The organism is Sphingobium sp. OAS761, from assembly GCF_024168485.1.
Lineage (GTDB): Bacteria > Pseudomonadota > Alphaproteobacteria > Sphingomonadales > Sphingomonadaceae > Sphingobium.
In genome coordinates, this window is record NZ_JALJVY010000008.1 from 113,041 (window position 1) to 169,825 (window position 56,785).

A 56,785-nucleotide genomic window follows, 5' to 3' on the forward strand; every position below is an offset into this window, starting at 1 on the left:
GCCCGCACCTTCATCGCGCTGGGCCAGATCGCGCACCAGTCGGCGGTGAAGATATTGGGCGGCAAACTGCCCAAGGCGCGCTTCGCGCATCTCGCCGAACACCGGATGCCCGACGGGCGGATGCTGATCGACAGCTATCATTGCTCGCGGTACAACACCAACACCGGGCGCCTGACTGCCGCCATGTTCGAAGCGGTCTTCGCCCGTGCGCTGGAGCTCAGCCGAGCGTGAGGCTGTCGAGGTAGCATCCGTCGGGCGGCCCGTCGATCGCCGCCATCATCGGGGCGATGACCGCCTTGTCCAGTTGCGGCCCGGCGGCCTTGTGGGCCTCCACGCTTGTCCACCGTTCGATGAAGACGAAGCGCCGTTCGTTGCCGATGTCGCGCAGCAGTTCGACGCCGTCGCAGCCGGGCAGCGCGCGGACCGCATCGGCCAGCGTGCGCAGCGCCGTTTCCAGCGTGGCGTCCATCCCTTCGCGGGCGGTCATCATGTAATGGCGTGCGACGCTCATCGTCCTGCTCCCTCTGCTCTTCTATATGTCCTGCACGATCCGACCATAGAGGTCGGGCCGGCGGTCGCGGAAAAAGCCCATGCCCGCGCGATGGATGCGTGCCCGTTCCAGGTCCAGCGTGGCGACCAGCGCGCCGCTGTCCCTCGCGTTCGCCTCGGCGGCGAAGTCGCCCCATTCGTCGCTGATGAAGCTGTGGCCGTAGAATGTCTGGCCTTCCTCTTCCTCGCCGATGCGGTTGGCGGCGATCACCGGCATGCAGTTGCTGACCGCATGGCCGATCATCGCGCGCCGCCACATGCGGCTGGTGTCGAGTTCCGCATCATAGGGTTCGGAACCGATCGCGGTCGGGTAGAACAGCATCTCCGCGCCCATCAGCGCCATGCAGCGCGCGGTTTCGGGATACCATTGGTCCCAGCATATGCCGACGCCGATGGTGCCGTATTTCGTCTTCCAGACCTTGAAGCCGCTGTTGCCGGGACGGAAATAATATTTTTCCTCATAGCCTGGCCCGTCGGGAATATGGCTCTTGCGATAGACGCCCATGATCTCGCCTGTATCGTCGATCATCGCGAGCGAGTTGTAATAATGCTGCCCGTCACGCTCGAAATAGCTGGTGGGGATATAGACGCCCAGTTCCTTTGCCAGCTTGCGCATCTCCTGCACCGCGGCATGTTCGTCGGTCGGCCGGGCGCCGGCGAACAGCGCCTCGTCCTCGACGCGGCAGAAATAGGGGCCTTCGAACAGTTCGGGCGGCAGGATGATCTTGGCGCCGCGCATGGCGGCCTTGCGCACATGGGCGGCGACCATGGCGATATTGTCCGCCATGTCGTCCGAAAAGGCGAGTTGCAGGGCGGCGACCGTCACTTTCGTCATCACTGTTTCCGTCATTTCAGGCCAAGGGCATCTGCTGGCTGCAACAATGAAAGCTGCCGCCACCCGACAATATGGCATCGCTGCGCAGTCCGACAATCTCCCGGCCCGGAAAGAATGGGCGCAACGCATCCAGCGCGGACTGGTCGTTCGGGCGGCCATAGACGGGCACGATGACGGCGGCGTTGCCGACATAGAAATTCATGTAGCTTGCCGGGATCGGTTCGCCCTCCACGACGACCAGGCCGGGGGAGGGGATGTCCACCACCTCCACCCCGTGTGCCCGCGCCCGCGCGCGCGCGTCCGCGTAGACGGCGGCATTGGGGTCGTCGTCCGTGGTGGCGAGCGGCAGCGCCAGCAGGCCCGGCGCCACGAAGCGGGCGAGATTGTCGACATGCCCGTCGGTATGGTCGTTCAGCAACCCGTCGCCCAGCCACAGCATGTCCGACAGGCCCAGCGCGCCCGCCAGCAGCGTCTCTATCTTGCCACGATCCAGGTCCGGATTGCGATTGGGGTTCAGCAGGCATTGCCGGGTGGTGACGAACAGGCCGGTGCCGTCGGTATCCACGGCGCCGCCCTCGAACACCCAGTTCTGCGATGCGGTAGGCAGGCCGGTCGTCGCGGCCAGCCGCGCGCCGATATCCTCGTCGCCCGGCATCCTGTACTTGCCGCCCCAGCCGTTGAAGCCGAAATCCACCAGCGCACGCTCGCCCATGCCGTTCAGCACCGCGATCGGCGCCGTGTCGCGCAGCCAGACGTCGCCCAGCGTCTGGATCACGATCTCCACGCCCGGCGCGGCCAGCACGCGCGCGGCGTCGGCATCCTCCCGCGTCGCGACGACCAGCCGGACCGCCTCGCCCTTGCCATCGGCATGCAAGGCGCTGGCGAAGTCGGCAATCTGCCGCCGGGCGCCGTCGAAAGCGCCGGGCCATTCTTCCGGGTTGGTCGGAAAGCCGATCCAGGTCCATTCATGCGGTGCCCATTCGGCGGGCATGCGGAAAGTCATGGCATTTGTCCTTGCCCGGCGCGCCGGCCGGTCCATGATAGGGGGATGATGCGCGCTCCATAGCGGGCGGGACCGGACAAGGACAGAGGGCTCGACCGATGCACAGGACAGTTTCCATTATCGCCGCGGGGCTGATCCTGCTCGGCCCGGCGCGGGCCTGCGCTGCCGACCTGCCGGACTGGCTGACCGGCGAATGGATACACGAACGGGGTGATCGCTGGGACGAAGAGGTGTGGACCCTGCCGCGCGGCGGGACGATGATCGGCATCGGGCGGTCGGGGCGCGGTGAAATTCAGCGATCCTGGGAAATATTGCGCATCGTCCGCGCGGCCGACGGATCGCTGAGCCTGCACGCCGTCCCGGAAGGCGGCCAGGAAACGGTCTTTCCGCTGCTGGAACAGGGGGTGCGGGACATAAGCTTCGCCAATCCCGACCATGATTATCCCCAGCGTATCCGCTACTGGCGCGAGGGACGGCTGCTGATGGCCGAAACCGCGAAGATGGACGGCAGCGGCGCGCAGGGCTGGACCTATTCCCCCGCCGGGGAATAGGTCCGTCCCGGTTACTGGCCCGCCCGGTCCTTGTCGCGGATGGCGCGGAATTCGTCGCCGTCCACCCAGTTGGGCCAGTCGGTCGTGTCGGCCAGAGCACGCCCCACATCATAATAAAGCTTCAGGTCCGCCGCGACGCCGCTCCAGTCCCAGTTGGGATCATATTCGTCCTTCGGGCCGTGATAGCGGTTCCGGGTATAATCCTCTGACGCCGCCCGGCCGGCCGCCGTGCCGCCGTTCACCAGATCCTCGCCGCCTTCGAAATAGAGCATCGGCAGGCCGTGCTTGGCGAAGCTGAAATGGTCCGACCGGTAGTAAAAGCCCTTTTCCGGCGTCGGCTCCAGCGTCGCCACGCGCCCCTGCGCTGCCAGCGCACGGTCCAGATAGGCGTCCAGTTGCGACTTGCCCTTGCCGATGACCACCACATTCCTGGCCAGGCCCGCGACGCTCAGCGCGTCCATGTTGACGCCGCCGACTGTCTTGGCCAGCGGAAAGACCGGATGGTCGCCATAATAGGCGGAACCCAGCAGGCCCGATTCCTCGGCCGTCACCGCCAGGAACACCTGGCTGCGGTCGGTCGGCCCGGCCGCGACATTGGCCTGCGCCAGCGCGACCAGCGCCGCGGTGCCGGTGGCGTTGTCGACCGCGCCGTTGCAGATGTCGTCGCCGTCCGGCGCCGCCTCGCAATGGCCCAGATGGTCCCAGTGCGCGCTGTAGAGCACATATTCGTCGGGCCGCGTCTTGCCGGGCAGCAGGGCGACGACATTCTTCGAACTATGCTTGCGCAATTCGTTGTCGAACGAGACATTGGCCTTGACGCCGGTCAGCGGCACCGCCTTGAAACCCGGCTTCTTCGCAGCCGCCATCTGCGCGGCCAGGTCCAGCCCGGCGCTGGCGAACAGGGCCTGCGCCTTGTCTTTCTGGATCCATCCGATCGCGGCGGACTGGTCGGCATTGCCGTTCGCGCTGTCGGCGACATGCTGCGCCCCGGTCCAGCTCGACTGCACGACGTTCCAGCCATAGGCGGCCGGCACCGTGTCGTGGACGATGATCGCCGCGGCCGCACCCTGCCGCGCCGCTTCCTCATATTTATACGTCCAGCGGCCGTAATAGGTCATCGCCCGGCCGTTGAACGTGCCGGTCAGCCCCTCGGTCTCATAGTCCGGGTCGTTGACCAATATGATCACGGTCTTGCCCTTGACGTCCAGCCCGGCATAGTCGTTCCAGCCCTTTTCGGGCGCGTTGATGCCATAGCCGACGAACACGACCGGGCTGTCCTTCACGGCGATGTGCGGCTGCGTGGTGCGATAGGTGCCGACGACCATTTCGGGACCATAGGCGGCGCTGACGCTCGCCTTGCCCCCGGTGAAGGTCAGCGGCGACACGTTCTTGGCGGTGATCTCCACCAGCGGCACGTCCTGGAACCAGCTTCCCTTGTTGCCGGGTTTCAGCCCCAGCTTGCCGAATTCCGATGCCAGCAGGGCCAGCGTCTTTTCCTCGCCGGGGGTGCCGGGGGCGCGGCCTTCATAGGCGTCGGACGACAATTCCCTGACCAGCCGCTGCATCGTGTCGATCGACGGCGCCGCTTCTGCGGGCGCCGGCGTGGCCGACGCGCTGGCCGGCGGCGTGTCGGATGGGGTGGTGCAGGCCGAAAGGGCCAGGACAGCGGCAATCGCCGCGATGGAAGTGCGCATGGGAGACCTCGCCCTTTGTTTATCGAATGTCCAACTGATGCCACCGCGCGGCGAACGGGACAAGGGCAAGCAAGGTCGTTGTCAGGCCGCACAAGCTGAAGTAGCCAGAAAAAAGATGTGCCTGATCAAGGCTATGGGGGAAATGAATAATGATTCGCACCATGACGGCGGCCACCGCGCTCGCGGTTGCCTTGGCTTCGAACACATATGCGCAGACGCAGCCGGATGCGCTGGCCAAGGCATTCGGCGCGCGCGAAACGGTGCAGTCGGTCAGCATCTCGCCCAGCGGCGAGAAGATCGCCCTGATTGCTTCGAGCGCCGGTCGATCGACCCGCGTCTATGTCCTTGAAGCGAAAGAGGGCGCCTCGCTGAAGGTTGTGGCGACCACCAGCGGCGATCCGGAGCATCTGAATAATTGCGGCTGGGTGTCGAACGACCGTCTTGCATGCCAGATTGTCGGAACGCAGCGCTATGGCGATGAAGTATACAGTTTCAGTAGCATCTTCGCGGTTGACGCTGCGGGCGGCAATACGAAGCTGCTCAGCCAGAGGCATGGCCAGAATGCGCTTAGCTATGACTTTCGCGGCGGCACTGTCGTCGATCTCCTGCCAGACGAGGATGGCGTCATCCTGATGACCCGATCCTACGTACCCGAAGCGAAGATCGGAAGCCTGGTCGAAAAGAAGCTTCAGGGGTTAGGCGTCGATCGCATCGATACTGCCAGCGGATCGACCAAGCGGATAGAGACGCCCGCGCCACTTGCGATCAGCTATATCTCCGATGGTCGCGGCACCGTCAGGGTGATGGGTTTGCAGGAAAATAAAGGCACCGGCTACGCCCGCGGCACAATCAAGTTCCTTTACCGGCCGCAGGGAAAGAATGGCTGGGACGATCTCTCCATCTATGACATGCGCGACGATACGGGATTCTATCCGCTGGCGGTAGATCCGCAGAAGAACGTGGCTTACGGACTGGAGAAGATCGACGGACGACAGGCGTTGGTCACGGTGACACTCGACCCGTCGCTTCAGAAGACGACGGTTTTTGCCCATCCGCAGGTCGATGTCTCCAACCTGATCCGTGTGGGCCGGGAACGGCGTGTGGTGGGCGCGGGCTACACGGTCGAACATGGCGAAGCCGTCTATTTCGACGATCAGATATCGGCGCTCGTCAAATCGCTCGGCAAGGCACTCGGCGGCAAGGCCGTGCACATCGGCGATGTGAGTCGCGATGGCCAGCGTATCCTTGTCTGGGCGGGCAGCGATGTCGATCCCGGCCAATATTATCTGTTCGACCGCACCTCGCGCAAATTGTCGCCGATCATGCCCGACCGCCCCGAATTGTCGGACAGGGTGCTCGCGCCCATGCGCTCCGTCAGCTACCGGGCGGGCGACGGCACCATGATCCCGGCTTATCTGACACTCCCCCCTGGCAAGGAAAATGCCAAGGGGCTACCGGCCATCGTAATGCCCCATGGCGGGCCGGAATCCCGCGATGAATGGGGCTTCGACTGGATGGTGCAATATTACGCCGCGCGCGGCTTCGCCGTAATCCAGCCGCAATTCCGCGGATCGGCTGGCTTTGGCGATCAATGGTTGATGAAGAACGGCTATCGTTCATGGCGCACGGCCATCGGCGATGTTGCCGACGCCGGTCGCTGGCTGGTGGCGGAGGGTATTGCTGACCCCGCCCGTTTGACCATCGCGGGCTGGTCCTATGGCGGCTATGCCGCGCTTCAGGTCCAGGTGATCGACCCGTCTCTGTTCAAGGCCGTTGTCGCCATCGCGCCCGTCACGGATTTCGCCGACCGGATCCGGCGCCGTCAATATTATGCCGATTACTTCGTGCAACAGCAGCGCATGGGCACAGGGCCGGAAGCGGACGAGGCTTCACCATCCAGTCACGCGGCGGCATTTCTGGCGCCCGTCCTCATGTTCCACGGGACGGACGACAATAATGTCGACATCACGCAATCTAGAATCATGCAGGGTAAGTTGACGGGAGCGGGGAAACGCAGCGAGCTCGTCGTTTATGACGGTCTGGAGCATAGTCTGGTCGACAGCGACGCCAGGGCCGACATGCTGCAAAAAAGTGCCGATTTCCTGCTCAAGGCGGGCAAACAGGATTGATCGTCATCCTTCAGCACGCGCATGTTGCGGCGTGATGCGGGATGGCCTGAGGGGGGGACCATATATGACACGATCTGGCTGGCTTGCGGCAACGGCCTTGATTGCGATGGCGGCGCCCGCATGGGCAGGCGAAACGCCGCTTTACCAGCCGGCGCCGGCCTGGGTGGAGCTTGCCGCCGTGCCGCCGCTCTCTTCCTTCCAGGGCGAACCGCCCGCGATGCTGCTGTTCGACGGGCAGCAGCGGATCGAGGATGGCCGGTCGTGGGAGTATGTCGATGTCGCGACCCGCGCCGGATCGGCCGAGGCGCTGGCGCAGCTTTCCTCGCTGACCCTGCCGTGGGCACCCGACAAGGGCGACCTCATCATCCACCAGCTTGTGCTGATACGCGGCGATCAGGTCATCGATCTGCTGGCGGGCGGCAAGACCTTTTCCGTGCTGCGCCGCGAGGAGAATCTGGAAGCCCGCGAAATCACCGGCATCCTGACCGCGACGATGGCGGTGGAAGGCGTGCAGGTCGGCGACATTCTCCGTATCCGCTATAGCACCACGATGAAGGACGACGCGCTTGCGGGCCATGTGCAGACGGTGACTCCGCTGTTCGCCGCGCCGCTGCGGATCGGTTCGGGTCGCCTGCGGGTCCAGTGGCCCAAGGCGGCGGCGGTTTCGTGGAAGATGCAGGCGACCGGGGACGCGCCGAAGGTCGTGACCCGCGGCGGGCTGAGCGAACTCAACCTCATCCTTCCGCTCGCCAAGCAACCCGAAATGCCTGACGACGCGCCGCTGCGCTATCGCCATCCGCCGCTGTTCGAATTGTCGACCTTCGCGTCGTGGAACGATGTGTCGCGGACCATGGCGCCCTTATATGCGACCGACGGGCTGATCGCCCCGGACGCCCCGTTGGCCGCCGAACTGGCGAAGCTGAAGGCCATGCCCGGCGGCGACCGTGGCCGGATCGCCGCCGCGCTCCGCCTGGTGCAGGACCATGTGCGCTACCTCGCCGTGGGAATGAACGGCGGCAATTATGTGCCCCAGACCCCGGCGCAGACATGGACGCTGCGCTATGGCGACTGCAAGGCGAAGACGCTGCTGCTGCTCGCTCTTCTGCGCGGCTTGGGGATAGAGGCCGAACCCGTGCTCGCCAGCGCCCGGATGGGCGATTTCGTCGCCCAGCGGCTGCCCAGCGTCGCGGCCTTCGACCATGTTTTCGTGCGCGTGGTGACGGCCGGCCGTCCGCTCTGGCTCGACGGCACGGGAAGCGGCGACCGGGTCGAGGATCTGGACGACGCCCCCCCGTTCGGAACCGTGCTGCCGCTGCGCATGGCCGGGGCAGACCCGATGCGCATTGAACCCCATGCCAACGCCCGGGCTCTGGTCGACCTTTCGGTCGACGCGGATGAAAGCGGCAGCGTGAAGCTGCCGAGCGTGTTCGATGCCGTGGCGGTCATGCGCGGGCAGGCGGCGGTGATGATCAATCTGGCGCTCGACCGGATGGATGCCAAGCAGCGCGACGACATGATCCGCCAGGTATTCGCCAGCCAGATCGGCACGTCGCAGTTCAGCAATCTTGGCGTCACGCAGGACAGCGCGTCCGCCACCGTCACGTTGCGGGCGCGGGGCGTTACCACGACGCCCTGGTACCGGAATGACAATCGTTACCGGCGCGCCGTGGGCAAGGCGCTCGACGGCATCAGCTTCGCGCCGGATCGCGCTCGCCCGGCATGGCTCGACATTCCGGTCGCGACGCCGCCGCCGTCGGGAATGCGCTACCATCTCCGGCTGAAACTGCCCGATGGCGGCAAGGGCTATGCGCTGGAAGGGGAGCAGGACGTCGCGCGCAAGGTGGCCGGCTTCGACCTGCGCCGTCATGTGACGTTGCAGGACGGCATGCTGGAGGTGGAGGAAAGGGCCGATGCGACCGGTGTGGAAATTCCCGCTGCGCAGGTCCCCGACGAGCGCGACCGGCTGGCGACGGCCGAAGCGCTTGCGCCCCGGCTGGTTGCGCCGGTGACGCCGCTCTACCATTGGGACGTGTCGCCCAAGGACCTGGCCGCCTGGCCGCAGGTCCGGCGGATCGAGGAAGCCTTTGCCGGAGCCATCGCCCTTACGCCCGACGAAGTCCACGGTTACAGCAGCCGGGCGATTTTCCGCTGGGCCGTGGGCGACCGGCGGAACGCGCTGGCCGATATCGACAAGGCGATGACGATCGAACCGGACACCGGGCTGTACCTCCTGCGTGCCGACTGGCGCTTCAAGCTGGGCGACCTGCCCGGCGCGCTGGCCGACGCCCGGACCGCGCGCCAGCTCGATCCGTCGTCCTTGGCCGCGATCGGCGCCGTGGCGACCTATCTCGCCGAAGGCGGCAAGCTGGAAGAAGCCATGGCGATGGTGGATCAGCGGATCGCGATCGGCGGCGAAACCCGGGACGGTTATCGCTCGCTCAAGTCCAGCCTGCTCGGCACCTATGGCGACGCGTCGCAGGCGGTCGCGCTGCTCGATGCGCATATCGCGGAAAAGCCGGGGATGGCGATGTTGCTCAACGAACGCTGCTGGATAAAGGCGACGCGCAAGATCGCGCTGGACAGTGCGCCGCAGGACTGCACCCGCGCGATCGAACTCAGTCAATCCTCGGTCGCCGCGCTGGACAGCCGGGCAATGGTCTGGTTTCGCATGGGCCGTCCGGAGGATGCGCTGCGCGACCTGGATGCGGTGATCACCCAGGCACCGGGCCAGGAGCGCAGCCGGTTCATGCGCGGCATCGTCTTGCGCCGGCTCGGCCGCGTGGCGGACGGTGATGTCGATCTGGCGGTTGCGCGGCGGATCGACCCGCATGTCGACGCCGATTTCGCACGGTTCGGCATCAAGCCCTGAAGAAAGTCGTTACGTGTGCGGTGCCATGGCAACGCTCGCGTGGCTCATGGGTTGTACAGGTCGAATGCAACATGCAGGAGACTGACCATGGGTGAAATGATCGACAAGGTGAAGGCTGCCGCCAACAAGGCGATCGGTTCGGCCAAGGAATCGGCCGGTGAGGCCAACAACGACCCGAAGCTGAAGGCCGAGGGCGCGAGCCAGAAGGCCAAGGGTACGGCGCAGGATATCGCCGGTTCGGTGAAGGGCGCGCTCGGCGACAAGATCTGACGCCGCGACTGTGCGATGATGGAAACCCCGCCCTTATCCGGCGGGGTTTTCCTTTTGGGCCAGATAGGCGCCGACATCCCTGCGCAATTCTCCCGCGCACAGATACAGCGCGATGACGTTGGGAACCGCCATCAGGAAAAAGCTGGAATCCACGATGCCGACGACCCGCCCCAGGTCGATCGCGGCGGCGGGCGGCAGCGCGACGACATAGAGTATCTTGTAGGTCCATTGCGCCCGGGGGCCGTTGCCGAACAGATATCCCCAGGCCTGAAGCCCGTAAAATCCCCACGCCACCAGCGTCGAATAGGCGAACAGGAACACCACCACCGCCAGGAGCCACGGGAACCAGGGCGACACCTGGGCGAAGGCGGCGGATGTGATGGCGATGCCTTCCAGCCCGCCGGTCCATGTGCCCGCGACCACCAGCGCCAGTCCGCCCAGCGCGCACACGATCATCGTGCCCAGCAGCGGTTCCAGCAGCGCCACCAACCCCTCCGACACGGGATGCCGCGCCCGTGCCAGGCTATGCGCCATCACCGCCGATCCCACGCCCGCCTCGCTGGCAAAGACGGCGCGCCGCATGCCCGCGACGAACGCACCGACGGCGCCGCTGGTCGCCGCGTCGCCCGACCATGCTCCCTGCCAGATCAGCGCCAGCGCCGCCGGTATCCGGTCGAAATGCAGGATCAATATGGCCGCGACGCCGATCAGGTAGACCGCGACCTTCAGCGGCGTCAGCCGCTTGGCCACCTCGCCCAGCCAGGCCGCGCCGCCCAGCGTCACCAGCGCCACCGCGCCTGCCAGGAATATGCCGTAGGCCCAGCCGTTGGTCATGCCGGTCACGACCTGCACCTGCGCGAAACTCTGGTTGACCTGCACCATGGGGATGGCGCCGAACAGCGCGAAAAAGGCGTAGAACCCGCCCAGTATCGCACCCGCGACCGGCCATCCGCGCGCCGCGCCCACGGCTTTGAGCACATACATCGGGCCGCCATGCACATGCCCCTGGGAATCGAACACGCGATATTTCAGGCCCAGCGTCACCTCGGCCATCTTCACCGTCATCGCGAACCAGCCGATGACGAACATCCATAATATCGCGCCCGGTCCGCCCATCGTCAGCGCCACCGCGACCCCGGCGATATTGCCCAGGCCGATCGTGCCCGACAGCGCGGTGGACAGCGCCCCCCATTGGCTGACGTCGCCCTTCGCCTCGTCCGCGCGCGGCTGGGTGCGCAATATGCGCATCGCGCGCCCGACCTGGGTGACGTTGGGAAAGCCCAGCCACAGGGTGAAGAACAGCATCGGCACTGCCAGATACAGCACGATCAGTTCGATCTGCGCGCCGAACAGCGGAATTTTGAAAAAGACGGCGGCGGAAAGCGCGTCGACTGCGCTGTTGAAATTTTCCATCATGTCCGATTGCCGCCGTGCGGCTGGAATGTCGATCAAAGATTGCTATGGGCGGGGGAACCCATATTCTTGCGGCCGACACAGGCGAGGACCAGCGTGAGCAGACAATATTTCGGCACCGACGGCATTCGCGGCCGCACCAACCAATGGCCGATGACGGCCGACCTGGCGATGAAGGTCGGCATGGCGGCCGGCACGCACTTCCTCCGCGGCAGCCACCGCCACCGCGTCGTCATCGGCAAGGATACGCGCCTGTCGGGCTATATGGTCGAAAATGCGCTGGTCGCGGGCTTCACGGCGGTCGGCATGGACGTGGTGCAGTTCGGCCCCATCCCGACGCCCGCGGTCGCGTTGCTCGCCCATTCGATGCGCGCGGACCTCGGCGTCATGATCTCGGCCAGCCACAATCCCTATTTCGACAACGGCATCAAGCTGTTCGGGCCGGACGGATACAAGCTGTCCGACGCGGATGAGATGAAGATTGAGGCGCTGCTGTCGCAGGACATCGCGCTCGCCCCGTCGAAGGATATCGGCCGCGCCCGCCGGGTGGAGGATGCGCGCGGCCGCTACATCCACGCGGTCAAGTCCAGCTTCCCTGCCGATCTGCGGCTCGACGGGCTCAAGATCGTGGTCGATTGCGCCAATGGCGCCGCCTATCAGGTCGCGCCGTCCGCCCTCTGGGAACTGGGCGCCACCGTCGTCGCCATCGGCGTCACCCCCAACGGCACCAACATCAACGACGGTTGCGGTTCGACCGCGCCGCTGCTGCTCCAGGAAACGGTGGTTTCGTCCGGCGCGGACATCGGGATCGCGCTTGACGGCGATGCCGACCGGCTGATCGTGGTGGACGAACAGGGGCAAATCGTCGACGGCGACCAGATCATGGCGCTGATCGCCGCCAGTTTCGCGCGCGACGGGTTGCTGCGCGGCGGCGGACTGGTCGCGACGGTCATGTCCAATCTCGGCCTCGAACGCTTCCTGGGGGAAAAGGGCATCGCGCTGGAACGCACCAAGGTCGGCGACCGCTATGTGCTGGAACGGATGCGCGAAGGCGGATTCAATGTCGGCGGCGAACAGTCCGGCCACATGATCCTGTCCGATTACGCCACCACCGGCGACGGCACCGTGGCGGCACTTCAGGTGCTGGCCGCGCTGGTCCGCTCGGGCAAGCCGGCCAGCGAGACGCTGCATCAGTTCGATCCCGTCCCGCAACTTCTGAAGAATGTCCGATTTTCCGGCGGCAAGCCGCTCGACCATGACGATGTGAAGCGCGTCATTGCGCAGGCGGAGGCGGAACTGAACGGCTCGGGTCGCCTCGTCATCCGCCCGTCCGGCACGGAACCCGTCATCCGCGTGATGGCCGAGGGCGACCGTGAGGATCAGGTCAGGGATGTCGTGGAGCGCATCTGCGCCGCTGTCGAAAAGGCGGCCGCCTGATGCTCGACATGCGCCCGGATTGCGAACGCTGCGGCGTCGACCTGCACGCCGATGCGCCGGGTGCGTTCATCTGCTCCTTCGAATGCACCTTCTGCGCGTCCTGCGCCGAGGCGCTGGACGACCGCTGCCCCAATTGCGGCGGCGAATTGATGGACCGCCCGACCCGCACGGGGAAGGCGCTGGCCGGCAATCCCGCCTCGACGGTGCGGCATTTCAGGGCATGAAGCCTGCCCGCATCCTCATCATTGCCGGGTCCGACAGCGGCGGCGGCGCCGGCATCCAGGCCGACCTCAAGACCGTGACGCTGCTGGGCGGCTTTGGCATGACGGCCATCACCGCGATAACCGCGCAGAATACGCTGGGCGTGCAGGCCGTGCATCCGGTGCCGACCGATATGGTGCTCGCGCAGATGGAAAGCTGCATCGCCGACATCGGTGTCGATGCGGTCAAGATCGGCATGATCGGCAGCGCGCAAACCGCCGCCGCGGTCGCCGACCGGCTGGCGACGCTGGACAATATCCCTATCGTCTTCGATCCCGTCATGGTCGCCACCAGCGGTTCGTCGCTGGCCGACGACGCCACTATCGCCGCGTTCGAACGGTTGATGGCCATCGCCACGCTGGTTACGCCCAACATCCCCGAACTCGCCGCATTGGGCGGGGATGAGATCGCGATCCGCTTTGGCACCCATGTGCTGGCAAAGGGCGGCCATGGCGACGGGCCGATGCTGACCGACCGGCTGATCGCGCCGGGCGGCCTGGCAAAGGCGTGGAGCAACGCACGCATCGACACACCGCATACCCACGGCACGGGGTGCACATTGGCCAGCGCGATCGCTACCGGCCTTGGGCAGGGGCGCGACCTTGTCGAAGCGATCGAATGCGGGCGCAAATATGTGCGGGAGGCGCTGACCCTCGCGCCCGGCTTCGGCGACGGTCATGGGCCGATGGGCGCGCCCTTCGGATTTCACGCCCATGCCTGACTTCTCGCATGAAAAGCGCCATCATCCCGGCCTTGTCGCCGGCGTGGACGAAGCGGGCAGGGGGCCGCTGGCCGGTCCCGTGGTCGCGGCCGCCGTCATCCTGCGCGCCGAAGATTGCCCGGACGGCCTCAACGACTCCAAGCAACTCAGTGCGAAGAAGCGCGCCGCGCTGGAAACGGAGATCAAGGCCCGCGCCCTGTGCTGGGGCATCGGCATGGCGACCGTCGCGGAAATCGACGAGATCAACATCCTCTGGGCGACGATGCTGGCGATGACGCGCGCGGTCGAGGCGCTGGCCCATGACTGTGCGCATGTGCTGGTGGACGGGAACCGGTGCCCGCAATGGCGCTGGGCCTCGACCGCGATCGTGGAGGGCGATGCCAAGTGCCTGTCCATCGCCGCGGCCTCGATCCTGGCCAAGGAGGAGCGCGACCGCATGATGGTGGCGGCGGCCGTCGAACACCCGCATTATGGCTGGGAAAGCAACAAGGGCTATGGCAGCGCGCAGCATTTGGCGGCCCTTCGCGCGCATGGCCCGACGCCGCTCCACCGGCGCAGCTTCGCGCCAGTGGCGCAACTGACCCTGCTCTGACCTGTCCCAGGTCGGGACCTTGCGATGCGACGAACCACGACAGGCCGGGGTGGCGCTCGGGCGGGAGATGGTTAAGAAAGGCTTATGATCCGGCCCTTTCTGACGCTTCTGGCCCTCCTGTCCCTGCCATCCGCCGCCGTCCGGGCGCAGGCTGATGCGGCCCCGCTGGCGCCGGGCGCCTATCGCTGGCTGGCGGGTGCGCCGCCGGGCGGTGCCGTCTACATGGTGATCAGCATCGAAAAGCAGATGATCCACGTCTACAGCGGCGACCGGCTGATCGGCATGGCGTCCGTGTCGACCGGCATGAAGGGGCACCGGACGCCGACCGGGGAATATCCCATCCTGCAAAAGAACAAGTGGCACCGCTCCAACCTCTACAGCAATGCGCCCATGCCCTTCATGCAGCGGCTGACCTGGGACGGCATCGCCCTGCATGCCGGGCATAATCCGGGCTATCCCGCCAGCCATGGCTGCATCCGGCTGCCTTATGCCTTCGCCCGGCAACTGTTCGCCATGACGAAGCTCGGCACGCTGGTTCAGGTCGCCCCCGCGCGGCTCAGCGTGGCGCTGGCGCTCGACCCGCTGGTCGTCGCCGACCCGGGCAGCACGGTCGTCACCTTCGGCACGGACCCGGCCGGAACGAACCCGGCGCCGGCGCGCTTCACGCCCATGCGCGGGGCGCCGCGGCTGGAAATCGACGAGTCCGTCTTCGCCATGCGCGCGGGGCACTGACGCATTTCCCGGTTTACCCCTTGCGGCAGGGAGCATTGATGACCGACCAGCCGGGTCCCGCCATGTCGCGTCGATCCATCGGCATCGCGGCGTTGTCGACCATCGTCGAATGGTATGACTTCACCCTCTACCTCTATTTCGCGACCGTGCTGTCCCGCGTCTTTTTCGGCGGCGGGGCGGCGGCGCTGGGCGAAACGCTGGCCGGTTTCGCCATCGCTTATCTGATGCGGCCGCTCGGCGCGGTCTTTTTCGGCCATATCGGCGACCGCCATGGCCGGCGGCTGACGATGCTCCTGTCGATGGCGCTCATGACGCTGGCGATGCTGGCCACCGCGCTGCTGCCCACCCATGCGCAGGCGGGACCGGCGGCGGGCTGGGCGCTGCTGGCCCTGCGCTGCGTCATGGCCTTCTCGGTCGGGGGCGAATATACCGGCGTCGTGGCCTATCTGCTGGAAGGGGCGGTGCCCGGACGGCGCGGCTTCGTCACCTCGCTCGCCTCCGCCGCCAGCGAGGTAGGCGGCCTGCTCGCGGTCGCCCTGTCGGCCGCGACGGTCGCGTTACTGGACACGTCCGCGCTGGAAAGCTGGGGATGGCGCGTGCCTTTCTTCGTGGGCGCCGGAATGGCGGCGCTCATTCTGCTGGCGCGCTCCCGCATCGAGGAATCTCCCGATTTTCTGCGTCAGCGGTCGGACGGCAGCGTGCCCGAACGGCCGCTGCGCCACAGTCTCGTCCATCATCGCGCCGCCATCGGGCGGGGCTTTGCCATTTCGGCGCTCGGGTCGATCACTTATTATGTCGGCATCACCTATGTTCCCAGCTTCCTGACCAGCGTCGGCGCCATGGGGGAAGCGCAGGCGCTCTGGCTCTCGACCGCCGCCGCCATCGTGGTGATCGCTGTGACGCCGCTGGTGGGCATATTGTCCGACCGGGTGGGACGGCGCCCCGTGCTGACGGTGCTCGCGCTTGCCGGGCTCCTCTTTCCCGCGCTCCTCTTTTTGCTGATGGCGCGGGGCGGTCTGTGGGTGGCGCTGGCGGGGGCCGCGCTCCTTGCCGGGCTGGGTGGGGCGGTCAGTGCGGTCGGCGCGGTCGCCACGGCAGAGCAATTTCCGGGCGAAGGGCGCCTGAGCGGCCTGGCATTTGGCGCCACCAGCGCCACTGCGATCTTCGGCGGATTGACGCCGCTTGCCGCGCATCTGCTGCTTGAACGCACCGGCTGGGCGCCGGTCCCCGGTGCGATGATCGCTCTGGTCGCACTCTGCGTCCTGCCGCTGTTCCTGACGCTGCCGGAAACCGCGCCACTGAAAAAAGGCCGGCCCACCGCCGGGCCGGCCCCTCTGCATTAGCGTCCCGATGGCGATCAGGCGGCCTGCGCCGTTTCCTCGCTGGCGGGCAGGCGGATCAGATAGTCGAAGGCGGACAGGGCCGCCGTCGATCCCGCGCCCATGGCGATGACGATCTGCTTGTAGGGCACCGTCGTGCAATCGCCCGCGGCGAACACGCCCGGCACGCTGGTTTCGCCGCGCGCGTCGATCTCTATCTCGCCGCGGGGCGACAGCGCCACCGCATCCTTCAGCCATTCGGTGTTGGGCACCAGGCCGATCTGGACGAATATGCCTTCCAGTTCGACATCATGCTCCTCGCCGCTGTTGCGGTCCTTGTAGCTCAGGGCCGTGACCTTCTCGCCATTGCCGTCCACCCTGGTGGTCAGCGCGGACGTGATGATCTTGACGTTGGGCAGGCTGGCCAGCTTGCGCTGGAGCACGGCGTCGGCGCGCAACTGGCTGTCATATTCGATCAGCGTCACATGCGCCACGATGCCGGCCAGGTCGATCGCCGCCTCGACGCCGCTGTTGCCGCCGCCGATCACCGCCACGCGCTTGCCCTTGAACAGCGGCCCGTCGCAGTGCGGGCAATAGGCAACGCCCTTGTTGCGATACTCGTCCTCGCCCGGAACCCCCATCTGCCGCCAGCGTGCGCCGGTGGACAGGATCAGCGTGCGCCCCTTCAACGACGCGCCATTTTCCAGCACGACCTCATGATAGCCGCCCTCGGTCCGCGCCGGGATCAGCTTCGCCGCCTTTTGCAGGTTCATGATCTCGACGTCGTAATCCTTGACGTGCGCCTCCAGCGCCGACGCCAGCTTGGGGCCTTCGGTCCGGCTCACCGAGATGAAATTCTCGATGTCCATCGTGTCCAGCACCTGACCGCCGAACCTTTCTGCCGCGACGCCGGTGCGGATGCCCTTGCGCGCGGCATAGATGGCCGCCGCCGCGCCGGCCGGGCCGCCGCCGACCACCAGTACCTCGAACGGGTCCTGGGCCCTGATCTTTTCGGCCGCCCGGGCCTCCGCGCCGCTGTCGATCTTCGCGACGATCTGTTCCAGTTCCATGCGCCCGCTGGCGAACGGCTCGCCGTTCAGGAACACGGTCGGCACCGCCATCACCTTGCGGGCGTCCACTTCCTCCTTGAACAGCGCGCCGTCGATGGCGACGTGGCGGATGCGGGGGTTGAGCACGCTCATCAGGTTCAGCGCCTGCACCACGTCGGGGCAGTTCTGGCACGACAGCGAAAAATAGGTTTCGAATGCGAAATCGCCGTCCAGGTCCTTGATCTGCTGGATCAGGTCCTGCGCCGCCTTCGACGGGTGTCCGCCGACCTGAAGCAGCGCCAGCACCAGCGACGTGAATTCATGGCCCATGGGCAGCCCGGCGAACGTCACGCCAATGTCGGTGCCCACGCGGCGGATCATGAAGCTCGGTACGCGCTTGTCGCTGCCGGCGGTCACGCTGACCTTGTCCGACAGGGCGGCGATTTCGTCGAGCAGTTCGCCCAGTTCGCGGGACTTCGCGCCTTCATCCAGCGACGCCACCAACTCGATCGGCTGGGTGATGTTCGCCAGATAGCTTTTCAGCTGTCCCTGAAGATTTGCGTCCAACATATCCGTCTGGCTCCGTTGCATGAAGGCGGACCGCCGCCGGTCTTCTCGGCTGACGACGGCCCGTCCCAGGGGATGGTGCGACCCAAAGACCCCTGTGAGTATATATGGTTATCGGTAATAGAGTGCCCGAAGGTCCGCCGGGTTCCCCGAAAGAGGCGACCCGGCGAAGCTTGAGCGGCGCCGAAGCGCTTAGATCTTGCCGACGAGGTCGAGCGAGGGGGCCAGGGTCTTTTCACCCTCTTCCCACTTGGCCGGGCACACTTCGCCCGGATGGCTGGCCCAATATTGCGCGGCCTTGATCTTGCGCAGCAGCTCGGCCGCGTTGCGGCCCACGCCCTCGGGGGTGATCTCGACCAGCTGGATCACGCCCTCGGGATCGAGCACGAAGGTTGCGCGATCGGCCAGGCCGACGCCCGGACGCAGCACGCCGAACTGGTTGGAAATGTCGTGGTTCTGGTCGCCCAGCATATAATAGTTGATCTTGCCGATCGCGGGCGATGTGTCGTGCCAGGCCTTGTGGCAGAAATGCGTGTCGGTCGAAACCGAATAGACTTCCACGCCCATGCCCTGCAAGGTCGGGTAGATGTCGGCCAGGTCTTCCAGTTCGGTCGGGCAGACGAAAGTAAAGTCGGCCGGATAGAAGAAGAAGACGGCCCATTTGCCCTTGACGTCGGCGTCGGTCACGTCGACGAACTTGCCTTCCTTGAAGGCGGTGGCCTTGAAGGGCTGAAGCGAGGAGTTGATAAGAGCCATGGGCTATCCAGTTCCTTTGATAGGTGTTGCTGTTGCTCAGCCTATGTAGGGATTGGAGCGCCCGGGGGGAAATTGGTTTTCTCGGACGGCGTGATTGAGAAAAACGATCAGTATTTCATTCAATGATCGATCGTCTCAATTTTCGATAAGGGCCTGATTCATCGCCTCTTCCACCATGTCCTGCGCTTCCAAGGGCGTGAAGGTCGACCGGTCCAGGCACAGTTCCAGCCACAATCCGTCGACCAGGGCGGTCAGGCTGATCGCGGCGACTCGGACCTGGGCCTCCGTCATGGCCGGCGCGGCGCGGCGCAGCAGGTCCTCCAATTGCGTCCGCGTTTCGCCATAGACGTCGGTGTGGATCGCCGCCATCCGGGGATCGGTCTTGATCAGGCTCCAGAAGGCGATCCACGTCGCCAGCAGGTCGGGATCCAGGATCGGCGGTCGGAAATTGGCGAGCAGGCACGCGCGCAGCCGTGCTTTCGGATCGTTGCCGGCCGCGTCGATGGCGGCGCTGATCGCGGTCGACACCTTGGCCCCGACGTCCGCATAGGTCGCGGCGATCAGCGCATCCACGCCGTCGAAATAATGGGTCAGCAGCCCGGACGATACGCCCGCCCGCGCGCAGATCGCGCGCACCGACGTGCCGCCCGCGCCCTTTTCCGCCAGGCAGCGGGCGGTCGCGTTGATCAGGGTCTGGCGACGAACGTCCGGCGTTTCCCGGACGAACCTGGCGCGGGGACGGGCGGGGGGCGCTGGTTTCGCCATTCTGCGCTTCCTTGTCACTTTTGTTTCAAAGTGCCTTTGGCCCCGAAAGGTGGCGCTGGCAAGGCGCGGTCCTCTCCCGATCAGGGATCGAAGGCGGCCCTGGATGGTTTTTCCACCAACGACATGCCACCGGCGACAAAGGAGAAGACGGATGCCGTTCGGTTTCGGAAAGATATTGGGCGCAGGTGCGCTTGCCTGTTCGGCGTTGCTGGCAGGATGCGGGGCACCCGCCGAAAACGGCAACGCTGCCGGCACTGCGGGCAATGTCGCGACGGTGGAGAATGTCGATGACGCCGATGCGATGACGCCCGTCGCGAACGTGGCGGACTCGCGCCTGCCGACCGACGACTGGGTCGGCCGCTGGACCGGGCCGGAAGGGCTTTTCCTCGACATCCAGCCGTCGCCGGACGGGCAGTCGGGCCATTATGCGATCACCAACCGGGACAATCTCGACCGGCAGGCGGATTATGAGGGCATGGCGGTGGACGGAGCGATCCGCTTCACCCGCGACGGGAAGGATCTGACGATCCGGCCCGGCAGCGGCGATCGGACCGGGTTCAAATATCTGGCGGGCAAGCAGGATTGCCTGATCGTCATTTCCGGGAAGGAAGGCTATTGCCGATAAGGCTGGCGGGGCGCGTCAGCGCGCCGTCGGCCAGGACGGTGCGGCGTGCCGCCAGCGCCAGCAGGGCGATCGCGGCGATCAGGTTCATCGGGAAATGGACCGTCTCCGACACGGCGCGGCCGAACAGCGGGGCAGCCCAGGCGTAGGCGAGCCAGGTCGGTTCCCAGCGCAGCAGGCCCCGGCGCAGGCAGTCGGCCGTCATGCAGGCGACCGCCATTCCCAACAGCACATAGTCATAATCCAGCACATAGGGCGTGCACAGCAGCGCTGCGCTTAGCGCCGCGGCGCTGCGCACTTCGGTGGACCCGCGCCGCGCTACCAGTGCGGCGGTCAGGATCGCCGCCGCCGTCACCACGCCCTGCACCGCATAGGCGAAAGGGATGGAGCCCCCCCATTGGCGGATGGTGGCGAAGGGGCTCTGGATCTTCTCCCACCCGGTCGCGCCGGCCTCGATGATGATGTGGCGGGTCAGGGGCAGGGACTCGAAAAAGGCCTGCCAGACCGCCCAGCCCCAGATCAGCCATGTCAGGACGCACAGTCCCGCGCTCGTCAGGGCTGCCGCGACGAAAGCCCGCCTGTTTCCCCGCGCCAGGATCAGCACCGGGATGAGGACGGCAAATTGCGGCTTGTAGACCAGTGCACCCAGCAGCATTCCCGCCACCCAGGGCCGGCGGTCGAGCAGCATCATGCCGGCGCCCAGCAGGCTCGCCGTCAGGAACGCATTTTGTCCATGGCCCAGGCACACCAGCACCACCGGTGCGCCCAGCGCGACCAGCATGGCGTCGGGATGATCGGGCAGGATGTGGCGGACCAGCGCCAGTGCCAGGGCCAGCGTCAGTCCCTGCCAGATCAGCAGGCCCGCGACATAGGGGAATTGCGCCAGCAACCCGGCGATGATCAGGAAAGGCGGGGGATAATGCCACCCGTAAAAGGGAATGTCGGGATCGTGGTGGACCTGCTTCTGTACCTCGTGGTGCGTCGGCCAGTCCCAGGCGTCCGCCGCGCGCCCCTGATCCGCCATCAGCCCGGCGGTCCATACATTGGAAAAATCCGTGCCCAGCGGCCGTCCCAGCGAATCCACCGTGCCATGGGCGGTCACGAACAGGGCCATCAGGCCGATCAGGGTCGATGCCAGCACGCACCAGGCCGCCACGCGCACGCGGGCGCGGGTGATGAAGCGGTCGGTTGCGGCCAGGCTCGTCATGCGACACCCCTCGCAGAAGCGGCTGAAATTTTGGTAAACAGCGCGTTATTGCGTCGGTGTGTGCCCTATGTGACCACGCTTGGCGCGGCCAGCCGGCGCCTGAGCGCACAGATTTGGGCTTGGCTCCCTTGCCTCTTGCCTCTATCGGGGCTTGGCTCTAGGGCATTGCCTTAACAGTTGTTCAGAACCATCAACGATACCTGTCAAGAAGGACCACTCATGAGTGAGACCGCGGATCGCGTAAAGAAAATCGTCGTCGAGCATCTGGGCGTCGAAGCCGAGAAGGTGACCGAGGACGCCAGCTTCATCGACGATCTGGGCGCCGACAGCCTGGACATCGTTGAGCTGGTGATGGCGTTCGAAGAAGAATTCGGCGTCGAAATTCCGGACGATGCGGCGGAAAAGATCGCCACCGTCAAGGATGCCATCGACTATATCGACAGCAAGCAATAAGGCGCTTTCCGGCCCCGCCTGTTGGGCAGGGCCGCGCTTTTTGTCAGGAAACGGCTCCTCCTGTCCGGCACCGGCCGCGCGCGAGGAGCCTTTTCTTATCTGGCGTGCCGTTCACAAGCATGCTTTTGGTGGCTACATGGGCGGCATAAAGTCCATAAGAAATTTCGGAGCTAGGATATGCGTCGTGTCGTCGTAACCGGCCTTGGCATGGTGAGCCCGCTGGGCGGGGATGTGGAAACCAGCTGGAAGAACATCATCGCTTCCAGATCGGGCGCGGCAACGATCACGCGGTTCGATGCGACCGACTATAAGTGCCGCATCGCCTGCGAGGTGAAGCCCAAGGATCATGAATATGGTTATGACGCCGGGATCGATGTCGATCACAAGATCCAGCGGCAGGTAGATCCCTTCATCGTCTTCGGCATTTCCGCCGCCAGCCAGGCGCTGCGCGACGCGGGCCTCGACAATATGACGGAGGAGGAAAGGTTGCGTGCCGGCTGCTCGATCGGTTCGGGCATCGGCGGCTTGCCGGGCATCGAAAGCGAATCGCTGGTTCTCGCCAACAAGGGGCCGGGCCGCGTGTCGCCGCACTTCGTCCATGGCCGCCTGATCAACCTGATCTCGGGCCAGGTCTCCATCAAATACGGCCTCATGGGGCCGAACCATGCGGTCGTCACCGCCTGCTCCACCGGCGCCCACTCGATCGGCGACGCCGCGCGCATGATCGCGATGGACGATGCCGACGTGATGCTCGCGGGGGGCGCGGAAAGCGCGATCTGCCCCATCGGCATCGCCGGCTTCGCCCAGGCGCGCGCGCTGTCCACCGCTTTCAACGACACGCCGGAAAAGGCATCGCGTCCCTACGACATCAACCGCGACGGCTTCGTCATGGGCGAAGGCGCCGGTGTGGTCGTGCTGGAGGAATATGAGCGCGCGAAGAAGCGCGGCGCGAAAATCTATGCCGAAGTCATCGGCTACGGCCTGTCGGGCGATGCCTACCACGTCACCGCCCCGCATCCGGAGGGCAATGGCGGCTATCGCTCGATGGAAATGGCGCTCAGGAAGTCGGGCCTCAACCTTGAGGACATCGACTATGTGAACGCGCACGGCACCTCGACCCCGCTCGGCGACGAACTGGAACTGGGCGCGGTAAAGCGGCTGTTCGGCGACAATCTTTCGACCATGTCGATGTCGTCCACCAAATCGGCCATCGGCCATCTGCTGGGCGGCGCGGGCGCGGTGGAAAGCATTTTCTGCATCCTCGCCATGCGCGACCAGATCGTGCCGCCGACGCTTAACCTCGACGAACCGAGCGAAAGCTGCAAGGGCGTGGACCTGGTCCCCCATGTCGCCAAGGAACGCAAGGTGCGCGCGGTGCTGAACAATTCGTTCGGCTTCGGCGGCACCAACGCCTCGCTCATCATGAAGGCGATCTGAAGGTGCATCGTCATCGTGGGCGCGGCGCGGCGATCCCCGGATCGGCCTGCCGCGCCCGCCATGACGGCGTGCGTTGATCCTTATGGCCCGGCGATCCCGCTCCAGTCCGTTGCGCAGCCTGGGCTGCGTCATCCTTCTGGTTGGCCTGGCGGTCGCCGCCTTCATCGCGTTCCGCTTTGTCCATGGCTGGACCGAAGACGGTCCGGCGCCCCGGGACATCAGCGTGGTCGTGCCGGAAGGCGCCACACTCTCGGATGCCGCCGTGCTGCTCAAGCAATCGGGGGCGGTGCGCTCGGCCGATGCGTTCCTCACCCGGGCGAAGGTCTTTGGCGGCGGGACGCCCATCAAGGCGGGCGAGTTCCGGATCCCGGCCGGCGCCAGCAACAAGGACATTCTGCGCATCCTCCAGGGCGGCAAGACGCTGACCCGGCTGGTCACGATCCCGGAGGGGATGCCCTCCATCCTCGTCTACGAACGCCTCATGGCGAATGACGAACTGACCGGCGACATCAAGGTGCCGGAGGAAGGCAGCGTCCTGCCCGACAGCTATGCCTTCGACAAGGGCGAGCCGCGCGCCGCAGTTCTCGGGCGGATGCAGGCGGCGATGGACGGGCTGGTCAAGAAGCTGTGGGCCGAACGCGCGCCCGATCTGGTGGTCAAGACCCCGCGCGAAGCGATCATCCTCGCCAGCATCGTCGAAAAGGAGACCGCCGTCCCCAGGGAACGGCCGACGGTCGCCGGCGTATATGCCAACCGTCTGCGCAAGAACATGATGCTTCAGGCTGACCCGACCATCATCTACCCCATCACCCGGGGCAAGCCGCTGGGCCGGCGCATCCGCAAGTCGGAAATCGCGGCGGTCAACGACTATAATACCTACGCGATGGTCGGCCTGCCCAAGGGGCCGATCGCCAACCCCGGGCAACTGTCCATCCTGGCGGTGCTGCACCCGGCAAAAACCAACGCGCTCTATTTCGTCGCCGACGGGAAGGGCGGCCATATATTCGCCGACACGTACCAGCAGCATAATGAGAATGTGCGCAAATGGTTCGAAATCCGCCGCGCGCGCGGCGAACTCTGATCGTCAGCGCAGCACTCCCTTGCCGACCAGGGTGCGGGCGTAGAGCAGCTGGAACAAAGCGATCAGGATGATCACCGCAGGAAATGCCGCCGCTGCCGCCACCCCTTTCTGCGCGATCAGGTCCGTGCCCAGCAGCGTGTAGCCGAACTGAACCAGCACGGCGATCAGCGAAACGAGGAACAGGCTGGCCGCCGCCGCTTTCTTCATCAGCAGCATGATTGCACCGGCCGTGCCGGCCCCCACCGCGACGGCATAGACGCCCCAAAGCCAGGCGGGCATGGTGGCGAACGCATGCGCGGTGACCGGGTCAGTCCTGGCAAGCTCGTCCAGATCGGCCCCATATTGCATGACGAAGGCGGCGACTCCCGTCAGATTCCACAACAACAGGACGATGCCGATGATCAAAAGGGTGCGTGGCGCAGTCATAACTGTCCTCCTCTCCCAAGGGGGGTGGCAGCACGGTCGGGCCCGCGCCGCCCGATCTTCATTCTATACCTCTCGCAATCGTTACGATAGCGTCTCCCTGCCATGACCGGTGCAAAATCGGACAATCCGCATCCCCGGTCCGACGGGGCACCGGTCATCGTGACGGCGCTGATGGGGGCGGCAGACTTCGCCTGGGCGAACGGCCTGCGGCAGGCCCATTTCCCGCCCGAACGCAATGTCCTGCCGGCCCACATCACCCTGTTCCACCATCTGCCGCCATCGGCGCTGGAAGAGGTGGCGGCGCGTCTGCGGCGCCTGTGTGCGGGGCCGCGCCCCGCCGCGCGCCTCGCCGACGTGATGCTGCTCGGCCGGGGCGTCGCCTATCGTATCGACAGCCCCGACCTCCTGCACATGCGCGACGATCTCGCGGATGCCTTCGCCGGTCTGCTGACCCCGCAGGATCGGGCCCGCCCGCGCCTGCATGTCACCGTGCAGAACAAGGTGGCGCCCGCGACGGCGAAGGCGCTGGCGGCTCGTCTGCGCGCCGACTTTTGCCCGCGTCCGTTCGCCATCGCGGGCCTTGCCGCCTGGCATTATCGCGATGGTCCCTGGGACCTGGCGATGAAAGCGATGTTCCGGGGCTAGGACGCCATGCGCCGCGGTCAGGCCAGCCCGACTTCCTTCAGCGGCACCGACGCGTCGGCCAGTTGCGCCTGGTCCAGCAGCGCGCCGGACAGCACATGGGCGCGCCCCTGCACATAATCCTTGACCGCGTTGACGCAATCGAGCGCGATCACCTTGCCGCCCTTCATGTAGAGGACGGAGAAGCTGCGGGTCGCCGGATCGCCCCGCAGGATCGTCTTGTCATGGCCGATCGACAGGCCGACGGTCTGCAGCTTCAGGTCATATTGGTTGGACCAGAACCAGGGCACCGCGTCATAGGCGTCTTCCTTGCCCATGATATGCGCGACGGCAGTCTTGGCCTGGTCGTTTGCGTTCTGCACCGATTCCAGCCGCATCGTCGCGCCGCCGGCAAAGCGGTTGCTGTGCGCCGCGCAATCGCCCACGGCATAGATGTCGGGCAGCGAAGTGCGGCAATATTCGTCGACGTCGACGCCGTTGCCGCCGGCCGCGCCCGCCGCGATCAGCGGGCCGGTTTCGGGCACGATGCCGATGCCCACGATCACCATGTCGGTCTCGATCCGCTCGCCGTCGGCCATCAGCACGGCACTTGCCTTGCCGTCCGTCACCTCGATGCAATCCATCTTGGCGCCGGTCCGCAGGTCGACGCCGTGGGCGCGATGCTCGGCCTCGTAGAACCGCGACAATTCTTCGCCCGCGACCCGTGCCAGCACGCGGTCCAGCGCCTCGATCAGCACCACCTTCTTGCCGAACTTGCTGAGGACGGCCGCCGCTTCCAGCCCGATATAGCCGCCGCCGATCACCGTTACATGGCTGATGCTGTCCAGCTTGGCCATCATCGCGTCGACATCGTCGCGGCGGCGCACCGCATGGACGTTCTGCGCGTCCGCGCCGTTGCATGTCAGCATGCGCGGGCTGCCGCCGGTGCACCAGATCATCCTGCCATAGCTGATTTCCTGGTCGCCCACCGTCACGAACTTGCCCTGAGGGTCCACGCTCTTGACGCGCTTGCCCAGAAGCATGTCGACCTTGCGCTCTCCCCAGAAGGCGGCGGGACGGATCAGGATGCGGTCGAAGCTCTTGTCGCCCGCGAAATATTCCTTGGACAGGGGCGGGCGCTCGTAGGGCGGGTCCTTCTCGTCGCCGATCATGCCGATGCTGCCCTCGAACCCCAGTTGTCGCAGCGAAATCGCCGCCTGCGCTCCGGCATGCCCCGCGCCAACGATCAGCACATCATAGTTCATTGGACCGCATTCCCCTTGTCCTCGTCCCCTTTGCGCGCTCATTGGCGGTCTTTGCCCGGTGAGGCAAGGGCGATATTGATCTTCGGGCTTTGTGCAATGGTAGCGGAGGAGGCGCTAAAACTTTCGTATCAGGCAGGTTCAGGGCGTCCCCAAGTCCACTGTAAAATCAGCGATTTATATTGCAGTATGTTCGCGGTCGGTCGCCCTCATTTGCCTGAATCCACATCGAAATGTGGGAACGAAAGTGGGACGATTTTTGGCCTCATAATGTGGGAACCGAGGCGAAAAATTCCCTAACAGGGAACCAAACCCGATGGCGCTGACAACCTTGAAAGTGAAGAACGCGAAGCCTGGCCGGCATACCGATAGCAGAGGTCTTTGCCTGCTCGTGAAGGAGAGCGGGGCGCGGACATGGGTTCTGCGAATGCAGAGAAACGGGCAACGCCGTGACTACGGGCTGGGATCAGCGTTGGACGTATCGCTAGCCGAGGCACGCGAAGCAGCAACAGCGTTACGCCGCCGTGTTCGAGAGGGCTTCGATCCAGTCGCCGAGCGTCGGAAGGCGCGAAAGATCGTGCCCAACTTCGAAGCCGCGACTCGAATTTGTCATGAGACGCTGCGTGAAGGCTGGAAAGGTGGGCATCATGCGAAGTGGCTGTCCAGCTTCGAAAAGCACGTCTTCCCTAAAATCGGCAACAAGCCGGTAGACCAAGTGGACAGCGCCTGCGTGGTCGAGGCGCTTGCGCCAATCTGGCTCGAAATACCGGAAACCGCCCGCCGCATCCTCCAGCGCATCAGCGTCGTTCTGGATTTTGCGCACGTCAAGGGATGGGTGCCGGAGGAAGTATCACTCCGCTCCGTTCGGAAAGGCCTTCCCCGCCAGAACGACAAGCGCGGTCATATGGAAGCCATGCCCTATGCCGAAGTCCCGGCGCTCATGCAGAAGCTTGCGGGAGCTTCGCCCACAACTGGGCGCGATGCCTTGCGTTTTACCATCTACAACGCTGTGCGGTCGAATGAGACGCGCTTTGCGGTGTGGTCCGAGTTCGACCTTGATAATGGCATCTGGAGCATTCCCGGCGAGCGCATGAAGGCGCGGGAAGCCCATATCGTACCGCTCTCCGCGCCTGTCGTTGCGCTGCTGCGCAAGCGTTGGAACGAGCGCACCAGCGACACCGGGCTCGTGTTCTCACATAATGGCGAGAAGCCGATCAGCGATGTAACCATGACCAAGCTGTTGCGAGATGATGGAATCGCAGGAATTACGGTCCATGGCTTTCGTTCATCCTTTACCGATTGGGTAGCCGAACGGACGCGCTTACCGAAGGAAGTTGCCGACAAGGCACTGGCGCACAAGCTGCCCAACAAGGTTGAAGCCGCCTATCGCCGCACCGACTTTTTCGACAAGCGGCGCAGCCTCATGGCGCGTTGGGCCGAATATCTCGACCGCACAGAGACACAGAATGGCAAGGGGACGGACGCCACTGCAACGGCGTCCGTCCCTAAAGCGCTCCGCGTTGCCGCCTGACCAAATCGTGCAGGCTGGCGGTGGTGATACGGGTTGCCTTGCCGAGCTTCACCGTTTCAACCTCGCCAGCTGCGATCAGTTCATAGAGCTTCGTGCGACCGACGCCGATCATGCGCGCCGCTTCATTGACGCGGACGCAGATCGGATCGGGGGGCGGGAGCGCGGTCATTGGGCATGGCTCCCGGCCCGTTCCTCGCGATAGCTGACAGGATCGGCCATCCAGCGTTCGACGGACGACTCCCGCCAGCCAGCGCCATGAACGCTGATTCTGATTTGAGCGGGAAACGTCCCGTCCGCGATCTTGCGGTAAAGGGTGGAACGGGAAAGCCCGGTGCGGGCCAGAACGGTCTTCAATCGAATGATACGATCGGTGTTGGACATCGACTTATTCCATACATGCGCCAGTTATGCCTTTCCCCCATGAGAGTTGAACAATGCGGGCCGTCCCTCAGCCCGCAAGGGGCAATCGGCGCGCATAGGGCTATGGCGGGCCTACGGCGGCAAATATCGGGGATCGGCGGAGATTTCGCGCAGGCGGCGGCGATAGCGGATCATCGGTGGCCCCAGGCGGCAAGCTGCGGTCGCCTTTTGCCGGGAGCGAGCGGGGTGGTGCCTTGCAAGGGCAAGCAGCGGGCGCTTCGCCCGTGCAATGATAGCAATCGACCTGTTCGAGTCGCACGCCATGGCGGACCTCTTGTTGACGACCCGCCAAGCCGTCTTGTGCTATGCCTCCGGTGCATAAGCTGTCTCGGTTTTTCCGAGAGTGCAAGTGGATAGGAAATGAAGTTCCTAAAGTAGGCACTATACTGCCGCTTTCGGCACTTCAGTGCCGATTTGCACATTCTGGTGGCACTCGCACCAAAGGCTTTGCGGTTTCCCGATGGCAATTGTCATGCGATTGAATTACATATTAGCTGGAGGAGTGATCCCATGGCCAACAATGCCCTTATTCAGACCCGCATCGATTCGGACGTAAAGGACCGCGCCTCCGCCGTGTTCGAGCGGATGGGGCTTACGGTATCAGACGCGGTGCGCATCCTTCTGACTCGCACCGCGCGCGAGGGCGTTGCCCCCATGGAACTGCTGGTAGAGCGGCAAGCCTATGACCAGTGGTTCCGGGCGCGAGTGCAGGAGGCGCTGGACGATGATCGGCCCGACATTGAAGACGCCGAGGTTTCCGCGCGGTTTGCTGAGCTCCGTGCGAACGCGCGAAAGGGCATCAAGCCGGTGCAATGAAACTCGCTTGGTCCAATCGCGCAACGACCGACCGTCTGGCGATATTCATCTGGATTGCAGAGGATAACCCTCAAGCCGCCGCCGATGTTGATGATCGCATCGAGGTAGCGGCCCAGCGCCTCAAAGATTTCCCGAACAGTGGGCGTCTGGACCGGATCGAAGGCACGCGCGAATTGGTGATCTTGCGCACGCCCTATATCGCACCTTACCAGATCATCGGGGATACCGTGCGCGTCCTTCGCGTAATCCATGGTGCGCGCATGTGGCCCCACGACCTTACCTAGGAGTTCGAGCCGGAGTAAGTTGCCAGATACCCACAGTTGGTGAACGATGGCTGGTGGCGGACTGGGAGCTTAGTGACGTCAAATCCGATAAGCGGACGGTCCCCTTTATAGCCTGGAGTACATCGAGTCGAAGCATACGGTGCGGAGGGTAATGCGTGACGGCGACACAAAGGCAGCTTGCGCTTGAGTTAACAGCGGTCGGAGAAGAAGGTCCGGACGCTTCAGCGTCTAGAGCGCGTCCGGAGGCCATGGCGAAGTTTTCATACAAATAGAGACTTTGAGTCGAGTCAGCGACAGGCTGCGGGGCATTGAGCTAGTGCGCCCGCCCGTGCTCAGCGGGGGTGATTTTGGCAGCGAGCGTTAACATTGACACAACACATAAGATGTGTTCTTTTATGATCATGGCAAACGGGAATCTGGTCTCTAACGACCGGCAGGCACGCGACTACGAGCAGACTTTGGAAGACATCGATAAGGCGCTGTCTTCCGAGCAGGTTCTGCGGTCGCTGGTTCAGGGGCTCCCGCAGGAAGTGATTGAGGGCGTGCGACGAACCCTCGCAACGGAGCGTCGGGAGCTAGCGGCCTTGCTGCTTGCCTATCAGAACACGAAGAATGGCGACTTTGCCCTACTGAAGGAGCAGGCGGGCAACGACCCCGGCGCGTTTCTGATTGCCGCCCGCATTGCCCGCAATCTGACGCAGAAGGAACTTGCGCGGAAACTTGGTCTGAAAGAGCAGGCTATTCAGCGCTGGGAGGCTGAAAAGTATCGTACCATCACCCTGCAAAATTATCAGAAGGTCGCGCAGGCGCTTGGCGTAACATGGCGAATGCAGGAGGGAACTCCCCTCACAGAGAAATGGGGTCTGTCTTATGATGTCACGCCAGCAGACCTGAACAAGGTGATCCGGCACGCGCGGGCCAAAGGCTGGTTCGAAGGGAAAATCACATCTGATGACAACGGATCGGCGACGCTGTTCCGCTATATCAATGATCATGTAACGCGCTACGGCACGCCATCGCTGTTGAGGACTGGGCTCGGTGTCATCAGCCACAAGGATGACTGGTCCGTTCTGTCATGGAAGGCGGAAGTGACACGCCGTGCCGAGAAGGTCATCGAGAAGATGAAGCTCCGGTATCGCCCCATAGATGTATCATGGCTGGTGGACCTCGTTCAGCTGAGCCAGCGTGAGGACGGCCCGAAACTGGCGCAGGCATTACTGCTTGAACATGGGATCATCCTGATGGCGGAGCCGCAGATCGCTGGCATGAAATTAGATGGTGCGGCGTTTCTCGCTGACGATATTCCGGTGATCGGCCTGACCCTGCGCACAAACACGCTGGACAATTTCTGGTTTACGCTCCTGCATGAGGTTGCACATGTAATTCTCCACTACAGAACGGGCCTCTCCGCCGGTTTTTTTGATGAGGATGCATCGATGTACTCCGATGGGATCGATGGTTTTGAAGCGGAGGCGAACGAGTTTGCCGGAAATTTGCTTATTCCTGAGCATATCTGGACTCGCTCACCGGCACGTATTGCAAAATCCAGCGAACCGATTGAGAAGCTGGCGCATAAACTTAAAATTCACCCTGCCATTATTTTTGGCCGGATCAGGATGGAGCGAAAAGACTACTCGATCTTCTCAAATAAACTGGGGCGCGGGCTGGCGCAGAATCAGCTGCTGAATAACGCAGAGAAGGAAGACGCATGACTGGTAAAAATGTCTGGTATGATCCCGCTCTGCGCATGAAGGCGGGCGAACTTGTGGGTCTTAGCGCTCTGGCTCCCGATATCGCCGACCGGACGCTTCCCCGAATGATTGTTCCGCCTCCTGAAGAGCGGGATGATGAACTTCAGGCTGCGCTTTTTGAAACAGAGTCACAGCCGGACATCGCGAAGGCCTTGGCCGCCACATGGCCACAGCGGGATGTCCTGATCGAATCCACTTATCTTATGGATGAGTTTGAAAGGTCGCGATCCGGTCTTTGGCTTCCGAAGATGTTTGAGAGCGCATGGAATCGCAATGTGCGAGCCATTCCCCTTGTGCTGACGAGCGATCTTCTTGACGACAATGTTGGAGCTTTCAGGGCAGCGGCAAACCATCCCAGCGCCATCAAGCTCGGCATCGTGATACCGTATGATGACCTTGTTGACGTTGAAGTGCTGAACCGCGTCATTGATAAGCTGGCAACGATTGGTCTCAGTCCGACCCAGTGCCTGGTCACAGCTGATTTTAGTAAGGCTGACTTCACGCAACCGGAATTCGTCGCTGATGTTATCGCTGGTGTGCTCGATCTACTAACCGCTTCCGCAATGTGGAAGCAGATCGTCTTTCAAGGAACGAACTATCCTAAGAGAAATCCTGCGGAACCGGGTGGCTATTATCAGGTGCCGCGTAATGAGTGGATCGCATGGCGGCGCGCGGTAAAGCTTGATCCGCAGACGGCTGAACATATGCTCTTCGGCGACTATGCCGCCGACTGCGCGGAGATTAAATTCGGTGGAAAGGGCGGACGGGCAATCCGTCATTATCGCTATACAACCACCGACGCATGGTATGTGCAGCGTGGTCTGGACATCGGCACACACGAGGAAAACATGCGGGCCGTTTGCATGAGCATCGTTGCAAGCGGCAAGTTCGCGGGCCGGGAGTTTTCCTCGGCCGACGATCATATTTTCCTGAACTCCAGAGGCTTGACCGGACCCGGCAACGCCAAAAATTGGAGAGCCATTAACACGACCCACCACATCACGCGGGTTATCACCGACATTGGTGCCGTCAGGGGAATAATCTTCAAGAAAAGAGCAATTTCTGAACTTGGCGAACAGCAAACCCTGTTTGCCTAAGTCAGTTTGGGGTCAATCCCGCCCCTCGCTTTGAAAGGCTATAGACTATTAGCCTGCGACGCTGGAACGAGCCCCTCCGGTGTGAGATGCTTCAACCTGGCGATTCGGCGAATGGCGAATACGCGGCCTGACGCATCACCTTGCGTTCGCGCGCTGGCGAAGTCGAACACGCTCGCTAGACTGACGGCGAGTTTGGATTGGTCCGAAACCATGATATTGTGGGTAGCTTGGCAATGCCTGTGATCAACTTTCACGTCATTTCGCGGAGCAGCTCGCCACCGTCGAGCGCCCAGAACGCCGTTTTCCTCCGCGTAGATCATTGGAATGACTATTCGTTTGTCACGATGTTTGAGGTGTTCGCTTTTGACGAGCAGGGCGTTCGCCATGACCTGACCAACGTGAAAATCGGATTCAAAGGACAGGAAGAATCTGTTTCAACATACACGACGATATCCGAGCCGTTCGGAAAGCTCCCTGAGGGATATTTCTCTGCGGGTGTGGACGCCGATTACTATGTCAAAGTGCGAGACGAGTTCACCGAAGACTATCGTCAGGCATTTCTGATCGGCCTGCGTGATGTTGTATTTGATGATGCCGCACTTCAGCTTGCCGCAGACGAAAGAGTCTTCAAGACCTCTCATTTGCGATCCCTGAGCATTAATTCGTTGGAAGGCCAGTTTCGGCGCATTCTGGCGGGCCATGCTCCGGTTACTGATTACGATTTCCGTTTCACACTTGACCCCCGATCTAATCGCGCCGGCTACCAGCTCCCTTTTAAGGTTTCTGCCCATTCAAGGCCGAGTACCAACATCCACGCGCTGATCGGCCGCAATGGTGTAGGTAAGACAACCCTGTTGAACGAAATGATTCGGTCGGTCGCCACCGGCGCAACCGATGGCGCGCGGTTTGAAGCCGAAGACCATTGGGGGATCGAGTTTCAGCCGATAGGCCCGAGCTATTTTAGCAGCGTCGTATCAATCTCATTCAGCGCCTTTGATCCATTCAATCCGCCAGACGAGCAGCCCGACCCCACCGTAGGAACATGCTACTTTTATATCGGCTTGAAAGACTACGCCGATCAGGACGGCGCGCTGCTTAAATCGCTCAATGACCTCTATGGAGAGTTCGTCGAGAGCTTAGACATTTGCTTGAGTGAGGTAGGCAAGCGACGGCGTTGGCTTTCCGCGATCCAGACGCTGGAAAGCGATGATAATTTCGCAGACATGAACCTCGCACGATTGAGCGACCTAGACGGCGACGCGCGGAAGCAGACTGCGCTTTCCCTACAGAAACGCATGAGTTCGGGGCATGCGATCGTACTGCTGACGATTACCAAACTAGTTGCGCGTCTCGAGGAGAAAACGCTAGTTCTCTTCGATGAGCCGGAGAGCCATCTGCATCCGCCGCTATTGTCAGCTTTGGTCCGAAGCCTCAGCGAGTTGCTATACGATCGCAATGCAGTGGCAATCATTGCAACGCACTCGCCGGTGGTTCTACAGGAGATACCCAAATCCTGTGTTTGGAAGATTAATCGCGTGGGGCTGGCATCTTCGTCATCTCGTCCGGAGAGCGAGACTTTCGGTGAAAATGTCGGCCTCCTGACGCGCGACGTATTTGGTCTGGAGGTAGCCAAGTCGGGGTTCAACGCCTTGCTCGCCAAGGAGGCGGAGCAAGCTCCGACCTACGAGCAAGCGCTTGACGCTTTCAAGCAGCAGGTCGGATTTGAGGGGCGCGCCATTCTCAAGGCGCTCATGCACGGACGAGGCAAGCAATAGACTATGCGCCGCTTGCCCGCTCCGACCATCGATTTCTGCACCGCCCTGACCGAAGCCACAAATGGGATCGGGAGTGCGACCACTCAGGCTCACTATCGGGCACAGATCACAAATCCGAACGCGGTTGCAATAGAGGCGGCGTTTCAAGTGAATGCGCAGGCTGCGATGCTTTATAGCTTCCCCCGCATTGCAAGTGGCGCTGGCGATCCTGTCATTCATGGGAACTTGCGGAAGTCAGACCTAACCCAGCTCTATACCCAGTACTTCGTCCCAAAGGAGAAGCCAGCACGTCGGCTTTATGACCAGCTCAAAATCACGGCCAACGGCAAGTGCCCCCTGTGCGGCGATATCGGGCATGTGCGCACGCTCGATCATTATGTTCCGAAAGCGAATTTCCCGCTTTATTCCGTAATGCCCGGAAACTTGATTCCGTGCTGTCGCGATTGCAACACTGAGAAGCTTGACGCCTTTTCAGCAACGCTCGATGGACAGACGCTCCATCCCTATTTCGACGATGCGAAGTTTTTCAATGAGCAATGGGTTGCCGCTCGGGTTATCGCAGGCGCCCCGCCCGTCATCGAATATTACGTCTCGCCACCGGGTCACTGGTCCCCGGCTGAAAGGAACCGCGTAGCTGCTCATTTTACACAATATGGCCTAGCGGAACGGTTTGCTGTAGAAGCTGGAGCAGACCTGCCGGAAACGATCGACACCCGGAGAACGACGCTACATGGCTTTAATCCGCAAGAATACTCGGACTATCTGCGGGAAAAGAGCGAGAATATGAGCCTACCCGTGAACAACTGGCGCAGAGTGATGTTCTCATCGCTTGCCAAAGATAATTGGTTCTGTGCGCATCCGCATTGATATTCGGAAAAACGGATAGATTGCTAGCGGCCTTTTTAGACGTTGCCATGCTGGTCGAGCAAATGCTGAACGTCGCCTGATGAAAAGCCTGACGTTCTGTATGCCAATCAGGAACCGCAGAAATGTTTCAATGTCAGTCGTTCCCACCATCGCCCATAGCTGCCTGACGAAACGGCAGGTTTCGGGAACATGCAGCTTCCGGTTGAACGGCTGATTCTGGCGCATTGCCGCCTGTCAGAGATTTTTGGCGATAAACCTCAGACGTTCGCGGTTGTCCATAAATCTCTGCAACGGAACTGACCATTACCGGGTGTCCGGCAATCACCGTTTCGGGTTTTGGTGAGGGCGGAATGACACCTAGCCAGCCTTACCCTGCTCGTTCTCGCGGCGTTCGACTTCTCGTTCCAACACTTCCCGAATGAAGGCTGCGCGGCGCTGCCGCCCCACCAACTTGTCGATCCGCTCACCGAGACCCTCGGGCAATCGGATGTTCGTCGATTTCACGTTCAGCGGTGGTCTTCCCATACTTGCGTCGTAACCGCGTGTGACACCCGTTCAATCAGAACCAGAATAACCGGTGCCGGTTATTGAGCATTGCTTTCCTTTTGTGCTATAAGCGGTGCCGCTTAATGCTCCGAACGCATCTTGATGCGGCCGGGACAGCGAACTGAGGAAGGCAGGTCCATGATTTCATCCGTTTCTCGCTTGAGTGATTCGCAGATCAGCACATCGCGCCGTGCCTTACTGCGCGGATTAACCATCGCGCCGGTTGCCGCATCGGCGATTGCCTCGCCCTGGGAGGGCGCACTGGGGGCGCTTCACCAACGCTACGAAGACGAACCCGCGACGCTTACTCGGACGACGGAGGGGCGAAGCATGAGCCGCTTCCGCTATCACAACGCAGAACGCTGGATGACCACGCTGGAAGCGGATTTCCTCGCAGAGCCGCGATTTGCGCGAGAAGCCCTGCATCAGGCCGGTTTCGTCACCCAGCAGGCCCTGTGCGCCTATCTACTGGACATGGGCTTTGCCGATGCGTGGAACGCCCGCCACATCAAGCAGGACGTCGCCAAGGCGCTGGCCTACGCCAATGCCTGCGGCTTTGGCCATGACTGCCCCGACATGGCGCGGCTGGCGGCGGTTCTCTCGCCCTATTGGAAATGGGGCTATCATTATCATGATTGGGAGGAAGACCGGCCCCGCACGGGCGGCTTCATTCCCGCCATGATTACGCCCCTTGTGCGTGCCTTGGTGGACCGGGTTCATGATGTGACCGGTCACCCACGCCCGAGGGGTTGCCAGCGCCGCACACAGAAGGCGCGGTCATGATGCTGCGCACCGATGCCGATCATCTTCCCGCGCTGATCCGCGACGAGCTTCTCCATGTCACGAAGGTCTTGTTCGAGGCATTCAAGGAAACGACCAAAGGCCGATGTTCGGAACATTTCCGAGCGGGCCGTATCCTTACCGTGATCCTGTGCGGCCCCCATGCCGAAAAAGAATGGGAAGACATCGCGCCGGGGGAAGCGTTCCGCCTGTTGGCGATCGTCAACTATCCCCGCCTTGCCCGCAGCGAACGCGACTGGCGGCTGGTGCGTGACCGGCTGCGCCGCGCGTGGGAGCATGGCGAAATTGCCCGTCCGGTGCGGTTATCTGTGGAAAGCCTTGAGCGGGTCAACGGCGCTCTTGTCGAAGGAGTCCCGCATTTCGTCACGATCGCCGAGCAGGGTATTGCGCTCTACCAAATGGAGGGCTTGCAGCTCAAAGAGCCGCGCCGCCTTCCGGTGCGGGAACGGGCTATCCGGGGTGTAGGGGAGTTCATCCATCGGCATAAGCGCGGAACCGAATTTCTAGTAGGCGCGGTGTTCTATCGTAACCGGGGCGATGCGCCGATGGCTGCGCTGATGTTGCATCAGGCGTGCGAGCATTTCTATTTGAGCGTGTTGTGGTCGATCAACCTCCACGCCCCTCGCACCCATGCTTTGGATGAACTGCGCGAGGCGGCGGAAGCGCTGGACCTGCGTCTGTGTTCGGCATGGCCGGGAGACAGCCAGTTCGAGCGCCGCGCGTTCGGCTGCATCCGCCGGGCCTATGTCGAAGCGCGCTATGGGCGATCCTACCGCATTTCGAGCGAGGAACTGTCATGGGCGTTCGCGCGGGTGGAGATATTGCAGGAACGGGCAGCGTCCGCCTGCGCAGATCATCAGGCTTCGCTTGCCGCAAACCAGCCTGCGCCGATGCTTTCGCCGCCCGAAGAGCCGACGACAGCGATAGCGCTTTCCCGGCCCGTGCGTCGCGCCAATATGCTGCAACGGACATGGCGGATCGTGCGACGAGTTGTCCCGCGACAGGGCCGATGGAATTCACCCATTCCGCTTCGCCGATTCTGGCACTCCGATAGGTTCATGGATTGGGTTGACCATCTGACCTTGGTGATTGTCTGCCTGTGCTTCTTCATGGCTGGCGCGGAGGCAACGCTATGGCGTTTAAGGTCCGCGCAGGTCGTCCGTTCCGAACCCGCCGACCTGTCCGCCATACTGGACTTCGACGTGCGCGCGGACACAGCGCTTGGCGCGGTCATGGACGTTGCGCAAAGGGCGGGATACCGGGTCAAGGCTAATGAAGACATTTGGACCGTGCGGTGGACCGGGGCCTATCGCGCCAAGGCGACGACCTTCGACGCGCTGGCGGACATTCTCTATGGCTCCGGCCTGTGTCCTGCGATCCGGGAGAGCGTCATCACCGTGCGCTATTGCGACAAGAGCAGCCCACCCATGGCGGCGATGGTCGAGTATCAGGCAGAACCGGACAGCAATGTGCGCTTGTCAGTTTCGCGCTAACCGCTGCCTTGTTCCGACTCGAAGGCCCGCTTGCCCTTCCGCTTCCAGAGGGCAAGCGCATTGCCGCGTTCCTCTCCGCGCAATCGGTCAGCAACGGTGAGAAACGCGCCGTAGAGGGTTGCGCGGTCGTCGTCGGTCAGATCGACCAGCCCCGCCTTGATGACGAGGCCGCCCAGTTCGATCAGATGCCGCGTGCGTTCACGGCGTGCGACGGCCCAGTCCCGCATGTCGGTTCGTGCCTTTCGTGCTTCAAGCCGATGCCGCGCCGCCATCGAGCGGGAGAGTGCCGCTTTGCTGGCCAGAAGGTCCGCCCGCAGGCTTGCCGCCCTTGCCGAGAAAGAAGCCTGCGCCCGCCTTGCGCCATCCCTCCTTTGTTGCGGCGTCCTTCACCGTGGCGGCATGGAGTAGTGCCCCAGCCAGCACATCGGCGTCGAGTGCGTCGGCCCCGGTTGCCGTCACCAGTTCGCCAAGCTGGCGCACGCGCCGTTCCTTGAGCGCCCTGGCCTTGTCGGCGAGGGCTTTGAGTTCCGAATCAAAATCGCGGGGCTTACGCATCGTAAAGTCTCCATTGAGTGATGATGGCGCTATGATAAGATGATCCCTCCACAAGCGCAGTAGAGTCGCCGGGACAGCCTGACACCGCCTAGTCCCGTCCGAGAAATTTTCGAGAAGGGCGCGCTTATACGTCGTTCCGACGTGCGCTCAGTAGTGTAAATGGTATGTCGCTATGGCGATCTTCCATTTCTCCGTTCAGGTCATCTCTCGCGCGACCGGCCGCTCCGCCGTCTCCGCTGCCGCCTATCGTGCGGGCGAGCGGCTGCACGACGAGCGCCTTGATCGGCCCCAAGATTTCCGCGCCCGCTCCGGCGTCGAGCATAGCGAAATCATGCTGCCGGAAGGCGCGCCGGAACAATGGCGCGACCGCGAGCGGCTGTGGAACGATGTCGAGGGATTCGAGAAGCGCAAGGACGCCCAGCTTGCCCGTGAGGTCGAGTTCGCCATCCCGCGCGAAATGACCAAGGCGCAGGGCATCGAACTGGCTCGCGATTTCGTGTCCGCGCAGTTTGTCGATCGCGGCATGATCGCCGACCTCAACGTGCATTGGGATATCGGCGCGGATGGCCAGCCCAAACCGCACGCCCATGTCATGCTTACCATGCGGGAGGTTGTGCAGCGCGAGGACGGCACCGCTTGCTTCGGGGCGAAGGTCCGCGAATGGAATGAGCATGGCAATGTCGAGCGCTGGCGCGAACGCTGGGAGAGCCACGTCAACACACGCCTTGCCGAACTCGACATCGACGCGCGCATCGATCGCCGCAGCCTTGCCGATCAGGGCATCGACCTTGAGCCGCAAAGCAAGATCGGCGGCCCTGCGCACCGGATGGACGCGCAAGGGCTCGAAGCCGATCGCGCCGAGATGCACCGCGAGATCGCGCGGGAGAATGGCGAACGCATTATCGCCGATCCTAGCATTGCGCTCAACGCCATCACTCACCAACAGGCGACATTCACCAACCGCGACATGGCGATGTTCATCCACCGGCATAGCGACGGGCAGGAGCAGTTCAACGTCGCCATGCGCGCGGTGCGCAATTCGCCCGACCTGATCGCACTGGGCAAGGACGGGCGCGGCGACGAGCGGTTTACCTCTCGCGAGATGATCGAGACCGAGCAGCGGATGAGCCGTGCGGCGGACAGGCTGGCGATGGACCGGAGCGATGGTCTCTCGGCGGCGGCGACCTACGCGAGTCGCGCCGCCGAGAGTGGTGGCCTTGCCCTGGGAGCAGAGCAGGAAGCCGCGCTGCGCCATGTAACGGGTGGGCGCGGATTGTCACTGGTGCTGGGTTATGCCGGGACCGGCAAAAGCGCCATGCTGGGCGTCGCGCGCGACGTGTGGGAAAGCGCGGGGCTGAATGTTCGCGGCGCAGCGCTTGCGGGCATCGCCGCCGAGGGACTGGAGAATGGCTCCGGCATCGCCTCGCGCACCATCGCCAGCATGGAACATGGCTGGGCGCAGGGCCGCGATCTTCTAACCTCCCGCGATGTGCTGGTGATCGACGAGGCGGGCATGGTCGGCACGCGCCAGATGGAGCGCGTGCTGTCCCATGCCGCCGACGTTGGCGCGAAGGTCGTTCTTGTCGGTGATCCGCAGCAATTGCAGTCGATCGAGGCAGGCGCGGCGTTCCGCGCGATCCATGAGCGCCATGGCGGCGTCGAGATCACGCAAGTTCGCCGCCAGCATGAAGGCTGGCAGCAGGATGCTACGCGGCATCTGGCGACCGGCAGAACCGGCGAGGCGATTGCCGCCTATACCGACAAAGGCATGGTGCATCAGGCCGAGACGCGCGAGGATGCGCGGCGCGATCTTGTCGAGCGCTGGGATCGCGAAAGGCAGGCAAACCCTAACGCCAGCCGCATCATCCTGACCCACACCAATGCAGAGGTGCGCGACCTCAACGAGGCCGCGCGCGTCATGATGCGCGATGCGGGCGAATTAGGCGACGAGCGCCAGGTGAAGACCGAGCGTGGCGACCGCCTTTTCGCGTCGGGCGACCGCATCATGTTCCTGCGCAACGAACGCAGCCTTGAGGTCAAGAACGGCACGCTGGGCACAATCGAGAAGGTGGACGAAGGCCATATGTCCGTCCGCACCGATGACGGGTGTGTCGTATCGTTCGACACCAAAGATTATCATGACCTCGACCATGGCTATGCCGCCACCATCCACAAGGCGCAGGGCATGACCGTGGACAAGGCGCATGTGCTGGCGACGCCGGGCATGGATCGCCATGGGGCTTATGTCGCCATGTCCCGCCATCGCGACGGCATGGCGCTTCATTATGGCCGAGACGATTTTCGCGATCAGTCCCGGCTTGTCCGCACGCTTTCACGCGAGCGCGGCAAGGACATGGCGACCGATTACAGACAAGCCGACACCGCAAGGGAATATGCCGAGCGGCGTGGCATTAGCTTTGGCGAACGGGTCGCGGAAATCGTCAGGCCCATCGTCGAGAAGGCGCGCGGGATCTTCGACAATTTCCGGCCCAATATCCCGCAGCATGGACGCGACATATTTGCGGGCTTCCAGCCGATGGCCGAACCGCCCGCGCAGGAGCGGGCCGTTCAGCGCCAGCCCGAACATGACGCGCCGCCGATGCGCGCGGGCGGCGTGCGCGGCGCGGTGGAGCGCTATGCCAAGGCATGGCAAGCGATCCAGCAGACGCGCGCACAGGGCGTGGACGCCATGCCCCACCAGCGCGAGGCACTGGACAGGGCGCGAGATGCCTTGGACGCCATCCGCCCCGAAGGGTCTTCGGACTTGAACAGCGCCTTCCGCAGCAGCCCGGAGCTTGTCCGCGAGGCCGCCGAGGGGCGCGGCCAGGCCGCCGTGCGGGCGATGCAGTTGGAAACCGAAATCCGCATGGACCCGTTCCAGCGGGCTGACCGATTTGTGGAAGGCTGGCAGCGGTTGCAGCGCCATCATGCCGAGCTTGTGCGCGACGGCAATTTCCGGGGCGCGAAAAGTGCCGCGCAGCAGATGGCGGGCATGGCGAAGAGCCTCGAACTCGACGCCCAGCTTGAATCGGTTCTGGGCCTGCGCAGCCGCGAGCTTGGGCTTGAGATCGGCCAGCAGGCGGGCCGCAGCCTCTCCCACGACCTCGCATCCGCCATTCCCTTCGATCACGGACGCGACATCAGTCGCGGCATGAGCCGCTAATCCCAAGGAGAACATGACATGGACGACGAGCAGAGCCTTTTGAATGAACCGGAGCCGGAACCCCGGCCCAATGCCGCCGCCGAGGCGTTCGCGGACCTCTCGGAGCGCGTCGCCCGTATGGAAGAGCGGTTAGACGGGCGCATGGCTGTGATGGCCCGCGCGCTTGAGCATATCGCCATCGAGAAGCAGAGCCTGGAGTTCCCCGACTACGGCCCGACGCTTGCCAAGATGAACGGCTATCTTGCGACGTTGGCGGGGCAGATGAAGACAATCATGGAAGCACCCGCCATGCAGTTGACGCCTGAAAGCATGGCCGAGCGGATTGATGTGGCGGCGGATGCCGCACGAGCGACGGACAAGGCGACCATCAAGAAATCGTTGGAATTGCATCATCAAGCCCATGCGGATCAGATGCGCGCGGTCGGGGTCATTCGGACCAAACAGAAACAGCGCTGGCAGATTTTCTATTGCAGCGGAGGCGCGGCACTGGCCGTGTCGCTTCTGTGGATGATCTATCCCGGCTGGGCGGCTAGCATCGGCCCGCAAAGCTGGTTCTGGCCGGAACGGGCGGCCCGTCGCACGCTCGGCGAGCCTACGCTGTGGGATGCCGGTATCCGCCTTATGCGAGCCGAGAACCCGGAAGGTTGGCAAGCGATTGTGGACGCCGCCGACTTGGCTCGCGAGAACCGCGACACCATTGCGGCGTGCGAGAAGACGGCCACTAAAGCAGACAAATCAGTGCGTTGCACCATCAGTATAAGGAAGCATTGAACGTGTTGGGGCGCGCAGCCTCGAAAGCCGAGTAACGAACAACTGCAATTTATCGGACAGATGGCTACCTTCGATCCTTAAACAATGCGGTCATGCTTCTTCCTCAACGCCCAATTTCCCGAAGCAAAATTTCCGCCTGCGCCAGCACGGTCTGAACTGCCTCATCGGCAAGGTCCGGGGGGTATCCGTATTTTTTGAGGATGCGTTTCACCATTACGCGCATCCGCGCCCGCGCGCTTTCGCGTTGGTGCCAATCGACGGTTACGTTGCTGCGTAGCTGCTCCAGCAGTTCGTGGGCGATCACCCGCAAGCGTTCATTGCCCATCGCTTCAACGGCGCTCTCATTCTCGGCAAGGGCATCATAGAAGGCGATTTCCTCAAGGCTCAGCCCTTGTTCCTCACCCCGCGCGCGGGCGGTCTGCATATCCTTGGCAAGTCCGATCAGCGCCTCGATCATCTCCACGGCGGAAATGGCTCCCGCATGATAGCGGGCCACCGCTTCCTCCAGCCGGTTGGAGAAGGTGCGGCTTTCAACGAGGTTGGTTTTGGAGCGGCTTACAATCTCACCGTTGAGGAGCTTCTTCAACGCCTCCAGCGCAAGGTTCTTCTTCTCCATCTTGCCGACTTCCATCAGGAACTCGTCGGACAGGATCGAAATGTCCGGCGACTGAATGCCTGCCACCTTGAGAATGTCGATGATTTCGGAGGAGGCCACCGCCCGATCGACAAGCTGCTGGACAGCAAAAGCCCGATCTTTCTCGCTGATCTTGCCCGTCGCTGTGGTCTTGGCCAGCGCCGCCCGGATCGCCTGAAAGAAGCCGACCTCATCGCGGATCGTCCGGGCTTCGTCGCTGGCGGAAGCGAGCGCATAGGCTTTGGAGAGTCCCAGCACCATGTCGAGAAACTGCCGATGCGCGCGCTTCTTGTCCTCAACGTCCTTCTGCTTGGCCGCCTGAGATTCCTGCCAACGCAGCACCCAGTCAATGGCACCGCCCAGACAGATCAGCCGTTCGCGCGGCTGGCCATCAATGCCGGGGCGGTAATCGAAGCCGTGGAACAGATCACGGATCGCCTCATAGCGTTCCATCAAAGCCGCCACCGCTGCGGATTCATTGATGCCGGTCTTATCGCGGTCGCTATCGGTATATTGGCCAAGCGCGCTGCGAAGGCTCTGCGCCACGCCGATATAGTCGACCACCAGCCCACCGGGCTTGTCTTTGAATACGCGGTTCACGCGCGCAATCGCCTGCATCAGCCCGTGGCCACGCATCGGCTTGTCAATATACATGGTGTTCATGCACGGCGCGTCGAAGCCGGTCAGCCACATATCGCACACAATGACGAGGCGCAGCGGATCGTCCGGGTTGCGCGCACGCTTGGCGAGGTCGTCCCGCCGCTTCTTCGCGCCGATATGCTGTTGCCATGACAGCGGATCGGACGCCGCGCCGGTCATCACGATTTTGACCATGCCCTCGCGATCATCGGTAGAATGCCAGTCCGGCCGCAACAAGACGATCCGGTCATACAGAGCCACGCAAATGCGGCGGCTCATGCACACGGCCATCGCCTTCCCGTTCATAGCCTCGATGCGCGCCTCAAGATGCGTCACCAAGTCTGCCGCGATTTGTTCCAGCCGCTTGTCGGAACCGACAAGGGCTTCGACGGCGGACCATTTCGCCTTCATCTTCTCTGCTTCGGTCAGCGATTCATCTTCGATCAGCGCCTCAATCTCAGCGTCGATCAGCGGCTTTTCGTCCTCGTTGAGTTCGATCCGCGCCAGTCGGCTTTCATAGAAGATCGGCACCGTCGCGCCGTCCTCGACCGCGCGGCTGATGTCGTAAATGTCGATATATTCGCCGAAGATCGCCGGGGTGTTGATGTCCGTCGCCTCAATCGGCGTGCCGGTAAAGCCCATGAAGGATGCGTTGGGCATAGCTTGTCGGATGTAATGGGCATAGCCATAGCGGCGCAGGCCGGTTTCGCGGTTGAGCTTGGATTCAAAGCCATATTGGCTGCGGTGCGCCTCGTCCGCGATCACGATGATGTTGCGCCGGTCAGACAGCATCGGGAAGCTCTCGTCGCCGCGCTCCGGCGAGAATTTCTGCACGGTCGTGAACACGACGCCGCCCGCCGCCTTGTCGAGAAGTTGCTTCAAATCATAACGACTGTCCGCCTGTTCCGGTTTCTGGCGGATGAGGTCGCGGCACAGACCGAACGTGCCGAAAAGCTGATCGTCCAGATCATTGCGATCCGTCAGGATAACCAGCGTCGGGTTTTCCAGCGCCGCCGATTTCACCGCCAGTCCGGCAAAGAACGCCATTAACAGGCTCTTGCCCGATCCCTGGGTGTGCCAGATGACACCGATCTTGCGGTCACCATCCGGGCGCGTCGCCTCAATCGCCTGCCGCACGGCCTTCTGCGCGCCGTGGAACTGGTGATAGCCTGCGATGATCTTGAACGGCCCTTCGCCCTTGTCGCCAAACACGATGAAGTCACGGATCAGCGCGAGCAGGTTTTCGGGGGTGAACACCCCGCGCAGCAGCGTTTCGAGTTCCGGCGTGCCGCGATGGGCAAAGTCCTGCCCATCCACCGTCCGCCACGGCATGAAGCGTTCCTGATCGGCAGTGATCGACCCGATCCGCGCCTCCATCCCGTCGGACGTGACCAGAACCGCATTGGTGCTGAACAGGCTGGGGATTTGGTGCAGATAGGTCTGCAACTGATTATAGGCGTCGCCCAATGTCGCGTTCTGCGAAGCGGCGTTCTTCAATTCCAACACCGCCAGCGGCAGGCCGTTGACGAACAGCACCACGTCCGGGCGGCGATTGGCGCGGTTCTCAACCACGGCAAACTGATTGACCGCCAGCCAGTCGTTCGCGTCCGCGCGGTCAAGATCGATCAACCAGATTTTGGTCGCGGCGGTCTGTCCCCTGTCGTTACGAAATTCGACATCGACGCCTTCGGTCAGCAGCTTGTGGATGCGCCGGTTTTCCTCGACCAGCGAGGGCAGTTCTCCAGTCAGCACCCGCCGCAGGGCTTCGTTTCGGGCGGGTTCGGGCGCATCGGGGTTGAGCCGCGCAATCGCCGCCTCCAACCGTCCGACAAGGATCACATCGCTATTGGATCGCCGCTCCGGCGCGACGCCATCGGGCGCAAGGATGGAGCCGTGGAGATAGGTCCAGCCCAGCTCTTGCAGCGTTTCCAGCGCCGCCAGCTCAACGATATTTTCCGTGATACTCATACCGGGGCCGCCTGTCTGTTTTGTGCCCCCATCCGGTGAGCGGTTCCGATAATCGGAAGAAATCTTGATTTTCGTCGGGTAGTTATGTATATAGCTCTTATGGGTCAGTCACTGCGTAGCGGGGGCTGGCTCTATTTTTTTGGCAGGACGACCAAGCCGAAACCGTCCGTTTTGCCGGTCGCGCTCCGTCGCAGCTTGCTTTCGACAATCGCCCAATCGGCCTTGTCGGGCTTGCCCAGAACGTGGCGTCCAATGGGCGACACGACCAGATCGGCCAGTTGCAGCCCGGCGATATTCTCTTTCTTATCACGCAGATGCAGCCCCCTCACGCGCCGCTCTATGTCGGCGGCCTGCATGAACCGCGTGCCTTGAATCTTGAGGTTCAACCAAGCGAGTTCAATGCCGCGATCCAGCGTGCTACCGCGCTTCTCGGCCACGATCACGCCGCCGCCCGCAACCGCCCCGACATCAAGGCAGAAGCGTTCCACCAATATGTCGAGGCTCAGCATATAGGGATCAACGGCGGCCAGCCCATACCGCTGGAGATGCACGTCCTTATGCACGACGCAGGACACCACCTGATATTCGAGCCGCGCCATGAGCGCGTTCATCTCCGCATAGAACGCTTCCCGAAAGCCAGTGTCTTTCAACCGCTCAAATCCGGCGCGGTTGCGGGCGATGTCAGCCGTGTGCAGCACGATGTCCGTGGTGCCGAACATCGTCATTTTGAACTGATCGAGCGCAGCCGCAACTTCGGTGCGGGCGTAGTCCCGGTCCATGATGACGCCGCCCAACACAAACACCGGATAGAGCGGATCAATCACCGACAGATTGTGATCGCCGGACTCATCAAGAAACAGAACCTTCATGCCGCCGTGCCGCCCGTCGCTTGGGCCAGCACCGCCGCCCGTATTTCGTCGTTATCGAAGTAGGCATCTTCCAGCCCTTTCGCGCCGGTGAAATCCGCTTCCAATATATTGTCGGCATTACGGAAATCAGCGTTCTTAAACCAGCAGTCTTTGAATGAGGTTTGTTGAAGATCGGCATTATGGAAGGGGCCATAGTGCGTTTGATCCCAGCACCACTGGCCATCCCCCAAATCTTCAGCATACCCATTTTCTTCCGGCGGGGGTTCAGTCCAAGCCAATTCCGCACCATTGAACGTGGATTGGCTCACGTCCGTTTCGTTGAATGAGCAATCCACGAAGCGCGCATAATTTGAACCAGAAATGCCAAATCCGCCAAACGGATTGAACGGCGAGAAGGTTACGTTCCGGCAACTGATCCGGTCGAAATCGACTTCAACCATATGAACGGTGCTATCGCCAAACCGCTCGCCCCACTGGCCATTGAAGAAGGTTGACCCATCTATTTTCTCGATGCCTTGTTCGGCAAAATCGAACTTGCTCAGCCGCGCACCGGCCATGTCCAGTGCGAACTCGCCCAACCGATTGAGGCGGCGGATGGCACCTGCAATCCGCAAATGCGCCTCCGGGTGATCCCACCGCTTATAATCGTCGATCACCTCCCGTTGCCGGGCGATGTCCTGGCGCTTGTTGCGGCGATGCTCGAACAGCGCGAACACGATCAGGATGAAGAATACGTCCAGCGTCATCCCGCCCATTTCGGGCCAGAGATTGCTTAGGTCTTGGGGGTCAAGCCGCCACCAAAGATAGGTGATCGTGGCACAGGCGACGAACAGGCCAATGGCCATCGGGAAATTGGTTTCGCGCCAAAAGCTCCGCCAGTTCGCGGCGGCGCGGGACGTAGCCAGCCGGTTGCGCCAAATCTGAAGGTGTGACGGCTTACGGCGCATTCGTGGCCCGCCAACTGGCCTTGAAGAAATCGACCAAGCGCCGTGCGCCGGTTTCCGCAACGGCACGGTTGATGCTGTTGCTCATCAGGAATTTGCGGAATTCGATCTTGAGGCGAGTTTCTGATGCAGCGCGCTCTGGCCAATCGGTTCCAGCCATCCGTTCATACAGAGAGATGAGCTTGGATGCCCATCCGGCCAGCATTTCGGGCGGGTATTCGCTGTCGTTACGCACCGTGTTTCGCAACAGCTTGGCAATGGCATCTGCCGAAATTGGCTCACCTGCTATCAGTGTCGGATCAGGCTCGGCCAAAGCTCTATCCGCCATTTCCTCGATGGCCTGCGCCTCTGCCGCGTCGCGCCGTTCCTCTTCGATCAGGCGGCTGAGCCAGTCGTTGCTATATTTCGATGCCCCGCCCGGATCGGGAAACAGGTTGGCGTGGTGGATGTTCATTTTGCGGAGCGTGTTCAGGCACTCGACGCGGTTCTCATTCGGAACATGGATTTTGGCGATGTAGCGGGCGACATCCATCGGATCGTCCGGGTTGATGACTTCATTCTCGGCCAGTTCGTTGAGGATCGCGGAAACCAGATTTTCCCTGCCGCTGGGCGTGATCGTGAACAGCCCCGCCTGATTGACTAGCCGCGCATTCTCGTGGTGCGTCGGTTGAAAGATGATCTTCGACAGGCTTTCATCGGCGCGAATGGCAGTCATGTTCAGGCAGAAAACCGCGCGGGAGTCGTTAGGATTGATGTCGAGCACATCCGGTTCATCGAAGGCGAAGAACAGCGCGACATAGGGCGATTTGGTCCAGTCGATCAGCGGTGTTCGCAGGCCGTGATGCTGGCCGAAGGCCCAAAGTTCCTCATCGTCCAGCTTGCTGCAATCCAGCCCGCGCCCGCGCATGGCGAGGCGGAATTGGGCCAGCAGACTGGCTTCATGTTCGGCGGGAACGGAACCGCCATCGAACAGGCGGGCGAGCGTGGAGGAGAGGTGCCAGTCATGCCCGCGCTGCCCGCGATAAACGATTTCGCCCTTGGCCATGTTATGCTCCGGCGAGCGCATGGCAACGATGAACGCCTCCCAGCTTTCCACCCGGCAAGCCGGAACCAGCCCATCAATCCCCACATCGCCGATGGCATAGGTGGGAAACAGCGGCAGCGAGCGGAAATAGGGATTAGTCATCATGCAGCCTCAGCCTGCGGAGCAGCGCGCACCGCGCCGGACATCAGCCGGGGCAGGAGATAGTCGCGGGTTTCGGCGAGGGTGCGGTTTTCCAGTTCGTTGTGGATCATCCGATCCCAGAGTGGCTGCATGACCGCTGACATCGCCTCAATCGTCGGTTCAGGCGGGCAGACCGTTGCAGCGTTCGTCAGGTGCATCCGTTGGATATGCCCCATCGTGGTGGCCTTGGAGGCGGCGATAAGCTGGAACTCCGGCATATGGTGATGGACCCACAGGCCATAGAACCACTGCGGATAGACATCCGACGATACCTTGAAGAGGTGCTGATTGAGCGCCCCTTCGCCTTCGGTCCAAACCTTCGCCATCAAGCTGCCCGACCATGAGAAGATGAAGTCGCCATCCTTGATGATGTATTTGGCTGGCAACGTGCGAGCCGCCCTGTTGCTGCGTTCGGACAAGCCGTTGCGAAGTTCGGCAATCTTGATCACCGGCAGATCAGGTTCGCCCGGTTTGGCCGGGTGCTTTTGCAAAGCCAGTCCGTTGAGGAACTCTGCGATCGAGTCCAGTGGGCGCTCGCTCCAACCCACCGGCAAGCCATCATTGCCGAAGGCAACGGGAAAGAGGGCGGCGAGGTGGGCGGCGCGGGCGGGGTCTGGGGTCAGGCCGCCCATGATCGCCGCCGGATCAGTCGCGCCCGCCAAGGCACGGCGCACCGGGCCGAAATCAACAAACCAATCCCGAAAAATCGCCTGCGCCATCCCCTCCAGCGTCTCATTCATCCGCCGGTTGAGTTCGATCTTGTCGTCCAGCGGCTGCAAAACATCGACAATGTCTTGCTGTTCCTTGGGCGAAGGGAGCTTGAAGCGATGTGCCAGAATGCGACCGGGCGAAGTATGCTTGACCGTTGAGCCGGTCGCTCCTCCGACAATCTCATGCCGGTAGGGCCGCGTCCGCATTAGCCAAGCGATGAAACCCAAATTTGCCGACGCATCCTTTGCTATTACGCGCCCAATCCGCTGGTTGTGCAGTAGACGCGGCTTTATGACGGGCACGATAGCGGAGAAGCCAAGCGTATCGGCCTGTTTGCTGAGATCAGTCATCGTGACGATTACATCGCCCGGATTGAGCACATATTCCTTCGGCACCGGGCCGTTGTAGAACTTGGGCTTGTTGAGTTGAAAGCCGCCCCCAATCGCAAAGTTGCCGGGCGTCACGAGGATATCGCCGGTTGGCTCATCCGTGAAGAATTCACCCTTGAAGGCAAAGCCATGCTTGATGTCGATAAGTTCGCTCAATTGAGCGTCGCGCCATTCAGCCACCAACGACAACTCCGGCAAGGCGCTCACGAATTAGATTTGCGAGGCGCTCACTTTCGCCGAAATGTTCATCCAGCTTGCCCTGAAATGCCCCAAGCCGTTCTTCAAACGGGGTATCGTCTCCCTCCACATCTTCCGCCCCGACATAGCGGCCCGGTGTCAGGACGAAGCCATGCTTGCGGACTTCCTCCAGCGTCGCAGAGCGACAGAAGCCGGGGATGTCCTGATACTCGCCAAGCCCAGCCTCCGGCTTCGCCCGCCAGCGGTGATAGGCTCCGGTGATCGTCGCAATGTCGGCTTCCGAAAACTCGCGCCGCGTGCGGTCCACCATATGGCCCAGATTGCGAGCGTCGATGAAGAGGAAATGGCCCTTGCGATCGCGGTGGCCGTTTGCGCTCTTATCGCGGGCGAGGAACCACAGGCAGGCAGGAATCTGCGTCGAATAGAAAAGCTGACCGGGCAGCGCGACCATGCAATCCACCACGTCGCCTTCGATCATGGCCTTGCGAATGTCGCCCTCGCCCGATTGCTGCGACGACATGGAGCCATTTGCCAGCACCACGCCCGCCGTGCCGCGCGGGGCAAGGTGGTGGATGATATGCTGAAGCCACGCGAAGTTGGCGTTGCCCGCTGGCGGCTGGCCAAATTTCCAGCGCACGTCGCCTTCCAACTGCGGTTGCCACCAATCGGATATGTTGAACGGCGGATTGGCCATCGCATAATCGAATTTGAGCGTGGGGAAGGCATCGCTCAGGAACGATCCTTCATTGTTCCATTTGATGTCCGCGTCGATACCGCGCACGGCAAGGTTCATCTTGCAGAGCTTCCACGTCGTATGGTTGCGCTCCTGCCCATAGATGGCGATGTCGCTGCGACGGCCCTGATGGTTTTCGATGAAGCGTTCGGACTGCACGAACATCCCGCCGGACCCGCAGCACGGATCGTAAACCCGGCCATTGTGCGGCTCCAGCATCTCCACGATGGTCTGAACAACGGATCGGGGGGTAAAGAACTCGCCGCCGCGCCGCCCTTCCGCGCCAGCAAACTGGCTGATGAAATACTCATAGGCGCGGCCCAGCAGGTCTTTCGATTTGCCGTCCGCGCTGTGCATCCCGACTTTTGAAAACAGGTCGATCAGCTCGCCCAGCATCGTCTTGTCGAGCTGCGGGCGTCCATATTCCTTGGGCAGAACATCCTTGAGCACAGCAACATTGGCGCGTTCGATGGCGTCCATCGCATTGTCGATCAGATTGCCGATGTCGCCCACGCGCTCCTTGCCGGTGGTAACGTCGGTGAAGTTGATCTGCGGGCGCTTGGCATTGGCCTGCAAATGCTCCCACCGCGCTTCCTGCGGCACCCAGAACACGTTGGAGGCAAGATATTCCTCCGGGTCTTCAGGATCGGCATATTCTTCCAGCAGCAATTTGGCGCGGTGATACTCGAATGCTTCGGAAATATATTTGAGAAAAATCAGCCCCAGTGCGACGTGCTTGTATTCCGAAGGTTCAAGATTGCCACGGAGCTTATCCGCCATCTTGAACAGGTCCGCCTCAAAGCCGAGGTCGCTACCGCTATTTGCCTGAGATGCCATTGATTCTTGTTCCCCCTTGAAGAGGACTCTAGCGGGAAACGGCGTTGAACGGCAACGCAGATTGCTCCCTATCTCACTTCTAGAAAGCGGCTTATCCAAGCTGGCAGTTTGATGGCATTGGGCAGAAAACGCACAGGGGTGAACGCTCCTGACTGGAAATGGCTGCATCCCGTTCTGTTCCGAATGATGCCAGCGCGGCCCAATCAAAACGTGGGAACGAATGTGGCTTTGCCTTGGAAAGGTCTGGGGTTTATCGTGTAATAACAACACGATAAACCCCTTGACTGGTAGCGGAGGAGGGACTTGAACCCCCGACACGCGGATTATGATTCCGCTGCTCTAACCAGCTGAGCTACTCCGCCCCAAGGGCATCGCGCGGTGCCTGGGCGCCGCGGTGAGGGCGCGCTATACGCAGCGTTGCGGAAACGGTCAACGGGGTTTGCGCAATTGGCCGGCGATCATTTTCGCTCCATCGCCCATCCTGCGGGAATGGCCGGGGAATAGGTGGCGAAACGCCCCGCGTCGATCGCCGCCACCCATTGCGTGATGACCGGCCCGATCCGCGCCATGTCCGGGTGATGGCCGGCGCCCGTCATGCTGATCCTGACCGTGGGCGATCGGGCCGCCGCGAACAGGCGATCCGCTTGCGCGGCATCGACGCGGCGGTCCGCCGTTCCCTGCATCATGATCACCGGCGCCTCGATGCGGGGCAGGGCTTCCAGATTATTCCACCGGTCGGGCAGCAGGGAGCCTGTTCCGGCCGGCGCAGATTCGGCCAGCCGGTCGAACGCGGACAGCGTCGCCACGCCGCTGACCGGAACGCGCGCACCGACGTGCAGCGCGACGGCACCGCCCAGCGAATGGCCGACGAGGAAAAGATGGGCGTTCGGCCCCGCCAGGTCGCGCGCGCGCGCCGTGAAGGCCAGCCCGTCGGCGATCAGGCCGGCCTGCGTCGGCGTGCCCGGATTGCCGCCGAAACCACGATAGGACACCACCACGACATGATCGCCCCGGCCGGTCAGTTGCTCGGCATAGCGGGCGGCGATCCCCTGGTTCGACCCGCGCCCGTGGAAGAACAGGATGACGTCATGATCGTCGGGCGCGCCGCGCCAGTAATAGCCAGTCAGGGCCATTCCGTCCGTTGTGCGTACGGTCAGCGTCTCGGGCTTGCGCCCCGTATAGTCGCCGATATGTACCGGTCTTGGGTCGGCCTGGTAGATATGGTCGCGCAGGACGGAGGCGCAGCCGGTCAGGGCCAGCGCCGCGGCAAGGCCCGCCGCTTTCCACCATCTGCCTGCCGTTCCCGTCATTTTCGACCTGTCCTCTGCCAGACTGTCCTGCGCAGCCGCAATTTTTATGTTGCAATCCCTTCCGTCGCGCGCACTAATGCTGCAACGCACAAGCGGCCGTTCGGCCCAGGGAGGATTGACGACTTGCCCTTCCATGAAATGTTTGAGCCCGACGGTTCGGTTCGCCCCTGTTACGATGAAGTGCAGCAGTGGGTCGAGCGAACGGGTATTGCCGGACTCAACCGTCGACTGGACGAGGCGGAAGCCATCTTCCGGCGCATCGGCATCACGTTCGCCGTCTATGGGGAGGGCGGCGACCCGGAACGTCTCATTCCCTTCGATCTTCTCCCGCGCATCTTCACCGCGCAGGAATGGCGCCTCCTCGACAAGGGCATTCGCCAGCGCGCCCGTGCGCTCAACGCCTTTCTCCACGATGTCTATCATCGCGGGGAAATCGTGAAGGCGGGCATCATGCCGGCCGACATCATCTACAACAACAGCGCATATCTCGCCGAAATGGCGGATTTCACGCCGCCGGGCAAGGTGTACAGCCATATCGTGGGCATCGACATCGTGCGTACCGGGCCGGAAGGGTTCGAAGTGCTGGAGGATAATTGCCGCACACCTTCGGGTGTGTCCTACATGCTGGAAAACCGGGAAATCATGACGCGCATGTTCCCCGAACTGTTCAGCCAGGGGCTGGTCGCGCCGGTCGACGACTATCCCGCCGAACTGCTCAAGAGCCTCAAGGAAGTGGCGCCGCCGGCGTGCAAGGGCGATCCGGTCGTGGTGGTTCTCACCCCCGGTTCGCTCAACAGCGCCTATTATGAGCACAGCTTCCTGGCCGACCTGATGGGCGTCGAACTGGTGGAGCCCGCCGACCTCTTCGTCGACGAGGATCGGGTGTGGATGAAGACGACCCTGGGGCCAAAGGCGGTCGACGTCATCTATCGCCGCATCGACGACGAATATCTCGATCCGCTGGTGTTCCGGCCCGACAGCCTGCTGGGCGTGCCGGGCATCTTCAGCGTCTATCGCAACGGCGGGGTGACGCTGGCGTCAGCGCCGGGATCGGGCATCGCCGACGACAAGGCGGTCTATATCTACGTGCCCGAAATGATCCGCTTCTATCTCGGCGAAAAGCCGATCCTCGACAATATCCGCACCTGGCAGTGCGGCAAGCCCGACGAACTCGCCTATGTGCTGGAGCATCTGCACGAACTGGTGGCGAAGGAAGTCCACGGCTCGGGCGGCTACGGCATGCTGATCGGCCCCAAGGCCAGCAAGGCGGAAGTCGAAGCCTATGCCGAACGGATCAGGGCGAACCCGGCAGAATTCATTGCCCAACCGACGCTGGACCTGTCCACCGTCCCGACGCTCGGGCCGGCCTCCGTCGTCGGGCGTCATGCCGATTTCCGGCCCTATTGCCTGGTCGGAAAGCAAATCCGCCTCGTCCCCGGCGGCCTCACGCGCGTCGCCCTCACCGAAGGGTCGCTGGTCGTGAACTCCAGCCAGGGCGGCGGGGTCAAGGATACGTGGGTGATGCAGGAATGACGGTCGATTTTCCCCTCCTTGCCCCTCAGATCGAAGGCCTGACGCGATGCTGAGCCGGACCGCCGAAAATCTCTTCTGGATGGCGCGTTACATGGAACGGGCGGAATCGACCGCCCGCCTGCTGACCATGGGGCAGCGCATGGCGATCCTGCCGGGCGCGCACCACCGCGAGGAATGGCGCTCGGTCGTCCGCGCCACCGGGGCGGAACATCAGTTTCCCGAGGGCAAGCCCGTCACCGAAAGCGACGTCGTGTCCTTCCTGATGCTGGATCTCGACAATCCCAGCTCGATCCGCTCCTGCCTGCTCAAGGCGCGCGCCAATGCCAAGTCCGCGCGCACCATGCTGACGCAGGACATGTGGGAATCGCTGAACGAGGGCTGGCGCAAGCTCGACAGCTACGACATCGCCGAGGCGCGGGCGCAGATGCCCACCCTCATCGACTGGGTGAAGACCCGCGTCATGACCTTCCGGGGTGCCGCCGATTCGGGCCAGCTTCGCAATGAAGGGCACGACTTCCTGCGCACCGGCTCCGCGCTGGAACGGGCGCAGATGACGCTGCGCCTGCTGGACGTAAAATATTATGTCCTGCTGCCCGAAACCGAAGTGATCGGCGGCAACCGCGATCATTATCAATGGACGTCGGTGCTCTATGCCCTGTCGGGCGCGCGCGCCTATCACCATGTCTATGGCGGCACCTACACGCCCTGGCAGATCACCGATTTCCTGATGCTCAACACGCTGTTCCCGCGCAGCGTCGCCTTTTGCTACCACGAACTTGCGCACCGGCTGCAAAGACTGGCGGGCTGGCACGACCATAGCGGCCCGTGCCACGAGACGATCGACCGGATGGTCGCTGAACTCGACGCCCTCGACAGCGGCGAGATTTTCCGGCGCGGCCTGCACGAAACGGTGCAGCACGGACTGATGATGACCAACCGCCTGGGCTTCGAGATCGCCCAGACCTATCATTTCGGCTGAGGGCCGGGGAGGGGACGTGAACGCATGAGGCTGCTCGTCCGCCACCAGACCGCCTACAGCTACGCCGCGACCGCCGGGCGTGCGGCGATGCGGTTGAAACTCATGCCGGTCGACAATCCGGCCCAGACCGTGCTCGACTGGCAGGTCAGCGTCAATGACCAGCCGCTGCCCGCCTTTCACCTCAACAGCTACGGCGAAAAGGAAGCGGTCTGGGTCCGCCACGACAGCTTCGACCGTGCCGTGATCGTGGCCGAAGGGCTGGTGGAAACGCGCGAATGCCATGGCGTCATTGGCCATCTGCGCTCCAGCGTGCCGTCGCAATATTTCCTGCGTCCGACCCCGCTGACCCGGGCGTCGGACGGCATCGTCGCCATGGCCCGCGCCCTGCCGGACGATGGCGGCCCGCTTGCCCGGCTCCATGCCCTGTCCGCCGCCGTGATCGGCGCGGTCCAGTATCGCCCCGGCGTCACCACCGCCGATACCACCGCCGCGCAGGCCTTCGCGCTGGGCGCGGGCGTGTGCCAGGACCATGCCCAGATATTCATCGCCGGCGCCCGCTCGATCGGCATCCCCGCGCGCTACGTGTCGGGCTATCTGCTCGCGGACGACGACGATGTGCTGCACGAAACCCATGGCTGGGCCGAAGCCTGGCTGCCCGACCTCGGCTGGATCGGCTTCGATCCGTCGAACAGCGTGTGCGTGACCGAACGCTATCTGCGCGTGGCGAGCGGCCTGGACGCGGACGAGGCGGCGCCGATCCGCGGTTCGGTGACGGTCGCGGGCGACATCCGCATTGACGCGGACGTCCGGATCGCGCAGGCGGAGGACGGCGTCGAGGAACGGCAACTGCAACGACAGCAGCAACAAAGCACCCCGCCGCCCGACTCGAAGGGTTGAAACACGCGATCGCTCGGCGGAAGGATAGGCGTCGATTCGTCGGTCGCGACGGAACATTTCAATGCAGGAGGCCGGGGGGCCAATGACCTATTGTGTGGCGGTGCGCGTGGATCAGGGGCTGGTCATGCTGTCCGACACCCGCACCAATGCGGGCATGGACAATATCGCGCGCTTCCGGAAAAGCTTTACCTATCATGTGCCGGACGAACGGGCGATCACCCTGCTCTGTTCGGGGAATCTTTCCATCACCCAGGGGGTGAAGGCGACGCTCAGCAAGGCGATCAAGGACGCCCGGCTCGATCCCGACGTTGAAACCATCCTCAATTGCGCCACCATGTATCGCGTCGCCCAGATCGTGGGCGAAGCCATGCAGAAGATGCAGCAGCGCTACCGCGAGAATATTGAGATGGGCGGGTCCGGCGCCAGCG

General features: G+C 62.9%; 53 protein-coding genes and 1 tRNA gene (2 of these 54 running past the window's edge). 31 read left to right on the forward strand and 23 right to left on the reverse strand.

Annotated elements, in window-relative coordinates; genetic code table 11:
* A protein-coding gene (locus J3E64_RS12245; RefSeq protein WP_253343241.1) for a uracil-DNA glycosylase crosses the window boundary here: on the forward strand, positions 1-231 show its 3' end. The gene continues 426 nt to the left of window position 1, outside the view; only the last 231 of its 657 coding nucleotides appear in the window; its start codon lies beyond the left edge, outside the window; the stop codon is at positions 229-231.
* Here the strand turns inward: J3E64_RS12245 and J3E64_RS12250 are convergent.
* Genes J3E64_RS12250 through J3E64_RS12260 form a run of 3 tightly spaced genes read right to left on the reverse strand, consistent with a single transcriptional unit; the run spans position 218 to position 2,387 of the window.
* The gene (locus J3E64_RS12250; RefSeq protein WP_253343243.1) at positions 218-511 is read right to left on the reverse strand and encodes a putative quinol monooxygenase; all 294 of its coding nucleotides are present in this window, start codon (positions 509-511) and stop codon (positions 218-220) included. The genes J3E64_RS12245 and J3E64_RS12250 overlap by 14 nt on opposite strands.
* A 21-nt stretch (positions 512-532) precedes the next feature.
* Positions 533-1,384: an N-carbamoylputrescine amidase gene (aguB, locus tag J3E64_RS12255; protein WP_253343245.1), complete on the reverse strand. Its 852-nt coding sequence runs from the start codon at positions 1,382-1,384 to the stop codon at positions 533-535.
* A gap of 16 nt (positions 1,385-1,400) precedes the next feature.
* Positions 1,401-2,387 carry an agmatine deiminase family protein gene (locus J3E64_RS12260; RefSeq protein ID WP_253343247.1) on the reverse strand — a complete coding sequence of 329 codons (987 nt, stop codon included), beginning with the start codon at positions 2,385-2,387 and terminating at the stop codon, positions 1,401-1,403.
* A 98-nt stretch (positions 2,388-2,485) separates the two neighbouring features.
* Here J3E64_RS12260 and J3E64_RS12265 point away from each other — a divergent pair, with 98 nt between their 5' ends.
* Entirely contained in the window at positions 2,486-2,938 is a 453-nt protein-coding gene (locus J3E64_RS12265) for a DUF6265 family protein (RefSeq protein ID WP_253343249.1), read from the forward strand.
* 11 nt (positions 2,939-2,949) lie between these two features.
* Here J3E64_RS12265 and J3E64_RS12270 read toward each other — a convergent pair whose 3' ends face one another.
* Positions 2,950-4,632: a M28 family peptidase gene (locus J3E64_RS12270; protein ID WP_253343252.1), complete on the reverse strand. Its 1,683-nt coding sequence runs from the start codon at positions 4,630-4,632 to the stop codon at positions 2,950-2,952.
* Between the two features lie 149 nt (positions 4,633-4,781).
* Here J3E64_RS12270 and J3E64_RS12275 point away from each other — a divergent pair, with 149 nt between their 5' ends.
* The 3 genes from J3E64_RS12275 (at position 4,782) to J3E64_RS12285 (ending at position 9,900) form a co-directional block, all read left to right on the forward strand.
* Positions 4,782-6,761, forward strand: a complete 1,980-nt coding sequence (locus J3E64_RS12275; RefSeq protein WP_253343253.1) for a S9 family peptidase — start codon at positions 4,782-4,784, stop codon at positions 6,759-6,761.
* 64 nt (positions 6,762-6,825) lie between these two features.
* The gene (locus tag J3E64_RS12280) at positions 6,826-9,630 is read left to right on the forward strand and encodes a DUF3857 domain-containing protein (protein ID WP_253343256.1); all 2,805 of its coding nucleotides are present in this window, start codon (positions 6,826-6,828) and stop codon (positions 9,628-9,630) included.
* 87 nt (positions 9,631-9,717) lie between these two features.
* Entirely contained in the window at positions 9,718-9,900 is a 183-nt protein-coding gene (locus J3E64_RS12285; RefSeq protein WP_253343259.1) for a CsbD family protein, read from the forward strand.
* Positions 9,901-9,933: 33 nt separating this feature from the next.
* Here J3E64_RS12285 and J3E64_RS12290 read toward each other — a convergent pair whose 3' ends face one another.
* Positions 9,934-11,313, reverse strand: coding sequence for a sodium:alanine symporter family protein (locus J3E64_RS12290; protein WP_253343429.1), 1,380 nt, complete (start codon positions 11,311-11,313; stop codon positions 9,934-9,936).
* A 96-nt stretch (positions 11,314-11,409) separates the two neighbouring features.
* Between J3E64_RS12290 and glmM the strand changes: the two genes are divergently transcribed.
* From glmM to J3E64_RS12320, 6 genes are all read left to right on the forward strand, one after another.
* Positions 11,410-12,750, forward strand: a complete 1,341-nt coding sequence (gene glmM / locus J3E64_RS12295) for a phosphoglucosamine mutase (protein WP_253343261.1) — start codon at positions 11,410-11,412, stop codon at positions 12,748-12,750.
* On the forward strand, positions 12,750-12,974 hold the full coding sequence (locus tag J3E64_RS12300) for a DUF1272 domain-containing protein (protein ID WP_253343263.1): 225 nt from the start codon (positions 12,750-12,752) through the stop codon (positions 12,972-12,974). The genes glmM and J3E64_RS12300 overlap by 1 nt, the downstream gene beginning before the upstream one ends.
* Entirely contained in the window at positions 12,971-13,732 is a 762-nt protein-coding gene (gene thiD, locus J3E64_RS12305; RefSeq protein WP_253343265.1) for a bifunctional hydroxymethylpyrimidine kinase/phosphomethylpyrimidine kinase, read from the forward strand. The genes J3E64_RS12300 and thiD overlap by 4 nt, the downstream gene beginning before the upstream one ends.
* A complete protein-coding gene (locus J3E64_RS12310; protein ID WP_253343267.1) occupies positions 13,725-14,324 on the forward strand; it encodes a ribonuclease HII in 600 nt (199 codons plus the stop codon). Before thiD ends, J3E64_RS12310 begins: the two co-directional genes overlap by 8 nt.
* 84 nt (positions 14,325-14,408) lie before the next feature.
* Positions 14,409-15,056, forward strand: coding sequence for a L,D-transpeptidase family protein (locus J3E64_RS12315; protein ID WP_253343269.1), 648 nt, complete (start codon positions 14,409-14,411; stop codon positions 15,054-15,056).
* A 38-nt stretch (positions 15,057-15,094) separates the two neighbouring features.
* Positions 15,095-16,399, forward strand: coding sequence for an MFS transporter (locus tag J3E64_RS12320; protein ID WP_253343271.1), 1,305 nt, complete (start codon positions 15,095-15,097; stop codon positions 16,397-16,399).
* Between the two features lie 14 nt (positions 16,400-16,413).
* Here J3E64_RS12320 and ahpF read toward each other — a convergent pair whose 3' ends face one another.
* The 3 genes from ahpF to J3E64_RS12335 form a co-directional block, all read right to left on the reverse strand.
* Positions 16,414-17,994, reverse strand: a complete 1,581-nt coding sequence (gene ahpF / locus J3E64_RS12325) for an alkyl hydroperoxide reductase subunit F (RefSeq protein WP_253343273.1) — start codon at positions 17,992-17,994, stop codon at positions 16,414-16,416.
* A 189-nt stretch (positions 17,995-18,183) separates the two neighbouring features.
* Complete coding sequence (gene ahpC / locus J3E64_RS12330; protein WP_253343275.1) at positions 18,184-18,747, reverse strand: alkyl hydroperoxide reductase subunit C; 564 nt, start codon at positions 18,745-18,747, stop codon at positions 18,184-18,186.
* A gap of 135 nt (positions 18,748-18,882) precedes the next feature.
* A complete protein-coding gene (locus J3E64_RS12335) occupies positions 18,883-19,512 on the reverse strand; it encodes a TetR family transcriptional regulator C-terminal domain-containing protein (protein ID WP_253343277.1) in 630 nt (209 codons plus the stop codon).
* Positions 19,513-19,663: 151 nt separating this feature from the next.
* Here J3E64_RS12335 and J3E64_RS12340 point away from each other — a divergent pair, with 151 nt between their 5' ends.
* The gene (locus tag J3E64_RS12340; RefSeq protein ID WP_253343279.1) at positions 19,664-20,137 is read left to right on the forward strand and encodes a hypothetical protein; all 474 of its coding nucleotides are present in this window, start codon (positions 19,664-19,666) and stop codon (positions 20,135-20,137) included.
* Here J3E64_RS12340 and J3E64_RS12345 read toward each other — a convergent pair.
* Positions 20,106-21,341, reverse strand: coding sequence for a glycosyltransferase family 87 protein (locus tag J3E64_RS12345; RefSeq protein WP_253343281.1), 1,236 nt, complete (start codon positions 21,339-21,341; stop codon positions 20,106-20,108). The two genes, J3E64_RS12340 and J3E64_RS12345, sit on opposite strands and share 32 nt — an antisense overlap.
* Positions 21,342-21,560: 219 nt before the next feature.
* Here J3E64_RS12345 and J3E64_RS12350 point away from each other — a divergent pair, with 219 nt between their 5' ends.
* From J3E64_RS12350 to mltG, 3 genes are all read left to right on the forward strand, one after another.
* The gene (locus tag J3E64_RS12350; protein WP_007689016.1) at positions 21,561-21,794 is read left to right on the forward strand and encodes an acyl carrier protein; all 234 of its coding nucleotides are present in this window, start codon (positions 21,561-21,563) and stop codon (positions 21,792-21,794) included.
* 177 nt (positions 21,795-21,971) lie between these two features.
* Positions 21,972-23,231: a beta-ketoacyl-ACP synthase II gene (gene fabF / locus J3E64_RS12355; RefSeq protein WP_253343283.1), complete on the forward strand. Its 1,260-nt coding sequence runs from the start codon at positions 21,972-21,974 to the stop codon at positions 23,229-23,231.
* 109 nt (positions 23,232-23,340) lie between these two features.
* Positions 23,341-24,312: an endolytic transglycosylase MltG gene (gene mltG, locus J3E64_RS12360; RefSeq protein ID WP_253343430.1), complete on the forward strand. Its 972-nt coding sequence runs from the start codon at positions 23,341-23,343 to the stop codon at positions 24,310-24,312.
* 3 nt (positions 24,313-24,315) lie between these two features.
* Here the strand turns inward: mltG and J3E64_RS12365 are convergent, their stop codons facing one another.
* Positions 24,316-24,738: a sugar transporter gene (locus tag J3E64_RS12365; RefSeq protein ID WP_253343285.1), complete on the reverse strand. Its 423-nt coding sequence runs from the start codon at positions 24,736-24,738 to the stop codon at positions 24,316-24,318.
* A 102-nt stretch (positions 24,739-24,840) separates the two neighbouring features.
* On the opposite strand from J3E64_RS12365, the gene J3E64_RS12370 reads away from it, so the two are divergent.
* A complete protein-coding gene (locus tag J3E64_RS12370; protein WP_253343288.1) occupies positions 24,841-25,383 on the forward strand; it encodes a 2'-5' RNA ligase family protein in 543 nt (180 codons plus the stop codon).
* Between the two features lie 17 nt (positions 25,384-25,400).
* On the opposite strand, the gene J3E64_RS12375 is transcribed toward J3E64_RS12370, so the two are convergent.
* Positions 25,401-26,624, reverse strand: a complete 1,224-nt coding sequence (locus J3E64_RS12375; protein WP_253343290.1) for an NAD(P)/FAD-dependent oxidoreductase — start codon at positions 26,622-26,624, stop codon at positions 25,401-25,403.
* A gap of 313 nt (positions 26,625-26,937) precedes the next feature.
* Between J3E64_RS12375 and J3E64_RS12380 the strand changes: the two genes are divergently transcribed.
* Positions 26,938-28,152 carry a site-specific integrase gene (locus tag J3E64_RS12380; protein ID WP_253343292.1) on the forward strand — a complete coding sequence of 405 codons (1,215 nt, stop codon included), beginning with the start codon at positions 26,938-26,940 and terminating at the stop codon, positions 28,150-28,152.
* Here J3E64_RS12380 and J3E64_RS12385 read toward each other — a convergent pair.
* Together J3E64_RS12385 and J3E64_RS12390 are read right to left on the reverse strand one after the other, a co-directional pair.
* A complete protein-coding gene (locus J3E64_RS12385) occupies positions 28,127-28,321 on the reverse strand; it encodes a helix-turn-helix domain-containing protein (RefSeq protein WP_096060525.1) in 195 nt (64 codons plus the stop codon). The genes J3E64_RS12380 and J3E64_RS12385 overlap by 26 nt on opposite strands.
* Positions 28,318-28,533 (reverse strand): AlpA family transcriptional regulator, encoded by a 216-nt coding sequence (locus tag J3E64_RS12390; RefSeq protein WP_021316615.1) that lies wholly within the window; start codon positions 28,531-28,533, stop codon positions 28,318-28,320. Before J3E64_RS12390 ends, J3E64_RS12385 begins: the two co-directional genes overlap by 4 nt.
* A 549-nt stretch (positions 28,534-29,082) precedes the next feature.
* On the opposite strand from J3E64_RS12390, the gene J3E64_RS12395 reads away from it, so the two are divergent.
* From J3E64_RS12395 to J3E64_RS12430, 8 genes are all read left to right on the forward strand, one after another.
* Positions 29,083-29,388, forward strand: a complete 306-nt coding sequence (locus J3E64_RS12395) for a type II toxin-antitoxin system RelB/DinJ family antitoxin (protein WP_253343294.1) — start codon at positions 29,083-29,085, stop codon at positions 29,386-29,388.
* On the forward strand, positions 29,385-29,672 hold the full coding sequence (locus tag J3E64_RS12400; protein WP_253343296.1) for a type II toxin-antitoxin system RelE/ParE family toxin: 288 nt from the start codon (positions 29,385-29,387) through the stop codon (positions 29,670-29,672). The genes J3E64_RS12395 and J3E64_RS12400 overlap by 4 nt, the downstream gene beginning before the upstream one ends.
* Before the next feature lie 395 nt (positions 29,673-30,067).
* The gene (locus J3E64_RS12405) at positions 30,068-31,384 is read left to right on the forward strand and encodes an XRE family transcriptional regulator (RefSeq protein ID WP_253343298.1); all 1,317 of its coding nucleotides are present in this window, start codon (positions 30,068-30,070) and stop codon (positions 31,382-31,384) included.
* Positions 31,381-32,520 carry a beta family protein gene (locus J3E64_RS12410; protein WP_253343299.1) on the forward strand — a complete coding sequence of 380 codons (1,140 nt, stop codon included), beginning with the start codon at positions 31,381-31,383 and terminating at the stop codon, positions 32,518-32,520. Before J3E64_RS12405 ends, J3E64_RS12410 begins: the two co-directional genes overlap by 4 nt.
* Positions 32,521-32,753: 233 nt before the next feature.
* A complete protein-coding gene (locus J3E64_RS12415; protein WP_253343301.1) occupies positions 32,754-34,295 on the forward strand; it encodes an AAA family ATPase in 1,542 nt (513 codons plus the stop codon).
* Between the two features lie 3 nt (positions 34,296-34,298).
* The gene (locus J3E64_RS12420; protein ID WP_253343303.1) at positions 34,299-35,162 is read left to right on the forward strand and encodes an HNH endonuclease; all 864 of its coding nucleotides are present in this window, start codon (positions 34,299-34,301) and stop codon (positions 35,160-35,162) included.
* An 876-nt stretch (positions 35,163-36,038) separates the two neighbouring features.
* The gene (locus J3E64_RS12425; RefSeq protein WP_253343305.1) at positions 36,039-36,491 is read left to right on the forward strand and encodes a hypothetical protein; all 453 of its coding nucleotides are present in this window, start codon (positions 36,039-36,041) and stop codon (positions 36,489-36,491) included.
* Entirely contained in the window at positions 36,488-38,002 is a 1,515-nt protein-coding gene (locus J3E64_RS12430; protein ID WP_253343308.1) for a HEPN domain-containing protein, read from the forward strand. The genes J3E64_RS12425 and J3E64_RS12430 overlap by 4 nt, the downstream gene beginning before the upstream one ends.
* On the opposite strand, the gene J3E64_RS12435 is transcribed toward J3E64_RS12430, so the two are convergent.
* Complete coding sequence (locus tag J3E64_RS12435) at positions 37,999-38,229, reverse strand: conjugal transfer protein TraD (protein ID WP_253343311.1); 231 nt, start codon at positions 38,227-38,229, stop codon at positions 37,999-38,001. The two genes, J3E64_RS12430 and J3E64_RS12435, sit on opposite strands and share 4 nt — an antisense overlap.
* A gap of 22 nt (positions 38,230-38,251) precedes the next feature.
* On the reverse strand, positions 38,252-38,557 hold the full coding sequence (locus J3E64_RS12440; protein WP_253343313.1) for a conjugal transfer protein TraD: 306 nt from the start codon (positions 38,555-38,557) through the stop codon (positions 38,252-38,254).
* A gap of 172 nt (positions 38,558-38,729) precedes the next feature.
* Here J3E64_RS12440 and traA point away from each other — a divergent pair, with 172 nt between their 5' ends.
* Together traA and J3E64_RS12450 are read left to right on the forward strand one after the other, a co-directional pair.
* Positions 38,730-41,720, forward strand: coding sequence for a Ti-type conjugative transfer relaxase TraA (gene traA / locus J3E64_RS12445; RefSeq protein ID WP_253343315.1), 2,991 nt, complete (start codon positions 38,730-38,732; stop codon positions 41,718-41,720).
* Between the two features lie 18 nt (positions 41,721-41,738).
* Positions 41,739-42,491 carry a DUF6118 family protein gene (locus tag J3E64_RS12450; RefSeq protein ID WP_253343317.1) on the forward strand — a complete coding sequence of 251 codons (753 nt, stop codon included), beginning with the start codon at positions 41,739-41,741 and terminating at the stop codon, positions 42,489-42,491.
* A gap of 103 nt (positions 42,492-42,594) precedes the next feature.
* Here J3E64_RS12450 and J3E64_RS12455 read toward each other — a convergent pair whose 3' ends face one another.
* The 8 genes from J3E64_RS12455 to J3E64_RS12490 all read right to left on the reverse strand — a co-directional run bounded on the left by J3E64_RS12455 (position 42,595) and on the right by J3E64_RS12490 (position 52,948).
* Positions 42,595-45,732 carry a type I restriction endonuclease subunit R gene (locus J3E64_RS12455; RefSeq protein WP_253343318.1) on the reverse strand — a complete coding sequence of 1,046 codons (3,138 nt, stop codon included), beginning with the start codon at positions 45,730-45,732 and terminating at the stop codon, positions 42,595-42,597.
* Between the two features lie 131 nt (positions 45,733-45,863).
* Positions 45,864-46,601: a DUF3800 domain-containing protein gene (locus J3E64_RS12460; RefSeq protein ID WP_253343320.1), complete on the reverse strand. Its 738-nt coding sequence runs from the start codon at positions 46,599-46,601 to the stop codon at positions 45,864-45,866.
* Positions 46,598-47,548 carry a pentapeptide repeat-containing protein gene (locus J3E64_RS12465; protein ID WP_253343322.1) on the reverse strand — a complete coding sequence of 317 codons (951 nt, stop codon included), beginning with the start codon at positions 47,546-47,548 and terminating at the stop codon, positions 46,598-46,600. Before J3E64_RS12465 ends, J3E64_RS12460 begins: the two co-directional genes overlap by 4 nt.
* A complete protein-coding gene (locus J3E64_RS12470; RefSeq protein ID WP_253343324.1) occupies positions 47,538-48,734 on the reverse strand; it encodes an FRG domain-containing protein in 1,197 nt (398 codons plus the stop codon). Before J3E64_RS12470 ends, J3E64_RS12465 begins: the two co-directional genes overlap by 11 nt.
* On the reverse strand, positions 48,731-50,050 hold the full coding sequence (locus J3E64_RS12475; protein ID WP_253343326.1) for a restriction endonuclease subunit S: 1,320 nt from the start codon (positions 50,048-50,050) through the stop codon (positions 48,731-48,733). Before J3E64_RS12475 ends, J3E64_RS12470 begins: the two co-directional genes overlap by 4 nt.
* On the reverse strand, positions 50,043-51,956 hold the full coding sequence (locus J3E64_RS12480) for a class I SAM-dependent DNA methyltransferase (RefSeq protein WP_253343328.1): 1,914 nt from the start codon (positions 51,954-51,956) through the stop codon (positions 50,043-50,045). Before J3E64_RS12480 ends, J3E64_RS12475 begins: the two co-directional genes overlap by 8 nt.
* Positions 51,924-52,000, reverse strand: a tRNA-Met gene (locus J3E64_RS12485). The genes J3E64_RS12480 and J3E64_RS12485 overlap by 33 nt, the downstream gene beginning before the upstream one ends.
* Positions 52,001-52,096: 96 nt before the next feature.
* Entirely contained in the window at positions 52,097-52,948 is an 852-nt protein-coding gene (locus J3E64_RS12490; RefSeq protein WP_253343330.1) for an alpha/beta hydrolase, read from the reverse strand.
* 123 nt (positions 52,949-53,071) lie between these two features.
* On the opposite strand from J3E64_RS12490, the gene J3E64_RS12495 reads away from it, so the two are divergent.
* The 4 genes from J3E64_RS12495 to J3E64_RS12510 form a co-directional block, all read left to right on the forward strand.
* Positions 53,072-54,481 (forward strand): circularly permuted type 2 ATP-grasp protein, encoded by a 1,410-nt coding sequence (locus J3E64_RS12495; protein ID WP_253343332.1) that lies wholly within the window; start codon positions 53,072-53,074, stop codon positions 54,479-54,481.
* A 46-nt stretch (positions 54,482-54,527) separates the two neighbouring features.
* Positions 54,528-55,460, forward strand: a complete 933-nt coding sequence (locus J3E64_RS12500; protein WP_253343334.1) for an alpha-E domain-containing protein — start codon at positions 54,528-54,530, stop codon at positions 55,458-55,460.
* Positions 55,461-55,484: 24 nt separating this feature from the next.
* Positions 55,485-56,357: a transglutaminase family protein gene (locus J3E64_RS12505; RefSeq protein ID WP_253343336.1), complete on the forward strand. Its 873-nt coding sequence runs from the start codon at positions 55,485-55,487 to the stop codon at positions 56,355-56,357.
* A gap of 82 nt (positions 56,358-56,439) precedes the next feature.
* On the forward strand, positions 56,440-56,785 hold the start of the coding sequence (locus J3E64_RS12510) for a peptidase (RefSeq protein WP_253343338.1). Its footprint extends 392 nt past the window's final position; the window shows 346 of its 738 coding nt (coding positions 1-346); the start codon lies at positions 56,440-56,442; its stop codon lies beyond the right edge, outside the window.

Coding starts and splice junctions, on each gene's coding strand:
- J3E64_RS12250 (WP_253343243.1), bottom strand. CDS start 511: ATGAGCGTCGCACGCCATTACATGATGACCGCCCGCGAAGGGATGGAC.
- aguB (WP_253343245.1), bottom strand. CDS start 1,384: ATGACGAAAGTGACGGTCGCCGCCCTGCAACTCGCCTTTTCGGACGAC.
- J3E64_RS12260 (WP_253343247.1), bottom strand. CDS start 2,387: ATGACTTTCCGCATGCCCGCCGAATGGGCACCGCATGAATGGACCTGG.
- J3E64_RS12265 (WP_253343249.1), top strand. CDS start 2,486: ATGCACAGGACAGTTTCCATTATCGCCGCGGGGCTGATCCTGCTCGGC.
- J3E64_RS12270 (WP_253343252.1), bottom strand. CDS start 4,632: ATGCGCACTTCCATCGCGGCGATTGCCGCTGTCCTGGCCCTTTCGGCC.
- J3E64_RS12275 (WP_253343253.1), top strand. CDS start 4,782: ATGATTCGCACCATGACGGCGGCCACCGCGCTCGCGGTTGCCTTGGCT.
- J3E64_RS12280 (WP_253343256.1), top strand. CDS start 6,826: ATGACACGATCTGGCTGGCTTGCGGCAACGGCCTTGATTGCGATGGCG.
- J3E64_RS12285 (WP_253343259.1), top strand. CDS start 9,718: ATGGGTGAAATGATCGACAAGGTGAAGGCTGCCGCCAACAAGGCGATC.
- J3E64_RS12290 (WP_253343429.1), bottom strand. CDS start 11,313: ATGGAAAATTTCAACAGCGCAGTCGACGCGCTTTCCGCCGCCGTCTTT.
- J3E64_RS12300 (WP_253343263.1), top strand. CDS start 12,750: ATGCTCGACATGCGCCCGGATTGCGAACGCTGCGGCGTCGACCTGCAC.
- thiD (WP_253343265.1), top strand. CDS start 12,971: ATGAAGCCTGCCCGCATCCTCATCATTGCCGGGTCCGACAGCGGCGGC.
- J3E64_RS12310 (WP_253343267.1), top strand. CDS start 13,725: ATGCCTGACTTCTCGCATGAAAAGCGCCATCATCCCGGCCTTGTCGCC.
- J3E64_RS12315 (WP_253343269.1), top strand. CDS start 14,409: ATGATCCGGCCCTTTCTGACGCTTCTGGCCCTCCTGTCCCTGCCATCC.
- J3E64_RS12320 (WP_253343271.1), top strand. CDS start 15,095: ATGACCGACCAGCCGGGTCCCGCCATGTCGCGTCGATCCATCGGCATC.
- ahpF (WP_253343273.1), bottom strand. CDS start 17,994: ATGTTGGACGCAAATCTTCAGGGACAGCTGAAAAGCTATCTGGCGAAC.
- ahpC (WP_253343275.1), bottom strand. CDS start 18,747: ATGGCTCTTATCAACTCCTCGCTTCAGCCCTTCAAGGCCACCGCCTTC.
- J3E64_RS12335 (WP_253343277.1), bottom strand. CDS start 19,512: ATGGCGAAACCAGCGCCCCCCGCCCGTCCCCGCGCCAGGTTCGTCCGG.
- J3E64_RS12340 (WP_253343279.1), top strand. CDS start 19,664: ATGCCGTTCGGTTTCGGAAAGATATTGGGCGCAGGTGCGCTTGCCTGT.
- J3E64_RS12345 (WP_253343281.1), bottom strand. CDS start 21,341: ATGACGAGCCTGGCCGCAACCGACCGCTTCATCACCCGCGCCCGCGTG.
- J3E64_RS12350 (WP_007689016.1), top strand. CDS start 21,561: ATGAGTGAGACCGCGGATCGCGTAAAGAAAATCGTCGTCGAGCATCTG.
- fabF (WP_253343283.1), top strand. CDS start 21,972: ATGCGTCGTGTCGTCGTAACCGGCCTTGGCATGGTGAGCCCGCTGGGC.
- J3E64_RS12365 (WP_253343285.1), bottom strand. CDS start 24,738: ATGACTGCGCCACGCACCCTTTTGATCATCGGCATCGTCCTGTTGTTG.
- J3E64_RS12370 (WP_253343288.1), top strand. CDS start 24,841: ATGACCGGTGCAAAATCGGACAATCCGCATCCCCGGTCCGACGGGGCA.
- J3E64_RS12375 (WP_253343290.1), bottom strand. CDS start 26,624: ATGAACTATGATGTGCTGATCGTTGGCGCGGGGCATGCCGGAGCGCAG.
- J3E64_RS12380 (WP_253343292.1), top strand. CDS start 26,938: ATGGCGCTGACAACCTTGAAAGTGAAGAACGCGAAGCCTGGCCGGCAT.
- J3E64_RS12385 (WP_096060525.1), bottom strand. CDS start 28,321: ATGACCGCGCTCCCGCCCCCCGATCCGATCTGCGTCCGCGTCAATGAA.
- J3E64_RS12390 (WP_021316615.1), bottom strand. CDS start 28,533: ATGTCCAACACCGATCGTATCATTCGATTGAAGACCGTTCTGGCCCGC.
- J3E64_RS12395 (WP_253343294.1), top strand. CDS start 29,083: ATGGCCAACAATGCCCTTATTCAGACCCGCATCGATTCGGACGTAAAG.
- J3E64_RS12400 (WP_253343296.1), top strand. CDS start 29,385: ATGAAACTCGCTTGGTCCAATCGCGCAACGACCGACCGTCTGGCGATA.
- J3E64_RS12405 (WP_253343298.1), top strand. CDS start 30,068: ATGATCATGGCAAACGGGAATCTGGTCTCTAACGACCGGCAGGCACGC.
- J3E64_RS12410 (WP_253343299.1), top strand. CDS start 31,381: ATGACTGGTAAAAATGTCTGGTATGATCCCGCTCTGCGCATGAAGGCG.
- J3E64_RS12415 (WP_253343301.1), top strand. CDS start 32,754: ATGCCTGTGATCAACTTTCACGTCATTTCGCGGAGCAGCTCGCCACCG.
- J3E64_RS12420 (WP_253343303.1), top strand. CDS start 34,299: ATGCGCCGCTTGCCCGCTCCGACCATCGATTTCTGCACCGCCCTGACC.
- J3E64_RS12425 (WP_253343305.1), top strand. CDS start 36,039: ATGAGCCGCTTCCGCTATCACAACGCAGAACGCTGGATGACCACGCTG.
- J3E64_RS12430 (WP_253343308.1), top strand. CDS start 36,488: ATGATGCTGCGCACCGATGCCGATCATCTTCCCGCGCTGATCCGCGAC.
- J3E64_RS12435 (WP_253343311.1), bottom strand. CDS start 38,229: ATGCGGGACTGGGCCGTCGCACGCCGTGAACGCACGCGGCATCTGATC.
- J3E64_RS12440 (WP_253343313.1), bottom strand. CDS start 38,557: ATGCGTAAGCCCCGCGATTTTGATTCGGAACTCAAAGCCCTCGCCGAC.
- traA (WP_253343315.1), top strand. CDS start 38,730: ATGGCGATCTTCCATTTCTCCGTTCAGGTCATCTCTCGCGCGACCGGC.
- J3E64_RS12450 (WP_253343317.1), top strand. CDS start 41,739: ATGGACGACGAGCAGAGCCTTTTGAATGAACCGGAGCCGGAACCCCGG.
- J3E64_RS12455 (WP_253343318.1), bottom strand. CDS start 45,732: ATGAGTATCACGGAAAATATCGTTGAGCTGGCGGCGCTGGAAACGCTG.
- J3E64_RS12460 (WP_253343320.1), bottom strand. CDS start 46,601: ATGAAGGTTCTGTTTCTTGATGAGTCCGGCGATCACAATCTGTCGGTG.
- J3E64_RS12465 (WP_253343322.1), bottom strand. CDS start 47,548: ATGCGCCGTAAGCCGTCACACCTTCAGATTTGGCGCAACCGGCTGGCT.
- J3E64_RS12470 (WP_253343324.1), bottom strand. CDS start 48,734: ATGATGACTAATCCCTATTTCCGCTCGCTGCCGCTGTTTCCCACCTAT.
- J3E64_RS12490 (WP_253343330.1), bottom strand. CDS start 52,948: ATGACGGGAACGGCAGGCAGATGGTGGAAAGCGGCGGGCCTTGCCGCG.
- J3E64_RS12500 (WP_253343334.1), top strand. CDS start 54,528: ATGCTGAGCCGGACCGCCGAAAATCTCTTCTGGATGGCGCGTTACATG.
- J3E64_RS12505 (WP_253343336.1), top strand. CDS start 55,485: ATGAGGCTGCTCGTCCGCCACCAGACCGCCTACAGCTACGCCGCGACC.